We start from the raw sequence: 55,825 nt of genomic DNA on the forward strand, positions 1-55,825 counted from the left end.
TGAAAAACGCGGCCTTCGCGCTCGATCTGGGCGCGGGCGATACGTATTTCTGCTATTCCACCACCGGCTGGATGGTGTGGAACACGCTGATGCACGGCCCGCTGCTGAACGGTGCGTCGACGCTCTATGACGGCCACCCCACCTATCCCGATGCCGGTGCCCTGTGGCGCATCATCGAAGCGACCAAGGTCAGCCATTTCGGCGTCTCGCCCACCTTCATGACCATGGTGCGCCAGCAGGGAATCGTGCCGGGCCGCGACTATGACCTGTCGCCGCTCAAAAGCATGTTCCTGACCGGCTCGCCCGCCACGCCCGAGATCCTCGCCTGGGTGCATGAAGGGGTGAAGGAAGATCTCTTCGCGACCACCCAATCGGGCGGGACCGAGATCTGCGCCGGCATCCTTGTGGGCACCGCCCTGCTGCCGGTACGCGCGGGCGAAATTCAGGTGCCTGCGCTGGGTTGCGATGCCTGCGCCTTCGACGATGACGGCAACGAGGTCATCAACGAGGTGGGCGAACTGGTGATCCGCAAGCCGATGCCCTCGATGCCGCTGTTCCTGTGGGGCGACGACGATTTCTCGCGCTACGAGGACAGCTATTTCGACACCTATCCCGGCATCTGGCGCCACGGCGACCGCGTGCGATTCAACGAGCGCGGCGGCAGCTACGTGCTGGGCCGCTCGGACGCGACGCTCAACCGCTTCGGCGTGCGCATCGGCTCGGCCGAGATCTACCGTACGATGGAGGGTATCGACGGGATCGCTGACAGCCTCATCATCTGCATCGAGGACGGCAAGGGCGGCTATTACATGCCACTCTTCGTGCAGATGCAGCCGGATGTCGCGCTCGACGACGCCAAGCGCGCCGAGATCGTAAAGCGCCTGCGCTCCGAACGCAGCCCGCGCCACGTCCCCGACGAGATCGTCGAGACGCCCGAGATCCCGACCACCCTGACCGGCAAGAAGATGGAAGTTCCGGTGCGCAAGCTGCTGCTGGGCCAGCCGGTCGGCAAGGTCGCCAGCCGCGACGCGACGAAGAACCCCGACGCGCTGGACTGGTTCGCGGATTTCGCGGCGAAACGCGGATGAGCCTGACGCGGCTCTTCTCGGTCGATGGCAAGGCGGCGCTGGTCACCGGCGCCGCCTCGGGCCTCGGCCGTGCTATGGCCGAGGCACTCGCCGAAAACGGTGCGCGCGTGGTGCTGGTCGACCGCGATAACGCGGCTCTGGCCGACATCGTGGCGCGGATGAACGGCGCGGGCAGGCAGGTTCTGGGCGTCGAGGCCGACGTGACAGACCTGCCGTCGGTCGAAGACGCCGTCGCGCAGAGCGAGGCGGCCTTTGGCGGGCTCGATATCTGCGTGGCGAATGCCGGGATCTCGGATCCCGACCGCGCGCGGCTGCACGAAAGCAGCACTGAAAGCTGGCGGGCCACGATCGACGTCAATCTGAACGGCGTCTTCCACACCAACCGCGCGGCGCTTCGGGTCATGGTGCGACAGGGCCACGGCAAGATCATCAACGTCGCGTCGATGTGGGGCCATGTCGGCCCCGCCGGCCTGTTTCCGCGCCCGGCCTATGCCGCGTCAAAGGGCGCGGTCGTCAACCTGACGCGCGAACTGGCGCTGGAATACGCAGGTTCCGGCATTCAGGTGAACGCGATCTGCCCGGGTTTCTTTCGCACCGAAGGCCGCCCGCGCAGCGAGGACGCCGCGCGTCTCATGGCCGATTACACGCCGATGAAACGGCTGGCCGAGGCCGACGAGATCAAGGGCACGCTGCTGTATCTCGCCTCTGCCGCGTCCGATTTCGTCACCGGCACAAGCCTCGTGATCGACGGCGGGGTCCTCGCGCGCTGACAGCCGCAGGCCTCCGCCCTTTCACTTTGCTCCAAATACTCAATTCCGACCGCGCCCACCGGCCACGACGCCAGACACACGAGGCCGGGCACACTGGGCCAGACACACTGGGCCAGTGTGCCCGGCCTCAGCGCCCCGTTGCCACGTGGAAGACCGCGCCTTCAAGCGCCTCGGTCACGGTGATCTGACAGGTCAGCCGCGACGCGTCGCGCGGCTCGTTGGCCATGAATTCCAGCGTGTCGGCCTCGCTGGGCTGGGGTTCGGGCAAGGGACCGTTCGGCGCCTCGACCAGATAGCAATGGCAGGTCGCGCACATCGCCGAGCCGCCGCATTCGGCGATAATCCCCTCGATCCCCGCGTCGCGGGCCGAATACATCAGCGGATCGCCGGGCACGGCGTCGATTTCGCGCCGGGTGCCGTTTTCTTCGATAAAGGTGACTTTGACCATGCTGCCCTCTCAGATGAATTGTTTTCCGCCGTCGATCACCAGCGTCTGGCCGGTCACGAAAGACGACAGGGTCGATGCAAGATACAACGCGCCGCCGGTAATGTCGTCGGTGGACGCGTTGCGTTTCAGCGCGGCGCGATCCACCCCGTAGCCCGCCGCGTTCTCGATCAGCGCAAGGCTTGCCTCGGTCAGCGTGAAGCCCGGCGCGATGACATTGACGCGGATCCCGTCCTGCCCCATCTCGCGCGCCATGGTGCGGGTCATGGCGATGACCGCGCCTTTCGAGGCGACGTAATGCAGCCACATCGGCGAGCCCGAGAAAACCGTCGCCGAGGCGATGTTGATGATCGAGCCGCCCCCGCCCCCGCGCATCGCGCCCGAGACCGCGCGTGTCATCTGCCAGACGCCCTTGATGTTCACCGCCATCACGCTGTCCCAGACCTCTTCCTCGATCTCTTCGAAGGGACGGCGTTCCAGCCCGGCATAGAGCGCGGCGTTGTTGACCAGCGTGTCTATCCCGCCCAGCGCGGTCTGCGCCGTGTCCACCAGCGCCCGGCACGAGGCGGTCTTGGTCACATCGACCTCGGCAGCGAAGGCTTCGCCGCCCTGCCCGACGATGAGGGCGGCGGTTTCCTCGGCCCCGGCACGGTTGATGTCGGCCGCCACGACCCGGGCACCGGCCCCGGCAAAGGCCTGCGCAAAGGCCCGGCCCAGCCCACCGCCCGCGCCGGTGACGATGACGCGGTTTCCGTTCAGTGCGATCTCGCTCACGTTCAGGTTCCTTCGCTGGGTTTCAGGGTGGTGTAGGTCGGGCCGTGGCCCAGATAGCGGTGGATCGACTCCTCAGCCCAGACGGCGGCGGTGTTCGCCTCGGCCATGGCGCGGCCCTGCGGGGTCAGCATCAGCGGGTTCGAGCGCTCGCGCAGCATGTGCAGGATCTCGGTCACCGGCACATCGTACCAGCCCGCGATGGTGCGCATTCCGTGCGGCGTGGTGCGCCAGCCCTTGTCGGCATCCTTCATCACCGCGTCGTTAATGTTCTTGGCCTCTTTCACCGTGTCGTGGCCGTCGATCACCGCCAGAACCGCGTCGATATCCACCCCGTCGGGCCGGTGCTTTTCAAGGATCTCGCGCGCGATTTCGACCGAGTGCAGCTCGTGCTCGCGGACCAGATCCTTGCGTGTGGGGTTGCGCCCGATGGCCAGCAGCAGCAGATCCTCGGGGATGCGCTTCCAGCCCACGTCATGCAGCACGATGGCGGGCAGGACGACGCTGTCATCGGCCTCGGGGATCTGCGCCAGCAGCGCGCGCGCAAGGCCATAGGCGACGATCGTGTGCTCGTCATTGTTGCGCACGTCGAGATAGGGCCGCGCGTCGTGCCAGAGCGGCAGATCGCGGGGCAGGAATGTCTCGTCGGGGGTCACAGCGCCTCCTCCCAGCTCAGATACATCGTCTTGTATTCAAGGTAGCTTTCGACACCGTAGCGGCCCTTTTCCCGGCCCAGCCCGCTTTCCTTCATGCCACCGAAGGGCACGTAATGGCTCGAGCGCTGGATATCGTTGAGCCAGACCGAGCCCGCCTCGATCCCCTCGCACAGCGCCAGCCCCGTCGCGAGATCGCGGGTGAAGACGAACCCGGCGAGCCCGAAGCGCGAGTCATTGGCGAGCCGCAGCGCCTCGGCTGGATTATCGACCGGCGACAGGCCGATGACCGGGCCGAAGGTCTCTTCGCGCATGACCAGCATCTCGGGCGTGGCGTCGGCGATCAGCGTGGGCGGCAGGTAATGCCCCTGCGCAAAGCCGGGACCCGAGGCGCGCGTACCGCCGGTCAGAATCCGCGCGCCCTTGGCACGGGCGTCGGCGATCTGCCTTTCGCTGTTGGCGAAGATGCGGTCGTTGACGAGCGGGCCCAGATCCCCCTGCCCGCCAGCCGGGGCCAGTGTCAGCCCCTCGGCCCCAGTGGCGAGCCGTTCCAGCATCGCGTCGTAGACCGTGCGCTCGATATAGACCCGGTTGACGCGGTAGCAGAACTGCCCGGAATTGGCGAAGCCGTGCCGGGTGATGGCGGCCGCGGCGCGGTCCAGATCGGCATCGGCGCAGACGATGGCCGCCGAATGCCCGCCCAGCTCCAGCGTGACGCGCTTCATCGTGCCCGCGCAGGCGGCGGCGATGGCCTTGCCCGCCGGAACCGAGCCGGTGAACGCCACCTTGCGCGGCACCGGATGCGCGACCAGCGCCTCGCCCAGCGCGCGGTCGCCGGTGACGACGTTGAACAGGCCCGCGGGCAGGCCGGTGGCGTGGAACAGTTCGGCCAGCAAGATCGTGGACAGGGGCGTGTCCTCGCTGGGTTTGACCACCACAGGACAGCCCGCGATCAGCGCCGCGCCGAGTTTGAACATCAACAGCGTGATCGGATAGTTGAAGGGCGTGATCGCCACCACCACCCCCACCGGGTCGCGGGTGACCACGGTCCGCTCTCCGGGGGCCGCGCCCAGCGCCATCGTGGCCTGCAGGCGCAAGCCTTCCTCGGCATAGATGTCCAGCAGATCGGCCGAGCGTGCGATTTCGCCCACGCATCCGGCGAGCGGACGGCCCAGTTCGCGATGCAGCACGGTGCCGATCCGCTCGGCATTGTCGCGCATCGCCTGCGCGCAGGCTTTCTGCAGGCGCACGCGCTCGCTCATCGGTATGCGCTTCCAACTCTCGAAAGCCCGCGCGGCCGAGGCGATGGCGATCCCGGCATCCTCGGCCCCGCCCAGCGGTACGCTGTCAAAGGCCTCCCCCGTTGCGGGGTCGGTGACGCTCAGACGCTGGCCCGACTGCGCGGGAACGGAATGGCCGTCGATAAACATATCCATCCGCCGCCCCCTAAAGCAGATGCGCCAGCAACAGCGCGCGGGTCTTGGCCAGCTCCGCCTCGGCCATGGCGCGGCCCGGTTCGGTTTCGAATTTCGGCAGGATCTTTTCGTTGCGGTCGCAGTTCTGAACCGGCGTTTCACCGAACCAGTCGCAGCCCACAGCGGTGCCCGTCACCTCGTAGCGCCACAGCTTGTCGCTGTCGCGCACGATCCGGTCGTTCAGATGGCGCGGCTCGGGGCGGGTGTCGTGGCCGTCGATGATCTCGCAGACCTGCGCGATCACATCCCCGGACCAGCCGGTCTGTTGCAAAACCTGCGCGCCCAGTCGCACGCCTTCGGCCTCGTGCCGGTAGCGGACATCGGATTGCAGGATGTTTTCCGAGCGAAAGCCCTGTTCGAGGATCTCGTCCATGTCGATGGCCCACCAGCCGATATCGTGCAGCAGGATCGCCAGCAGGCAGACATCGCGGTCGGCCTCGGGGAAATGGTCGAGCAATTTCACGCACCACGCGAAAGACAACGGGATATGCACGTCGTTCTTGCGCGCGCGCATGTAGGGTTCGGCGGCGCGCCAGACAGGATCGTAGCGCGACAGGTCGGCAGACATCGCAAACTCCGCGAAGAGGAAATCGGGGGGCCGGGGCGGCCCCCCTTGCGTTCATTCGAGGATCGTCACGGTGCCGGCATTGCCATCCACCCGCACCCGCATCCCCGTCTTGATCTTCGACGAGGCATTGCCGGTGCCGGTCACGGCGGGCAGCCCGTATTCCCGGCAGACAATGGCCGCGTGGCTCATCATCCCGCCGATATCCGTGACCGCCGCACCGATCTTGCCAAAGACCGGAGCCCAGGACGGCGCGGTGACCGGCGTGACAAGGATCTCGCCCTTTTTCAGCTCGCCCAGCTGGTCGGGCGAGCGCAGCACGCGCGCGACGCCCTCGACCACACCGGGCGACCCGGCCATGCCGTGCAGTGCGCCATCCGTCGAGCCCTCGCCGGCCCATCGCTTGATCGAGTCGCTGGTGATGCCCCACAGCATGATGGTGAAGGGCTCGGTAATGACCTCGGGCGGGTTGTTGAGCGCGGGCTGCGGCGATTCCGAGGCGAGCGCCTCGACAATGGCCCGGCGGCGCCGGATCTCTTCAGGCCAGTGCGTGGTGCCCTGCAACGTCGTGCCGATGGCCCAGGCAGCAGAATAGTCCCACAGCACGTCGCGGACCTCGTTGCGCGACAGGAAGAACATGCCGTCCTCGGTCTCCCACAGGCCCTGATCCATGAGCAGCTTGGACAATTGCCGCATCTTGCGCCAGAACACACCAAGCGCCCAATGTTCGATGTAGAAGTTGTGGTCCTCTACATAGGGGAAGACAGTGCGCGACAGGCCCAGCTTCTGATCGAAGACCGCCTGCGCTTCCTCATCCATCATCTCGCGGTATTCGGCGGTGATGCGGTCACGCTCGGCCAGCAGCCTTTCGGTGGGGCGCATGATCTCGTCGCCCGCCTCGACCCGTTTGATGTAATCCTTGAGATAGGTCATCGGGATGTCGAGATGGTCGATCCAGTACTTGTCGGTCGAATAGAACCCGTTGCCGGACGTGAAGTTGAACCACGGGTCCTTGGCTTCATCCCATGCGGCCAGCCATTCCTTGCCGCCCGGCTTGGTCGCCAGATCGGCAAGGATCACATCGACATGGTCGCTTTCAAAGACCGGCGAAAGGCCCTTTTCGACCGCCAGCTTCGCCAGCTTCTTCAGCTCGTCATCGGGGCGGAACAATTCGCTGTCGACGCCCTGAACCATCTTCGCGATGGCCTGATCGGGGATCTGCGGGAACTCGCCTTTCATGAAGCCGAAGAAGTCGAGATAGGCCGCATAGCCGAGATTCAGGAACTCGAAATGGTACTGCCAGATCTTGTAGCAGAGCCGGATCGCATCGTCGTAGCGGTTGAACAGGTCATAGGTGTTGTCGAGCCCCTTGCCCTCTTTCACCCAGTCGACATCGACGACCTCGGGCAGTTCCTCGAATTCGATCGCGTCGAGCTCGCCGATCGTGGCCATGACCTTGGTCTTCCAGTTGGCCAGCAACGAATCCCAGTTCATGTAGTAATGGCCCGCGCGGTCCAGGAATTGCGGGATCCGGGCCTCGATATCCTCGGGTGCCACGCCGATGGGCGAGAAATAGACATACCCGTTCAGGATCCGGTAATCGACGCCATTGGCCGGCGGCACCAGCAGGTGACGGGTGTTGTACTGGCCCAGCCCCTTGGTGGCGAAATCGACCATGATCGTGTCGAAGGGCCGGAAAGGCGTCGGCCAGTGCTGCGAGTTGCAGAACCAGAACTTGCCGTCCTCCTCGGCGCGTTTCTCGGGTCTGAACAGCACGTAATAGGGATAAATGCTTTCCCAGCCTTCGGCCCCGGCGGGGGCCTTCACGTCATAGGCGCTGGGAAACAGCGGTGTTTGAGCGTCCATTCTTGATCCTCCCTGAATGGCACAGATACTTGCCCCTTCGGCTCGTGCTTAGCGCTTCGAGCCGTAGGGGTTGTTCAAGGTTCCGACGATACTCATCATCCCGGTCGCGTAAGGGTTCTTGGGTTTGTCCTTTTTCTTCTGCGACCAGATGGTTTCGGGACGCGATTGCAGCGCCAGCAGGTTCTCGCCATCGGGCAGATCGGCGTCGATGGCCCATTCCACGTCCTGCGGACAGCCATTCTGTTTCTCAAGCCGCTTGGCGAGCTGCGCGACGGCGATCACCTGCGCATCGGTCAGGCTGGGTGTCTTGCGGCGCGCGTCGTCGACCTCCCGTTCGACGGTCTCGCCCCGCTCGGCATCGCCGATCAACTCGACATGCTTGTCGCTGATCTTGCGGTCGATGATCTCCATCAGCACCTTCTCGACGCTGTAATTGTCGGGAGTCACCACGCCCGAAACGACCATCTCGCCCAACCCCCAGCTGGCGTCGATGACGATCCGCGTACGGTCGCCATTGAGCGGGTCAAGCGACATCGCCACCCCGGCGGCGCGGGCATTAACCATCTTCTGCACGCCCACACTCATATTCACATCGGCATGGGGGATCTTGTTCTTCTCGCGGTAGGCCACGGCGCGGGTCGCAAACAGCGAAGCCCAACAATCGCGCACCTTCTCGACGACAGCGTCTGCGCCACGCACCCACAGATAGGTGTCCTGCTGGCCCGCGAAGCTGGCATCGGGCAGGTCTTCGGCTGTGGCCGACGAGCGCACCGCGACGGGCATGTCGTCGCCCATCGAGGCATAGGCTTCGCGGATCGCGGCTTCGACCTCGACCGGGATCTTGTGGCCGCGCATACGGATGCGGATCGCCTGCGCGGCGCGGTCGAGCGCGTCGAAATCCTCGGGATCGACACCCTGCAGATGGCGCTCGATCTCGGCCCTGAGGCCCGTCTGCTGAAGCATCGCCAGATAGCCGTCAGTGGTCACCGCGAAGCCCGGCGGCACCGCGACCCCGGCCTGCGTCATCTCGCCCAGCGACGAGCATTTGCCGCCCACCCGCGCCAGATCGTGCTTGCCGATCTGATCGAAACTCAGCGTATAGGTTCCGTCGGTTTTCATGCAGAAGCACCCAGTTCCACCATGACCGACGTCGGAACGCGGAAGGTGATGTTGCGATGGTATTCGGCCTCGAATCCGGGGGCGAGGCGCAGGTCGGGGAAACGCTCGGACAGCTGGCGCAGCAGTACCGCGCCTTCCATCTTCGCAAGCTGGAAGCCGAGGCAATAATGAATGCCGTAGCCGAAGCTCAGATGCGTCCGCGCGTTCTTGCGGGTGATGTCAAGCTTTTCGCCCTCGGGGAATTGCGTCTCGTCGCGGTTGGCAGAGCCGGTAATCATCAGCACCTCGGCGCCCGCAGGCAGCGTCACGCCGCCGACCACCGCTTCGGTCCGCGCCTTGCGCCGCCAGCCCACGACCGAGGGCATGTAGCGCAGCATTTCCTCGACCGCGTTGGGGATCAGCGCGGAATCGGCCTTGATCGCATCCCACGCATCGGGGTTCTGCATCATCGCGATGACGTAGTTGCCCATGAAAGTCGAGGTCGTCTCGTGGCCCGCGAACAGAGTCGAGTACAGGACGCCCGCGATTTCCTCGTTGGTGATATCGGCGCCTTCGGCCTGCAGCCGCAGCAGGTCCGAGGGGAAATCGTCGCCCGGTTCTTCGCGGCGCATGTCCAGAAGATCGTGGATGTATTTCCAATAGGCGACCATGTCATGCGCGACCGGGATCATCTCTTCGTCCGACAGGTCCGACCACGTCATCTTGCCCCGGCTGGCGCCGTATTGCTTGATCTTCGGCACGTCCTTGTCAGGGATGCCCATCAGCGTGAACAGCACATGCGCGGGCACCGGATAGGCGACGATATCCCAGAAATCGACGGGCTTGCCGCTGCGACCGGCATCTTCCAGCTTGTCGAGATGGGTTTTCACGATCTCTTCGATCTGCGGCTCGATCGACTTGAAGCGGCGCGGACCGAAGCACGATTGCGCAACCTTGCGGATGCGGGTGTGATCGGGGGGCACGCGGGCAGTCAGGCCCGAATAGGCCGTGAAGCCGCCATCCTTCAGGATCTGGCGACCGGCCTCGGACATCGGCCGCATCGGTTTTTGCGCGTTTTCCGAGCTGAAGGTTTTCCAGTCGTCAAAGATCGCCTTGATGTCGTCGAAGCGGGACACGACCCAGTAACCGCTGGGTTCGTGATAAAAAATCGGTTCTTCCTTGCGGAACTGTTCCCACCGGGCGTGAGGCCGGTTCAGGTCGAACGGATCAAAGCCGTCCGACGGCAAAATGCCGTCCATCGTTTCCATGTCGATATCCTCCCAAGCTCGCCAAACCTGACACCGATCCCGGCATGGGGCGAGCATGAGAATCAGCGTAGGACCAATTCTTTGGTTTTTCTTTGGCCCGGCGTCAGACGGTCCAAAGAGCGGCACAGCTCGTCATAAACTGCCCTGATTTCAATGCCTTCGTGCTCTTCTCCGAAATTGGACATCGCCTTGCGGTATTGCCGGTACTGCCGATGCATCGCGTCCGGGCGCCCCATCGCGTGGAAGACGCGCATGGCCTCGGCATTGGCGGCCTCGCTGGTCGGGTCGATAGCGATGGCGCGCTGCGACCATTCCAGCGCCTCGGCATAGCGGCGATAGCGGCGCAGAAGTTTCGACAGGTCGTAATGCACCCGCATCGCCATCTCGCGCAGCCATGTGCGGCGGGGCATGATCCAGTCTTCGGTCTCGGTGGCGAGGTATTCGAGCGGAAGGTCTTCGAACAGATCGCCCGCATAGAGCCGCTCGGCCTCGAAATACACGACCAGCGCGGCATCCTCCTTGCCGTGGCGGGCCAGCGACAGCGCGCGGCGGCAGAGCTGTTCGAACGTGGTGATATCGACAAGGCTGCCGGGCGGCGCGTTCAGCCGGTAGTAATCGCCGGTGCGGATGACCGACTCTCGGCTTCCCAGCACCTTGCGCAGCATTGCGACCGTGTGGTGCAGCCGTGCGCGCTTGGTCTTTTCCGTCTCGTCGCCCTGCCAGAGCAATTCCCCGATCTGGTCGGCATGCGCGCCCTTCTCGCCCGCGTTCAGCAGATAGGCAAAGAGTGTCTTGGTCTTCTTGGGGGCGCCGCCGGCGATGCGCCAGTCTACCTCGTGCTGACCCGCGACGAAGACGCGCAGCTGCCCGAGGCAATGGATATGCCAGCGCTCGCTATTCCCTTGCGTGACCAGCGGCGGCGCCGCGTCGTCCAGCCAGTCGGGCGAGGCGCCGCGCGCGGCGGCCTTGTCAAACGTGCGAAAAAAGCTCTGCCCCGCAAAGTCGGGCACCACCCGGCCCAGCATGAAGCCAAGTTGCTCATCCAGCGTCGATTCGTGCAGCAATTCGCGGGGCATCCAGTACGGATTTTCGTAGAGCCCGCTCGGCGCGAGGAAATGCTGATGCGCCCGGAACGCAGAGAGAAGCTGCTCTTCGATCAGCCGTTGCCGGTTGTAGAGCGAGATCACCGAAAGCCCGGTTTCGGCGCTGATACGCTCGGCCACATTGCCCCATTGCTCGATCGCCGCGACGCCCATCATCGCCATCGACGCCCAGGTCATATCGACCAGAACCGCCTGCAAACCGTCCTGCCCGGCCAGCAGATCGCGCAGGCGCTGAATCGTGTCCTCGGGGTCGAAGGGCAGGATCTGCAGCCCCGGCTTCGCATAGCCCGTGCGATGCGAGGCCGGGATCTCGGGCAGCAAAGCGGGATCATCGCTGATCAGAAGCCGCCCCTCGGGCCAGCTTACCAGCGCGTCGGCCATGAAGTCATGATCGGCGAACCCACAAAACAGGGCGGCGTTGATTTCCTGAACATGTGTCGAATCAGGCGTCGTGTTCATGGCCCCTCCCCCCGAACCGTTGAAACGTCTTGCGTATCAGCATCTTACTTCACGAAGCAATTTTTGCCAAAGAGAAACCAAAGCGTCCGCCTCTAGCCTCTGCCTGCCGACATACTGCGCGGCAGGGAGGAATTCGCAAATCACGTCACCGCCGACCCCGCATTCGGGCGTCGATCGGAAGCGTATGTGCGAAACAAGGCACCGCGTGCCGGTGCCGAACGGAGGCCGACCCATTGGCGGGTGAAAAGTCACAGTTCGATTATGTGATCGTGGGCGCGGGGTCGTCGGGCGCCGTGCTGGCGCACCGGCTCAGCGAGGACCCCGCCATCCGCGTCTGCCTGATCGAGGCCGGACCGAAAGACCGCAGCCCGCTGATCCGCGTGCCGTTGGGGGTAATGGTCCTGTCGAAGGACAAGCGCCACAACTGGCTCTATGCCTCGACCCCGCAGGACGGGCTGGACGGGCGCCGCGTCTCGATCCCGCGCGGTCGGGTTCTGGGCGGTTCCTCGGCGATCAACGGGATGATCTATATCCGGGGCCACCGGGCGGATTACGACAACTGGGCGGCGATGGGTTGCACCGGCTGGGATTACGCATCGGTCCTGCCCTATTTCCGCAAGTCCGAAGACAATACCGACCCGTCGCTGGATGACGCCCATCACGGGCGCGGCGGCCCGCTATCGGTGTCCAACCTGCGCGATGCCTCGCCCATCGACCATGATTTTCTTGCCGCCGCCGGGCAGATGCAGCTGCGCGGATGCGCCGATTTCAACGCGCCCGAGCCCGAAGGCATGGGCCTGTATCAGGTAACTCAGAAAGATGGCAAGCGGCACTCGACCGGCGCGGCCTTTCTCAATCCCGTGCGCAACCGCGCCAATCTGCACATCGAGACCGGGCTGGAAGTCGAGCGTATCGCCCTCGTCGGGCAGCGCGCGACGGGTGTCATCGGACGCAGAGCCGATGGCACGCCGGTCCGGATCGACGCGGCGGGCGAGATCATCCTGTCAGCCGGGGCAATCGGCTCGCCCGACATCCTGCTGCGCTCGGGCATCGGGCCTGCGGACGAGATCGCGGGCTGGGGCGGGACACCGCTGCACGATCTGCCGGGCGTCGGTCGCAACCTGCAGGACCATGTGGATTGCATGGTGATCTGCCGCACCCGGACCCGCGCGGCCTATGGCATTTCGCTGCCCGCCCTGCCGCGCCGGGCGATGGACCTGCTCAACTGGGTGACGCGGTCGCGGGGCATGTTTTCGTCCAACATGGTCGAGGCGGGCGGCTTCGTGCGCAGCTCGCCGTCCGAGCCGCGCCCCGACATCCAGTTCCACATCATCCCCGGCCTGAAAAGCCACCGGGGCCGGATGATGGAATGGGGTCACGGCGTGTCGCTGCATACCTGCGTGCTGCGCCCCGACAGCCGGGGCTCGGTCACGCGCTCAGGGACCGAAGGGCGCCCGAATGTCGATCTGGGCCTGCTGCGCGAGGAAAGCGATGTCGCGCGGCTGGCAAAGGGCGTCACCCTTGCGCGCCAGATCCTGCAACAGGAACCGATGGCGCGCCACGGCCTGACCGAGGTGATCCCCGGTGCGCAGGTCACCGATGACGCGGACCTGCGCGCCTATCTGCGCCAGCATGCCCGCACCGTTTACCACCCGGTCGGCACCTGCGCGATGGGCACCGGGTCTGACGCCGTGGTCGATCCGGCCCTGCGCGTGCGCGGCATCTCGGGGCTGAGGGTCGTCGATGCGTCGATCATGCCGCGCATCGTGTCGGGCAATACCAACGCGCCCGCGATCATGATCGCCGAGAAAGCCGCCGACATGATCCGCGCCGACCGGTCGGCGCGGCAATCCCATGCTGCGGAGTGATGCCATGACGGCGATCCTTCGCCCCGCTCCTTTGTTCCGCGTCGTTCGCAAGCCGCGCGGGACGAAGCCAAGGCCCCGGATGATGGGAGCATCCGGGACCGTATAAGAAGACCCGACAAAATCCCGCTGCACGTCCACGGAGGAGGAGAGACATGCGCTACGGAAAGACCTTGGGGGTGGCCACAGCCCTCGTGACCCTGACTATGGCCGGACAGGCCATGGCCGAGGCAAGCTGCGGCATGAATACCGGCGAAGCGGCGACCGGCGATCCGATCATCGTCGGCGGCATCTACGGCGACGCGGCGCCGGGCGACTGGTCGTCGTCCACCGATTCCGCCGCCGCCTATTTCGCCTGCGTCAACGCCAATGGCGGCATCAATGGCCGTCCTATCGATTACCGCGTCGAGAACGATCAGTGGAACCCGGAATCCGCCGCGCAGGCCGCAGCCCTTCTGGTCAACGACACGCCTACCGTGGCGATGGTCGGCAATGGCAGCTTCATCGAGATGGCCGTCAACGCCAATACCTATGAAGAGGCCGGGATCATGGTCATGGCCTCGGCCTGCGCCATTTCCGAGTGTTTCGAGACGCCCAATATCGTCTCGACCAATCAGGGGCCGCTGCCCTCGAATCTGGGGGCCGCGCAATACGCGGTCGAAGAGCTGGGCGCGACGCATACCGCCTGTATCGGTCTCAACATCCCCAATAACGGGATCTGGTCATGCGGCGCAGTCAACGACTTCATGGAGTCGCGCGGGCTGCAGGGAACCTCGGTCCTGATCAATCCGGGCGCGCCGGACGTGAACTCGGCGCTGCTGGAAGCGATGGCCTCGGGCGCGGACACGATCCTCATCAACCAGCCTGCGGGCATCGCGCTGGCGATCCTGTCGGCAGCCGAGGAACAGGATCTGCGCGACCAGTTCATCTGGATCGCCCCGACGCCGCTTTACGACCTGTCGGTCCCCGAAGCGGTGGGCGATTACTGGGACGGCCATGTCTACGTCAATGCCGAGCTGGCGCCGCTGAACCTTGAAGGTCCCGACGCGCAGAACTGGGTCGCGGTGCTGGACGAATACGGCAATGACGACGACCCGCGCGATACGTTCGGGCAGGCGGGCTATCTGTCGGCGCGCTTTTTCGTCGATGCCATGCTCGAGATGGATCCCGCGCAGCTTGACGACCGCGCGGCGGTATCGGACGCGATCCGTGGCATTTCGGGCTATACGTCGGACCTGATGTGCGGGCCGTATTATGTCGGCGATGCCGATTTCCACATGCCCAACCATGCCGGCTACATGGTGCAGATCACCGGCGGCAGCTTCGAGATCGTGCGCGAATGCTACGAATACGACAGCCCGTATTTCGAACCGCACCGCGCGCTTGAAGCCGAGCTCGGCCTGAACTGAGTGCCTGTCCCCGCCGCGTGACCCGCGGCGGGGATCCTTTTGACCGGGCAGGATTTCTATGACGATCGCACGATTTGGCAACTGGATTCTCTGGGCCGTGCTGATGGCGCTGATCATCGGCTGGTTCGGCTGGGGCGGACGCCCGCAGATGATCGGGCTGTTCATCGCCTCGGGCCTCGCGGTGGGCTCGCTTTATGCCCTCGGCGGCATCGGCATCGTCGTGCTCTACCGCGCCACGGGTGTCTTGAACTTCGCGGGCGGGGCGGCGGGCGCGGCCGGGGCGATGACCGCGTGGCAATTGACCGATTGGGGCGTCTGGGATCCGATCAGCTGGATCGCCTGCCTTGCCGTCGCGCTGGCAATCACGCTGTTTTATGGCCGCCTGATCGCGCCGCGTCTGGCGTGGCGGGAAACGGTGGTCAAGGCAGTCGCCACGCTGGGCTTCGCGCTGATCATCCTCGGGGCGGTGAGCTTTCTGTGGGTGGACGATCCGCGCTCGATCTCGTTGCCGACCGATGCCATCGGCGTGCGCATTCTGGGCATGCGCGTGACCGCGACGCGGCTGCTGGTCTTCTTCGCCTCGATCGGCATCGTCGTCGGCATCTGGCTGTTCCTTGCCCGCACGCAGATCGGCCTGCAGATGCGCGCGCTGGCCAATGACCGCGACCTCGCCGCGCTGATGGGCATCCCGATCCTGCGGGTCGAGACCATCGCCTGGGGGATCTCGGGGCTTCTGGCAGGGTTCACCGGGCTGATGTTTGCCGACCTGATCCGGCTTGAGCCCACAATCATCACCTTCATGGTCATCCCGTCCATCGCCGCGGCGATCTGCGGTCGGCTTGAGAACCTGACCGTGGTGCTGCTGGGCGGGCTGTCGATGGGCGTGATCGAGAACATGCTGACAATGTCACCGATGCTGCGCGGGGTCCGTCCCATCGCGCCCTTCGTGATCGCCGCTCTGGTCCTGCTCTGGTACCAGCGCGGGTCGCGGCTGACCTTCGGCGGGAGGGACTGACATGGACAGAAGCCTTTTTCGCATCACCCGGTCTGGCTGGGCGGGGCTGGCGCTCGCGGCCTTCGCGATCGTGATCCTGCCGTCGATTTCGTCGCGCTTCTGGCTGTCGGTCTTTACCTCGGCCGGGTGCTTTACCATCGCCATCGCGGGTGTCGCCTTCATGTATGCGCGCCTCGGCATGGTATCGCTGACGCAGGTGGGGCTGATGGGCGTGGGCGGCTGGGTCGCGCTACGCCTGAACTACGCGTTCGATTTCCCGTTTGAGGTGAACATGGCGCTGGCCGCGCTGACGACGATGGTCTTCGGTTGGATCCTCGCCCTGCCCGCGCTCCGGATGCGGGGGCTTTATCTGGCGCTTGTGACACTGATGGCGGCGGGCGGGCTGGAGATCATCTTTGCCACGTTTCAGTTCCCCAATGGCGGCGACGGGTTCTGGGGCGTCCAGACCGGATCGGGCGAGGCGTTCCGCCGCCCGTGGATCGCGCAATCGCCCGAGGCCTATCTGCGCTATGTCATCGCCTGCGCGGTGCTGGGCTTCCTGCTGATCGAACTGCACCGCCGCCTGCAACCGGGCCGCGCCTGGGCGCTGATCCGGCGCTCGGAAGCAGCGGCAATGGCGGCGGGCGTCAATGTCACGCTCTACAAGACATGGGCCTTCGGCATCGCGGGCCTGCTGGGCGGCGGCGCGGGCGCGCTGCTTGCGGGGTCGCTCGGGCTGCTCGATGACGGCACGTTCCGGGCCTCTGAAAGCGTGCTGGTCTTCGCGCTCGCCGTAGTGGGGGGCGCGCGCTACTGGCAGGGGGCGGTCGTGGCGGCGCTTCTCTACAAGGTACTGCCGCCCCTGCTGAACAATTGGGGCGTCGATGCCGATCTTGCCTATATCATCTTCGGCGCCGGCCTGCTGCACGCGGTCATCACCGCACCCGACGGCATCGCCGGTCAGATCATGGGCGCGGTCAAGGGCCTTTCCCGGCGCAAGGAGCGGGCCGATGCTTGAGATATCCTCGATAACCGTGCGCTTCGGCGGTGTGGTTGCGCTCAACGATGTCTCGGCCCGGTTCGACAAACCGGTCAACGGTATCATCGGCCCCAACGGCGCAGGCAAGACCACGCTGATGAACGTGCTGTCGGGCTTCGTGCAGCCCTCGGGCGGCAGTGTCTCGCGCGACGGGCAGGATCTGCTGCGGCTCGCCCCGCACCGGCGCGCGCATTGGGGGCTGCGGCGCAGTTTCCAGAAGGAAGAGATCGCCGACGACCTGACCGTCTTCGAAAACGTGCTGGTGCAGATCGACAATTCCCGCACGCCCATGGCCGAAAAGCGCGCCGAGGTCGAGCGGATGCTCGATCTGGTCGGCATGGCAGGGCGCGCAGGCAAGATCGGCGCGGATCTGTCGGGCTTCGAGCGGCGGCTGACCGATGTGGCGAAATGCATGGTGGGCAAGCCGCGCGTGGTGATGTTCGACGAACCGGCGGGCGGGATGTCGGTCGATGAATCGCGTGAACTGGGCGCGCTGATCCGGCGGATTCACGCGGCGACGGGCGCACAGACGCTGGTCATCGACCACGATGTCGAGCTGATCCGCGAGGTCTGCGAGGACACGCTGGTGCTGGATTTCGGTCGCCGCATCGCCTTTGGCCCCACGGCCGATGTGCTGGCCGACCCGAAGGTCAAAGCCGCGTATCTGGGAACCGAGGAGGTGTGAGCATGGCACTTGAGGTCCGATCACTCGATGTCTCGTCGGGCAGTCGCAAAGTGGTGCGGGATGCGTCTTTCACCATCGAGCCGGGCAAGGCCGTGGCGGTGCTGGGTGCCAACGGCGCGGGTAAGTCCGAGCTGGTTCTCGGACTGGCGGGGATGATGCCGGTGACGGCGGGCCGCTTCAGCGCCGATGGCACCGATCTGACCGGCGCCGGGCCCGATGTGATCCGCCGGGCGGGCGTGGCGGCGGTGCCCGAGGGGCATCGCGTGCTCACAAGGCTCAGCGTCGACGACAATCTGCGCGCGGCCGGGTCGATCCTGCCGGACGGGCTGGCGCAGACGCTGGCCGATACCTATGCGCTGTTTCCCGAACTGGCCGAACGCAAGGGCCAGCTTGCCGGAACCATGTCGGGCGGGCAGCAACAGATGCTGGCGCTGGGTCACGCCATGATGTGCCGCCCGCGCTATCTGCTGATCGACGAGATGTCGCTGGGACTGGCGCCGCTGGTGGTCAAGCGGCTGATGGGCTTCGTTGCGGATCTGAAAACGCGCGGCGTGGGCATCCTGCTGATCGAGCAATTCACCGACATGGCGCTGTCAGTCTGCGAGGATGCGGTGATCCTGCGCAGCGGAACAACGCGCTTTTCGGGTCCCTCGGCCCGGCTGGTCGAGGATCCGAAGCTGTTGGATCAGGCCTATTTCGGCGCCGAAACGGCGGGGTAAGCGCCTGACATCACGCCGCCCGCGCGACGCATCCGAAGGCCGCAACGCGGAGCCCGGCCGGCACAGATGTCGCCTTCGCGCTATGGTGTCGCGAAATCGGCTGCTGCTGCCTTGACTTGTTTCACATGCAAACGATATTCCCCGGACCCTTGCCCGGGCGCCCTCGCGCGCGGGTTTCCCTATTTTGACAGATCCACAGGTTTCCCGATGCGCGATCCCCGTTTCCGCATGGCCCTTTTGCTTGGCCTTCTCGCCGCTGTCGGTCCCTTTGCGATCGACATGTACCTGCCTGCCCTGCCGCAGGTCGCCACCGATCTCGGCACGACCGAAGCCGGGGCCGCGCTGACGCTGACCGCGTACTTCCTGGTCTTCGGGATCGCGCAGATGATCTATGGCCCGATGTCCGACGCGCTGGGTCGCAAGCGCCCGCTGGTGATCGGCGTGTCGATCTTCCTCGTGGCCTCGGTCCTTGCGGCGATGGCCCCCAATATCGGCACGCTGATCGGCGCGCGCGCGCTGCAGGCGCTGGGGGCGGCGACGCTGATGACGGTGCCCCGCGCGGTCATCCGCGACATGGCCTCGGGCGCCGATGCCGCGCGGATGATGTCGGCGATCATGATCGTGATCTCGGTCTCGCCGATGCTGGCGCCGCTCACCGGCTCGATCGTCATGACCTTCGGCGGCTGGCGCGAGATCTTCGGCGTGCTCGCCGGGGCCTCGGTGCTGAGCCTGTTGCTGATCCTCTTCGTGCTGCCCGAAAGCCTGCCCGCCGAGCGGCGCCAGCCGGTGCGGATGCGGGCGATCTGGGCGGGCGCGCGGCGGCTACTGACGGACCGGACCTTCCTTGGCCTGACGATGATCGGCGGCTTCGGCATGGCCAGCTTCTTTGTCTTCCTCGCCTCGGGCAGCTTCGTCTATACCCGCGAATTCGGCCTGTCGCCCACCGGCTTCTCGCTGGCTTTCGCGATCAATGCGGTGGGCTTCTTCGGCGCTTCGCAACTTTCGGGCCGCCTGTCGGGCCGGTACGGGCTTGAGCGCGTGATCTCGGGCGCGATCAGCGGCTTCGCGGCGGCGACGGTGCTGCTGGCGCTGATCGGCTGGGCGGGCTTTGCCTCGCTGCCAATGGTCGTGGGCGGGCTGTTCGTGGCCAATGCCTGCCTTGGTCTGGCGCTGCCGACCACGATGGCGATGGCGATGGACCCGCATCCCGATATCGCGGGGCTGGCCGCTTCGATCGGGGGAACGGTGCAGATGCTGACCGGCGGGCTGATGATCGCCGTCACCAGCCTGTTCCTTGAGAACTCGGCCGTCAGCATGCTCAGCGTCATCGCGGGCTGCGGTATTCTGGCCTTCCTCAGCGCCGCCGCCGCGCTGACGACCCGGCGGGTCGCGGCCTGAACCTGACGCTGACTGACATCTCTTGCGCCGCCTGAGAAATCAGGCGGCGTAAATCGTTCCCGGACGCGGCCTGCGGGCCAGAAACGCACTGGTCCGCGCCAGCCCTTCGCGCAGGATATCGGTGGCATTGGCGTAGCCGATGCGCAGATACCCCTCGACCCCCAGCGCCGAGCCGGGCGTGAACATCACGCCCGTTTCCTCAAGCAGGTCGATGCAGAATTCGCGAGATGTCAGCGGCAGATCGTAGCGCACGAACGCGGTTGTGCCTGAGCGCGGCGGCACCCAGTCGAGCAGCGGCTCACGGTCGATCCAATCCGACAGGATCTGCAGATTGATGCGCGTGATCTGTTGCGAGCGGGCAAGAACCCTTTCGGCATTTTCCAGCGCGACGCTGGCGAAATGGTCGTCAATCCGGCCCACGCTGATCGTGTCGTAATCGCGGTGGATCGACACCGCCGCGATCACCTCGCGCGGCGCGGCGATCCAGCCCAGCCGAAGCCCGGCCAGCGAAAAGGCTTTGGACATGCCAGCGGTCGAGATCCCCTTTTCATAGAGATCGGCCATCGACGCGCTGCGCCCGTCGCCTTCCTGATCGGTGCCGCGATAGACCTCGTCGCACAGCACATAGGCGCCAGCCTCGCGGGCGATGGCAGCAATCTCGTCAAGCATCGGACGCGGGATCAGCGCGCCGGTCGGGTTGTTGGGATTGGTCAGCGCGATCAGCTTCGTGCCCGGCACGACAAGATCACGCAAACGGTCGAGATCGGGCAGCCAGCCATCCTCGGCCCGCAGGGACAGTAAGTGCACATCGGCGCCGAGGCTTTCGGGAATCGAATGATGCTGCTGATAGGTCGGCACGATCGACACCACCCGGTCACCCCGCCCCACCAGCGCCTTGTGCACCAGCATATTGGCCCCGATCGTGCCGTGGGTCACAATGATCCGGTCTGGCGATTGCTGCGCATAGAGCCGGGCAATGGCGTGGCGTAGGCGTTCAGACCCCTCGATATCGCCATAGGTCATGCGCATCGGCAGAAGCTCGGCCAGCGCATCCGCGTTGGTGCCGGTGAGTTCGAGCAATTCGCCAAGGCTCAGGCTTTGCACGCAGGTCTCGGCAAGGTTCCAGTCGCACTTGGTTTCCCACTCGTTCATCCAGATCTCGACCCCGAACGGTTCGATGTGCATGCAACCCTCCTTTTTCTCCCATACCCCACCTAGTCCATTGGCAGGGCGGGAAAACCATGGTGCGCGGGTATCTGCGCACTTTCCGCCGCTCTCAGTTTGGAGCATGCTAAACACATGATCGACAAGCTTGAAATGCTTATTGCTTTGGCGCGCGAACGCCACTTCGGACGCGCGGCCGAAGTCTGCCACGTCACGCAGCCCACGCTGTCTTCGGCCATCAAGTCGCTTGAGCAGCAACTGGGCGCGCAGCTTGTGCAGCGCGGCGCACGGTTCATCGGCCTCACGCCCGAGGGCGAGCGCGTGCTTGCGCGCGCGAAAACCATCGTCGCCGAGGCGCGCGCGCTGAAATCCGACGTCACGGTCGCGCGCGAAGGGTTCGCGGGCACGCTGCGGCTGGGCGTGATCCCGACGGCGCTGGCCTCGGTCCACGATCTGACGCAGCCGTTTCTCGCCGATCATCCCGGCGTGCGGCTGCAGATCCTGTCGCTCAACAGCCACGAGATCCTTGAGCGGCTGGCCGAGTTCGAAATCGACGCGGGCCTGTCCTATGCCCGGGGCGACCAGCCGCAAGACCGGCTGCCCGGCTTCAAGACGCTGCCGCTTTACGCGGAAAGCTATGCGCTGGTGACGAAAGCCCATCCCGGCCAGCCCGCCAGCATCGACTGGGCCGAGCTTGACGGATTCTCGCTGTGCCTGCTGACGCCGGACATGCAAAACCGCCGAATCATCGACCGCAACCTTGTGCGCAGCAAGATTTCCGCCGCGCCTCGCATCGAATCGAACTCGATTCTGGCGCTGATCAGCCACATTACCGACCGCCACACCGCGACCGTCCTGCCGCTCAGCACCGCGCAATTCTACGCGCAGGGGCGCGATCTGGCCTGTATCCCGCTGACCGGCGCGGTGGGCGGGATTTCGGATGTCGCTTTCATACTGCCGCCGGTCGGTCGCCGCACCTTGCTGCTCGACGCCTTCGTCGAGAGCCTCGCCTGACGGTTTCGATAGACGCCATCTATCAAACCACGGAATTCACAATTTGATTGGCAATCGCTTTCCCGGTAGGAAACCCGCAATCCGGTCGGAGGAGCCACATGCCAGCCACACCCGCCTTTGACGCCGCAGGCGAAGAAACCCTGAGCGAAATCCTGAACGCCCATCGCGGCATCGAGGGTCCGCTGCTGCCGATTCTGCATGCCGTGCAGGAAGCCTTCGGCCATGTCCCGCAAGAGGCGCTGCCGATCATCGCGCAGGACCTGAACATCAGCCGTGCCGAAGCGCATGGCGTGATGTCCTTCTACCACGATTTCCGCGAGAACCCGGCGGGCCGCACGGTGCTGAAGCTGTGCCGCGCCGAGGCGTGCAAATCGGTGGGCGCCGACGCGCTGGCCGACCAGACGCGCGAAAAGCTGGGCATCGACTGGCATGATACGACCGAAGACGGCGCGATCACGCTGGAACCGGTGTTCTGTCTGGGCCTGTGCGCCTGTGGGCCGGCGGCGATGGTCAACGGCAAGCTGGTGGGCCGCGCCGATGCGGCGAAACTGGACAAGATCCTTGAGGGAGCGCGCTGATGAAGATCTGGGTCCCCCTCGATTCCGCCGCCGTCGCCCTGGGTGCCGATGACGTCGCCGACGCGATCAGCGCCGAAGCCGCCAAGCGCGGCGTCGATGTCACCATCGTGCGCAACGGCTCGCGCGGCATGATCTGGCTTGAGCCGCTGGTCGAAGTCGCCACCGATGACGGCCGTCTGGCCTTTGGTCCGATGGAGCCGGGCGAGGTGCCCGCGCTGTTCGACGGGCTGGAAAGCCACGCCAAATGCCTTGGCCTGACCGAAGAACTGCCGTGGATGGTGCGCCAGACGCGCCTGACCTTCGCGCGCTGCGGTGTCATCGACCCGCTGTCGCTGCATGATTACGAACTGCATCACGGGCTGAAGGGTCTCAAGCGCGCGCTGTCGATGATGCCTGCCGAGATCGTGCAGGAAGTCACCGATTCCGGCCTGCGTGGCCGGGGCGGCGCGGGCTTCCCCACCGGCATCAAGTGGAAGACGGTGCATGACGCCGCCGGTCCGCAGAAATACATCGTCTGCAATGCCGACGAGGGCGACAGCGCCACCTTCGCCGACCGGATGCTGATGGAAGGCGACCCCTTCACCCTGATCGAAGGCATGGCCATCGCCGGCATCGCGGTGGGGGCCACCAAAGGCTACATCTATACCCGCTCGGAATACCCGATCGCGATCAGCCAGTTCCAGAAGGCGATCGAGATCGCGCGCCGCGAAGGCATTCTCGGCCCGCGCGTGATGGGGTCCGATTACAGCTTCGACATGGAAGTCCGCGTGGGCGCGGGCGCTTACGTCTGCGGCGAGGAAACGAGCCTTCTGAACTCGATGGAAGGCAAGCGCGCCGTGGTGCGTGCGAAGCCGCCGCTTCCGGCGCTCGAAGGCTTCATGGGCAAGCCCACGGTCGTCAACAACGTGATCTCGCTGGCCTCGGTGCCGGTAATCATGGATCGCGGCGCGGCGTTCTACAAGAATTACGGCATGGGCCGTTCGCACGGCACGATGGCTCTGCAGATCGCAGGCAACGTGAAATACGGCGGTCTGTTCGAAACCGCGTTCGGCCTGTCGCTGGGCGAGATCGTCGAGGACATCGCCGGCGGCACGGCCTCGGGCCGTCCGGTCAAGGCGGTGCAGGTCGGCGGCCCGCTGGGTGCGTGGTTCCCGCCCGCGCTGTTCGATACGCCCTTCACCTATGAAGACTTCGCGGCCAAGGACGGCCTGATCGGCCATGCCGGCCTGACCATCGCCGATGACAGCGTCGACATGCTGAAAATGGCCCGGTTCGCGATGGAATTCTGCGCCATCGAAAGCTGCGGCAAATGCACGCCCTGCCGGATCGGCGCGGTGCGCGGCGTCGAAACGCTGGACCGTGTGGCGGCGGGGGATCCCTCGGGGATCCCGCTGGTCGCGGACCTTTGCAACACGATGAAATCGGGCTCGCTCTGCGCTCTGGGGGGCTTCACGCCCTATCCGGTGATGTCGGCGCTGACCCATTTTCCCGACGATTTCGCCACCGCGAAGGAGGCCGCCGAATGACCCGGCAGAACGACCTCGTGGAATGGCTTAAATCCGAACTGATCCTGAACCGCCAACCGAAGCCTGCAGCCACCTCGAACGGGAGGAAAGCCCAATGAAGGACTTCATCATTCCCTGGGACGACCGTGACTACGGCACGCCCGCGTCGAAATCCGAGAAGCAGGTCACGCTGACCATCGACGGTTTCGAGGTCACCGTGCCCGAGGGCACCTCGATCATGCGCGCGGCCTCGATGGCCGGGATCCAGATCCCCAAACTCTGCGCCACCGACAGCGTCGACGCCTTCGGCTCGTGCCGTCTGTGCCTTGTGCAGATCGACGGGCGCAACGGCACGCCCGCCTCGTGCACCACGCCGGTTGCCGAGGGGCTGAACGTCCACACCCAGACCGAAACGGTCAAGCAATTGCGCAAAGGGGTGATGGAGCTTTACATCTCGGATCACCCGCTGGACTGCCTGACCTGTGCGGCCAATGGCGATTGCGAGCTGCAGGACATGGCAGGCGCCGTGGGTCTGCGCGACGTGCGCTACGAGGCGATGGATACCCATTTCCGTCCGCGCAATAACGGCCACGCCAACCCGCAATACATGGCCAAGGACACGTCGAACCCGTATTTCGACTACGATCCGTCCAAATGCATCGTCTGCTCGCGCTGCGTGCGCGCCTGTGAAGAGGTGCAGGGCACCTTCGCACTGACGATTCAGGGCCGGGGCTGGGACAGCCGCGTTTCGGCGGGGACCAAGGCCGACAGCTTCCTCAGCTCGGATTGCGTGAGCTGCGGCGCCTGTGTGCAGGCCTGCCCGACCGCCACGCTGGTCGAGAAATCGGTCGTCGAGATCGGTACGCCCGAGCGCTCGGTCATCACCACTTGCGCCTATTGCGGCGTCGGCTGCTCGTTCAAAGCGGAAATGCGCGGCGACGAACTCGTTCGCATGGTGCCGCACAAGGACGGCAAGGCCAACCGTGGTCATAGCTGCGTCAAGGGCCGCTTCGCCTATGGCTATGCCACGCACAAGGAACGTATCCTGAACCCGATGATCCGCGACAAGGTCACCGACCCGTGGAAAGAAGTGTCGTGGGAAGAGGCCATGTCCTTCGCCGCCAAGCGGATGCAGGGCCTGATCGACAAGCATGGCCGCCAGTCGGTCGGCGTCATCACCTCGTCGCGCTGCACGAACGAAGAGACCTATCTGGTTCAGAAACTGACCCGCGCGGTGTTCCAGAACAACAACACCGATACCTGCGCCCGTGTCTGCCACTCGCCCACCGGTTACGGTCTGGGCCAGACCTATGGCACCTCGGCCGGCACGCAGGACTTCGACTCGGTCGAGGATTCGGACGTGATCATGGTGATCGGTGCCAACCCGAGCGCCGCGCACCCGGTCTTTGCCAGCCGCATGAAGAAGCGTCTGCGCAACGGCGCGAAGCTGATCGTGATCGACCCGCGCCGCACCGAGACGGTGGAAGCGCCGCATGTCAAAGCGGCGCATCACCTGCCGCTGCGTCCGGGCACCAACGTGGCCGTCGTGACCGCGCTGGCGCATGTGATCGTGACCGAGGGCCTGATGGACGAGGCCTTCATCCGCGAACGCTGCGACTGGGACGAGTTCCAGGATTACGCCGATTTCGTCTCGGATCCGCGCCATTCGCCCGAAGCGACCGAAGCGCTGACCCATGTCCCCGCCCAGACCCTGCGCGAAGCCGCGCGGCTCTATGCCAAGGGCGGTAACGCGGCGATCTATTACGGGCTCGGCGTGACCGAGCACAGCCAGGGGTCGACCACCGTTATCGGCATCGCCAACCTCGCCATGCTGACCGGCAATATCGGTCGTCCGGGCGTCGGCGTGAACCCGCTGCGCGGTCAGAACAACGTGCAGGGCTCGTGCGATATGGGGTCGTTCCCGCACGAATTGCCGGGCTATCGCCACGTGAAGCTCGACGAGGTGCGCAACCTCTTCGAAGACACCTGGGGCGTGCAGATCGACAACGAACCGGGTCTGCGCATTCCCAACATGCTGGACGCCGCGGTCGAGGGCACCTTCAAGGGGCTCTATTGCCAGGGCGAGGACATCCTGCAATCCGATCCCGACACCAAACACGTCGCCGCCGGTCTGGCCGCGATGGAATGCGTGATCGTGCATGACCTGTTCCTGAACGAGACGGCGAACTACGCGCACGTGTTCTTCCCCGGCTCGACCTTCCTTGAAAAGGACGGGACGTTCACCAATGCCGAGCGCCGCATCAACCGCGTGCGCAAGGTGATGGCGCCGAAGAACGGCTATGCCGACTGGGAAGTCACCCAGATGTTCGCGCAGGCAATGGGGGCCAACTGGAACTACGCCCATCCCAGCCAGATCATGGACGAGATCGCGATGCTGACCCCGTCCTTTGCCGGGGTGAGCTACGAGCTGCTCGAGGAAAAGAACTCGATCCAGTGGCCCTGTAACGAGAAGGCGCCCGAGGGCACGCCGACGATGCATATCGACGGCTTCGTGCGCGGCAAGGGCAAGTTCATCCGCACCGAATACGTGGCGACGGATGAAAAGACCGGGCCCCGCTTCCCGCTGCTGCTGACCACCGGCCGGATCCTTAGCCAGTACAATGTGGGCGCCCAGACGCGGCGCACCCACAACGTCGTCTGGCACGATCAGGACGTGCTCGAGATCCATCCGCATGACGCCGAAAATCGCGGCGTCCGCGATGGCGATTACGTCCGGCTGGCGTCGCGTTCGGGGGAAACCACGCTGCGCGCGACGATCACCGACAAGGTGTCGCCGGGGGTGGTCTACACGACCTTCCACCACCCCGACACGCAGGCCAATGTCGTCACCACCGATTTCTCGGACTGGGCCACCAACTGCCCGGAATACAAGGTGACGGCGGTGCAGGTCAGCCCGTCGAACGGTCCGTCGCAATGGCAGGAAGATTACGCCGCGCAGGCCGAGCAGGCGCGTCGCATCCTGCCGGCGGCCGAGTGAGGCCATGCAGGGCGCCCGCCCCCGTCCCCGTCTGGCGTTCGGCACGGATATCGTGCCGGGCGACCGGGTGCTGCCCGATGAGGTCGCCGTCGCGCTGACCTTCAACGGCACCACACAGGCGGTGATGATGGCGACGCCCGACCATCTGGCCGATTTCGCCTATGGTTTCGCGCTGACCGAAGGGCTGGCGCGGCCCGACGAGATCGAAAGCATCGACGTCGTCGAGACCGAGCGCGGCCTCGACGTTCAACTGTGGGTCACGGCCGACGCCGAGGCCCGCCTGACCGAGCGCCGCCGCGTCATGGCGGGGCCGGTGGGCTGCGGGCTGTGCGGCATCGACAGTCTTGAACAGGCGATGCGCGACGTGACCCCGGTGGCTCATGGCAGCTTCCGGCTTACTCCCGCGCAGGTAAACGACGCCATCGACGCCCTGCCCCGCCAGCAGGCGCTGCACGACGTCACCCGCAGCGCCCATTGCGCGGCGTTCTGGGACGGCGAGCGGGTGATTGCCGCGCGCGAAGATGTCGGGCGGCACAACGCGCTCGACAAACTCGCGGGCGCGTTGATGCGAACCGGGACGCAGCCCACGGCCTCGGGCGCGGTGGTTTTGACCTCGCGCGTTTCCATCGACCTCGTGCAGAAAGTGGCCGCGATCGGTGCGCCGATGATCATTGCCGTGTCGTCGCCGACCGCCGCCGCCGTGGACCTTGCCGAGCAATCGGGGATCACCCTGATCGCCCAGGCCCGGCCCGACCGTTTCGAGCTATTCACGCATTCCGACCGTATTCAGACGAGGGAACCTCATGTCCGCTGACAAGATCGTCCGCATGGCCAACCAGATCGCCGCCTTCATGGCCTCGAAGCCGCATGACGAAGGCGTCTCGGGCCTTGCCGCGCATATCAACGATTTCTGGGAGCCGCGGATGCGCCGCGAATTCTTCCAACTGATAGACGCGGGCGCCGAGGGCTTCGACCCGCTGGTTCTGGAAGCCGCCGGACAGATCCGCAGGCCCGCCGCCGCCTGAACCGGATGTGACAAAGGGCACCGCAAGGTGCCCTTTCTTGTTCCTCAGGCCGGTGTTCCGCCCGGATCAGATATTGTTGGTCCAGTTGTTCAGCATCAGCGTCACGGTCACGCCGCAGCCGCGCATCCCGTTGAAATTGGTGATCCGCAGACGCAGGCGGATATGCTCGCTGTGTTCGTCGAAGGTCGTGCTTGCAAAAGGCACCCCTTCGCGCGCCAGCACGCGGACCCAGGTTTGCGGCCCCATGCTGTACATCCGCCCCCAGACCACGTTGCCATAAGCCCGCATCCAGCCATTGCCGGGATCCAGTTCGTTCCAGACGCGCAGGATATTCGCCCCGCCGACCGCAAAGTTCAGCACCAGTTCGCTGGCGCCGCCATCGATTTCACGGGCGGAGTATCGGGCACGGACCATCTCGGTCTGGGTCGGGAAGCCGTAATCCTCGCATCCCCAGGCATCGGTGATATAGCCGCCGCCGGTAAATTCGGCCCGCGCGGGGCTGGCGATGACAGCCGCCAGCAGGAACGCCACCGGGGCGAAACGAAACAGGGTGAATCGGATCAGTCGGATCATCGTCTCGGTTCCTTGCTGAGGGTCAGTTGCGATGCAGCGACAGGTAGGCGATCATCTCGCAACCTTCGTGCTCATTGAAATTCGAGAATTCGAGGATCAACTGATCCAGCTCACGGTCCCAGCGGCCCGGAATATCACCGTAATAGTACCAGCTGAACGACATGGTCGGCTCTTCGGGGCTGTAAGGACCGTTCCAGACATAGGTGGCGCTTTCGATCACCTGCGTCGAACGATAGCGCCCGTTATTGTTGAAGGTGAAGGCGATCGTCCCGGTGCCGAAAAGCAGCGACATCTGCGAGATGTCAGGCTGGTTGCCCCATGCGCCCTGCGGCTCGAACCGGGCCAGAACCTGATGAACGCCGCCCCAGCCATTTTGCTCGCAGGCGCTGTTGCGCGAGACCAGATATCCGCCGCCCAGCAGCTCGGTTCCCGCCAGCGCCGGCGTCGCGGCGCCAAGAGCCACACATGCCATACCACCGAAGGTGGCCCGCCGGATGGCGTTCGCAAAAATTGCCGTCATACCGTTACCCTTGTCACCAGATACGCCTTAATCGCGACGCTAAGCTGGTGCCGGAACACGGCTAAAGTTCGGCAAGAATTACATCATTTTAAGGATACTTTGGGATTGGAAGGGCGCAATTGCCCGTCCGCACGACCACAGGCTGTGTGCTCAGACCGACTGCAGATCCTGCGCGATCAGGTTCGCACGTGCCCGCATCGAGCCGGTACTGTCCAGAGTTCCCTCACGCGCGACAAAGGCGCTGATGTCGGTCTGGGCCGAGATGAGCAGCGCGCGCGTATCGGCATCGTGCAGCCCCGCCGCCAGACGCTCGCGCGCGGCTTCGTGGCGCGCGGTGCCCCGAACGGCCAGAGCCGAGGCCTGGATCGACCCTTCATGCCGCTGGATCAGCACATCGGCCACGGTGATCGCCTGAAAATACTGATTGGCACGCAGCAGCGCGTGCGCATATTCCAGCTGCAGCCGCGCCGCCGAATTGGCATCGACGCTTTCGATCAGCCGGGCGTAATGCCGGATCGCGGTGTCGTAATTGCCGGTTTCGAGAGCCTGCCGCGCCACGAGGTAATCGGATTGCGGACCGCCCCCGGCCATGGTGCCCGCCGCCTCGCAACTGGCGAGAGCGAGAACCGAACACAAGGCCAGCCGAACGCTTCTGGAGGGGACGCTGATTGCCACTACTCTCACCTGCTTTTGTGATTTCATTCTACGCAGCGCGCCTGATAAAGTCCAGAAAAACACCCCCCGGTTATCAAATGGCTCCCCCCCGGTCGCAACGGACACGGCGCCATCGGCAAAGAACCGGCTTCGGGGAGAAGGTGTTGGGGACAAAAGGGATTAATCGCGCATGAGTATCGCCACCGGGACCGCACGGGCTGCCTTGTCGCCACGCGCCGCTGGTGGACGGGCGTCGGCGCTGGCGCTGCTTCCGGCGGGCGCGGTGGCGGGGTTCGGCCTTGGCCTTGCCGCGCTGGCGCTTTTCGCGCCGGCCCCGGATGTGCAACCCCTGCCAGCCATCGCCGATGTCGCTGCCGCCCCCGCTGCGCGCGTGGCCGATCCTGAACAGGCGCCCATCGCCGAAACCGGGTGGTCGCCGCTTTTCGGCACGCTGCCCGAAGCCCCTGTCGCCCCCCCCGTCGCCGCGCTCCCCCAGCCCGAAGCGCCGCCGCCCCCCGATCCGCGCGACAATGTCGATCTGTCGACCATCCGCCTGCGCGGCCTGATCGTCGACGATGCCGAGGGCGACGCCTTCGCGCTGGTCGAGGGCCGCAACGGGATGGAAATCTATCGCCAGGGCGACATCCTGCCCGACGGGTTCGAGATCCTTGCCGTGACCCGCGACGGGCTGGTGATCGACGTGTACGGAGAACAAGAGATCATCGATTTCGCCGAGAATTCCGCCACGGTCGACGTATCGCGCTTCGAAGAACCGCGCCCCCGGCTGGATCGCCGCCCGCCCGGCGCCTCGCGCTCGATCGACCTGTCCGAACCCTATGACGGCCCGGGCGGCTCAGGCGGCGACCCGTTCGGGCGCGACCGGCGCGATCCGTTCGGGCGGGGCGAAAACTATGGCCGCGACCCGTCGGGTCAGGACCCTTATGCGCAAGACCCGTACGCACAGGACCCTTACGCCCAGGATCCCTATGCTCAGGATCCTTATGCGCAAGACCCCTATGCCCAAGATCCCTATGCGCAGAGCGCGCCCCCCTATGATGGCCCCAGCGGCCCAAACGAGGGCGAGTATGGCGGGTATCCCGATGCCGGGCCGTCGCTGCCTCCGGATAGTCGGCGTTTCGGCATCGGTCGTTGATTTTTTGCGGAAACCTGCCCATTCACGTTGACGCTGCCGAGGATACGGAAACAATCGCGCCATGAAACGACTTGCCGCCCTTCTCCTTGTCGCTGTCCTCGTGATGACCTCGGTCACGGGGGCGGTCCGCGCGCAGATCCGGCTGGACCTGCGCGACGTGGACCTGCGCAGCTATATCCAGCTGGTCAGCGAACAGACCAACCGCAATTTTCTGGTCGATCCGCAGGTTCAGGGCACGGTCTCGGTCTTTGCCCCGGTGCCGGTGACCCCTGCGGCAAGCTACGAGATCTTTCTCAACGTGCTGGAACTCAACGGCCTGACGATTGTCGAGGGCGAAGGCATCGACCGTATCGTGCCGATGCGCGCGGCGCCCGGTCTTGCGCCCGGCACGGCAGGCGGTCGCGCGGGCGGCGCCTATGTGACGCGGGTGATCCCCGTCGCGACCGAAGACCTCGCCGAGGTGTTCGAGGTCGTCCAGCCCCTCGTCCCGCCCGAAGCGATCCTGACGCCCGTCCCGTCGGCCGGGCTGCTGATCCTGTCCGACCGGCGCGAGAATATTGGCCGGATCGAGCAACTGATCGCCCGGCTGGGGCAGGCCAGCAACCGCTCGGTCGAAACGATCCGCCTGAACCATGCCGTCGCGTCCGAGATGATCGGCGTGCTGCAGACCGCCCTGCCCTCGACCACCGGCGCAGGCAGCATCGCCGCCGATGCGGGCGGTAATGCCATCGTCGTCTCGGGCCCGGCGGAATTCCGCGACCGGGTCCGCAGCGTTGTGTTGCAGCTCGACCGCCCGCAGGTCGGCCCGACCTCGCGCGTGGTGCGGCTGAACTATGCGCAGGCCAGCGAACTGGCCGACGTGGTGCGCGAATCCATGGGCGGCGGCGGTGAGGGCGAAGGCTCGACCAATGGCGTCACCGTGGTGGCCGAACCGCAATCGAATTCCCTGCTGATCACCGCCCCGCGCGAACGGATCGAGTCAATCGCCCGTGCCGTCCAGTCCCTCGACGTGCGCCCCTCTCAGGTGCTGATCGAAGCCGTGATCTTCGAAATCTCGGCCGAGAATTTCAGCGACCTGTCGGTGCAGTTCGGCGGGCTTCTCAATCAGGCCATCGGCGGCGGCACGTCGTTTTCGATGGACGGACGCTCGTCGCTGATCACGCTGATCGCTTCGGCCATGGGGGGCGGCACGCCCAGTCCGGGCAATGGCGGGTTCATCGGCTATAATGACGGCAATTTCGCCGCCCTCATCACCGCCATCGCCCGCGAACGCACGACGCGGCTGCTTTCGACCCCCGCCGTGCTGACGCTGAACAATCAGGAAGCCGAAATCGTCGTGGCACAAAACGTGCCCTTCGTGACCGGGCAGTACTCTACCACCGAAGGCGGCTCGGCCGAAAACCCGTTCCAGACCATCGAACGGCAGGATGTGGGTCTGACGCTGACGGTCACGCCGCAGATCACCGATGACGCGACCGTGCGTATGGCGATTGCGCAGGAAGTGTCGAACCTGACCGGCTCGACCTCGGCCGCCGGGGGCGAGATCACGGCACGGCGCCGGTTGTCGACCAATGCGCTAGTGGGGGATGGAGAAGTCATCATCCTCGGCGGCCTGATCGAGGACAATTCGACCTCGCAGAACCAGCGCGTGCCGGGGCTCAGCGCCATTCCCGTGGTCGGCCAGCTGTTCCGTGGCCGCTCGGTGCAGGAAGGCCAGCGCGTGCTGCTGATCATGCTGCGCCCGCGTGTCGTCCATAACGAAACCGAAGCCGAGCGCATCACCCGCGAGATCGCGCGCGAAGGCGAAGCCCTAAGCCGCCAGATCATGCCACGCTCGAATGCCGGGCTGTATCCCGAGGTACGCCGCACCGGATTTCCCTTTGACGGCGTCGATCTGAACCAGCCCTTCGACCAGACCTATGTCGATCGGGCCGTTCGCGACCGTCTGTTCCCGCCGCTGCCGCCGCGGCTGAACGTCGATGTCGGGCAATGAGCGGGGCGCGGCTTCCCCTTGCCTTTGCCCGCGACAATCAGGTCGCGCTGGACGACGCGATGCTGCTTGCCGGGCCTGAAGCCACGATGAACGGGCTGCGCGCGGCGCGCCGGGCGGCGGGCGCGCCGCTGGCCCCCGACATGCTGGATCAGGATACGTTTCAGCACCGCCTGTCGCGGCTCTACGACTCCGGCACCGAGGAGGGCGAGGAAGTCGCCTTCGACCTGGAAGACAACACCAAGCAGACCGCGCGCGATATTCTCGAAGACCCTGACGACGCGCCGGTGATCCGGCTGGTCAATCAGCTGTTGCGGCAAGCGGTTCGCGGCGCGGCCTCGGACCTTCACCTCGAGCCGCACGAATCCGGCCTGCGGGCGCGGATACGGATCGACGGCACGATGCAGACCGTCTTTGACCGCCGCGACGTGCCCGCCAAGCGCGTCGTGTCGCGGCTCAAGGTCATGTCCGGTCTCGATATCGCCGAGACGCGCCTGCCGCAGGACGGGCGCATCGCGCTCAGGCTGGGCGGGCGGGCGATCGACGTGCGTCTGTCGACCCTGCCCGGCCATCACGGCGAACGGGTGGTGATGCGTCTTCTGGACCGTTCAGGCGGGTTGATGGAACTCGACCGGCTGGGCCTGTCGGCCGAGAACGCGGCGCGCCTGAACCGGCTCGCGGCCCTGCCCAACGGGATCATCCTGGCCACCGGGCCGACCGGCTCGGGGAAAACCACGACGCTCTATTCCCTGCTCAGGCTGGCCGACCGCCGCGAACGGACGATCCTGACGGTCGAAGACCCGGTCGAATACGATCTGCCCGGCATCAGCCAGACCCCGGTCAATCCCGATATCGGCCTGACCTTCGCGCGCGGCCTGCGCTCGATCCTGCGTCAGGACCCCGACGTGATCCTTGTGGGCGAGATCCGCGACAGCGAAACCGCGCAGACCGCCAGCGAAGCGGCACTGACCGGGCACCTCGTCTTCTCGTCGCTGCACGCCAATACCGCGCTGTCGGCGGTGGTGCGCCTGCGTGAACTGGGCGTCGAAGGCTATCTGATCTCGGCCACGCTGCGTGGCGTTCTGGCCCAGCGGCTGGTGCGGCGGCTCTGCCCGAAATGCGCCCGTGCAGAAGCGCCGACGCCCGAGGAAGCCGCGCTGTTCCGGCTGCAAAACACCCCCGTCCCCGCGCAGATCCACCACGCGCAGGGCTGCGAGGCCTGCGACAGCACCGGTTTTTCCGGCCGGGTCGGCGTCTATGACATTCTGGAAATCGACGAGAAGATGCGCGCCGCCATCGATGCCGATGCCTCGGAAGTCCGCCTGCGCGAAGCGGCGGGTGAGCGGCCTTCGCTGATGCAATCGGCGCTGGCGCTGGTGGCCGAAGGTCAGACCTCGCTGGCCGAGGTGCGCCGCGTGCTGGGCGAGTCCGCCTGACATGCGCACCTACGCGTACACCGCCTATACGCCCGAGGGCAAACGCCGTCGCGGCATGGTGGTGGCCGAGGACGAGGCCACCGCGTCCCAGCGGGTGAGCGAGCTGGGGCTCATGCCTTCGACGCTGGAAGCGCAGACGGCGACGGCAGCGAAGACCCGCCGCCGCGAGCGCAAGGTGGACCGCGACCTGCTGGCCGTCTTCACCCGGCAAATGTCGGTGCTTCTGGGCGCGGGACTGACCGCCGACACCGCACTCGAAGCCGTGCAGGGCGCTGCAGGGGCCGCGCGGATCGAAAAGCTCGCCGCCGAGGCCCGGGCGGGCCTGATGCAGGGCGAAAGCATGGCCGACGCGCTGGACCGTGCGGGCGGCGCGCTGCCCGCATGGTACGCGGCGGCGGTACGCGCGGGCGAGCAATCGGGCGACCTGACCGCCGTGTTCGAGACGCTCGCCGAGCATCTGGAAACCAGCGCCGGCGACCGCGCGGCGATCACCTCGGCGCTGATCTACCCGGCTTTCGTGACCGTCGTGGCCATCGTCGTCTGCGCGATCCTGATGACCACCGTCGCGCCCGAGATCGTGTCGATGTTCGAAGGCTCGGGCCGCCCCCTGCCGCCGCTGACGGTCACGGTGATGGGTATCGTCGACTGGATCCGCGACAATTGGGTGCTGGAACTGGTCATCGCCGTGCTTCTGGTCTTTGCGGTGATGACGATCAACCGCACCCCGTCCCTGCGCAACCGGCGCGACGCGTTCCTGCTGCGTCTGCCGCTGATCGGACGGTTCCTGCGCATGGCGTCCGCCGCGCAATATCTGCGCACGCTGGCGGTGGTGATCAATTCCCGCCTGCCGCTGACCGAAGCGCTGCGTTTCTCGGCGGGGGTGCTCGACATTGCCAGCTACCGCGCCAGCGCCGAGGAAGCGGGCGAGGCCCTGCGCCGCGGCGAAAGCATCAGCCAGGCGCTGGCCCGCCTGCCCTTTTTGCACCCGGTGGCGCGGCAACTGGTTCAGGCGGGCGAGGCCTCGGCCCGGCTGGGGCCGATGACAGAACGCGCGGCGGTGCTGGCGGAAAGCTGGCTCAGAACCGAGCGCAAGCGCGTCTCGGTCATCATCGAACCCGCCTCGATGGTGATCGTCGGCGGGATGGTGCTGACCATCGTGCTGGCGATCCTGCTGCCCATCTTCGACATGCAGGCGCTGGTCAACGGCTGAGCCCGCTCAGCGCGCCGACAGCACCCAGCCGCCGTCTTGCCAGACCAACGTCACCGCACCGTCCGGGTCCGAGCCGCGCGCGGTGCCGTCGATCCGGCCTTCGCGCAGCGTCCCGTCAAAGGCCAGTGACAGCGCCCCCGCGTCGATCACCAGCGCCCCCTCGCCGGCATCCAGCACGCCCAGCGGCACAATGCCCGACAGGTCGGTGACGGAAAGCCCGCCCGCACCCGGCATTCCCTGCCCCTGCACCTGCCAGTCGGGGCCGATGAGCGACAGGCGCACGCCATCGAGCCCGGTCGCCCGCCAGCTCAGCGATGCGCCCGCCAGCGTGCCGCGCCCTTCGATCAGCCGCGATCCCGCGTCGAGCGTTTCGGTCCAGACGGGCAAGGGCAGCCCCGCCTGCCGGGCATGGCCAAGCGTCCCGGCATAAAGCACGGCGAGGAGCAGCCCGATCAGCAGGCCTGCGACAAGGGCGAAAGCGCGGATCATCTGAGCGGCTCCAACCGGATATCGGCATCGACGAGACCGGGCGACACCCGTTCCAGAACCAGCGCCGCCACCGAGTAACCCGATCCTTCGGCCAGCCCGTCGACCCAGTCCATGACCCCCGCGAAGGGCGCGGCGGCAAAAGACAGCCGCACGCCGCGATCGGGCGCATTGGCGAGCTGGCTGACGACATTGCGCAGATCGGCGGCGATCAGCCCGGCCTCGATCCCGCCCAGCCCGACCGGCGCGGGGGGCTCGGCCTCGGGTTCGGCGGTGTCGAGAGCCGGTAAAACCGCAATCTCGACCTGCCGGGCCGCGTACCAGTCTCGGGTCGCGCGGGCGGCGTCCAGTTCGGCCCGGGCCGCGTCCCGCGCGTCGATCAGCGGCAGCGCGATCAGCCCTACGAACGCCACCGGCACCGCACCCAGCGCCAGCAGGGTCAGAAGCGTGCGCTCGCGTTTCGAACGGCGGGCAAGGATACGGGCGAGCGCGGCAATCATGTGCCGGCCTCCAGATCGAGCGTCGCGCCAACGCCGCCCTCTTCGGCATCGGTGGCCGATTGCGCGATGCGCGCGGTAATCCCGGCGTCGGACAGGGCCTCGGACAGGGCGTCGAGCGACTGGAAATCGGGCACGCGCACATCGACCGTCAGCCCATCCGCCGCAAGCGAAACCGTGATCAGCTCGACCCCTGCCAGCACCGGCGCGGCGCGGCGCAACGTGTCGAGCGGGGTTTCCGGCGCGGCGCTGTCGCCCTCTGCGTTGCGCCGCCGCTCGATCGCCTGCATCACCTGCAATTCCAGATCCAGAATCGGGCCCGAAGGCAGGAGATCGCGCCGCACCGCTTCAAGCGTGCGGTCCTGAAACGCCAGCGCCTCGACCCGGTCATTGCGCATCGCCAGCGCCTGCGCCCCGGCCCAGGCCAGCGCACCGATCACCACCAAAGCCGCAGGCCAGATCACGCGCCGCAGGCGGGTCTCGATTTCATCGGCATCGGCCTGAGGATCGCGCAGGAAGTCGACCGCAAGCTCGTCATGGCCCAGAACCGCAGGCACCAGTGCCGAGGGCAGCTCGGAAGGCGCGCGCAAGAGCTCGACACCGTCGAAAAGGTCGGAAAACGCGCTCGCTGTCTCGCCCGTGAGCAGCACGGCGCGCGGGGCGCCGCCCGTCGCGCGGGCCTCGGACAGGGCCAGCGTCAGCATCTTGCGCGCCAGCGCGTGTTCGGCGCTGAACCCGTCCCCCGGGCCCAGACGCGCGCGCACGCCGTCGCGGTCGGCATCGATGGTCCACAGATTGGGGGCGGTGGGCAGCGCGAGGTAATCGGGCAGGATCGCCCGGCAGCGCGGCATTGCCGCCCCGATGGCCGCACGCCAGCGCAACACCGCCGGACGCTCGGCCACGGCGACGCGGCTCCAGTCCTCGATGCGGCCCAGACGGGCAGGACGCACGTCCAGCCCGCCGCCCAGCCGGTCCTGTGCCTGCCGGCGCGCGACATCTTCCCGCGCGGCGCCTTTGAGCGTGGCGGGAAGGTTCAGCGCGATCAGCGGCATATCGGCCCCCGGCGCAAGCGCGATGAACGCGCCCAAGGGTGGCGCAGTATCCGAATCCAGCCGCCAGAGCGCGGGCACAGAGGCGCGGCGACGCCGTGTTGTGGCGGGTTCGGTCATGCGTCAGGGCCCAGGCAAGGACAATCGGACGGCGCTGTCACCTTCGGGCGCGCCGGTATCGATCACAACTGACCGACGCAGAGTCACGCTGTCAAGGCGCGCTTCCAGATCGGCGGCAAACAGGCGCGATTGCCCGGCCAGCGGCAAGAGCATCAGTTGCTGCGCGGCGGCTTCGCCCAGTTGCGCCACCGCCCAGTTGACCAGATCGTCGAGTTCCTCGACCGGCTCGTCGCGCACGCGCTGATGAATCATGCGCCGCTGGTCGGCCGGGATCTCGGGCAGCAAGGCGTCGAGCACCGCGCGCGGCATGGTGTTGACGTTCATCGGCAGGCCCGCCCATGCCGCGATCTGCGGGCGCAGGGTTTCCCAGGCCTCAAGGTCTGCGTCGTCAAGATCGGCGGCCATAAGGTCGGGCAGAAGGTCGGGCAGGATCAGGGGCAGCGGCCCGTCGATCCCCGCGACGCGGCCGATGATCGCTGTCGTCGCCTCGCCCGACAGCCCCGCCTCTTCGGCCAGCCGGGTGAAGGCGGCGGCGTAGACATCGCCCTCATCCTCTTGCAGCAGCGAGAGATTGAAGCGGCCCTGAAGATCGCGGACCTGCCAGCCCAGCGTGCCCCGGTCGATGTCGAGCGGCGGGCGCGCCCGCGCCCAATCCTGCCCCTCATGCACCGTCTCGCGCGGGAGAGAACTGCGCAGGAACTCGACACCGCTGGCCAGATAGAGCGCCGCCTGTTCCGAGGTCGCGCGCCATTGCAGCCGTTCCTGCGCCCGGTCCACACGCACCAGCAGCGCCACCGCAACCGCCGAGATCGCCGCCACGATCAGAAGCGCCTGAATCAGCGCGACGCCGCGCATCCGGCGAGGGGCAAGGCGTCGGCTCATGGCGCCACCACCACCCGCTGCGTGCCCCAGCGCCGGGTTTCCAGCCGGGCCTCGTAGCCTTGGGCGATGACGGGGACCGAAGCCTCCGCCGTGCCCAGCGCCGTGACCTCGAACGCCGTCACCTCGGTCAGGATCGGCACCGGTTGCGCATCATCGGGGGCGTCGGTCCCCGCGCGGTTGATGCGGCGTGTCAGTACCGCATCGTCAAGCGCCCATTCCACCGCGCCGAACGCGCCTGTGTCATCGCTGCCGGGGATCGCCGCCAGCCCGCCGCGCGCCCAGCCGATTGCCCCGCGCGATTCCCGCAGGCCCTGCGCGCGCGCATCATCATTTGACGCAAGAACGATCGCCTCGAGATCCTGCCGCAGAAGCGACAGCGCCCGGGTCAGCTCCGCCGCGCTGTCATCGACCCGCGTCAGAACCGAGCGCTGGAAGAACACGCCGCTCAGCGCCTGAACCGCCATGACCGAGACAACGGCCAGAATTGCCATCGCCGCCAACAATTCGATCAGCGTGAAGCCCCGGGTCTTGCGCCGCCCGCTCATGGCCGCCCCTCGGGCACAACGACCACGAAGCGAGCGCCGGGCCGGTCCTCTGCGGTGACAAGGATCGTGGCCTCGATCAGCCCGCCCGCCGTGGCGGCTTCGGTCACATCGACCTCCCAGCCGATGCCGCCCATCGGCTCGGTGCCCGGCAGGGACCGGCCCGCGCGCATCCCCTCAAGCCGCAGTTCCGCGGCGCGATTGAGCGCGACTTCGGTGGCCAGCGTCCGGTCCAGTTGCCCGCCGATCCCGCGCTGCGCCTGATCGAAGGTCCGGTAAGCCGCGACCGTGCCGATGGCGAGGATTGCCACCGCGACGGCAAGCTCGATCAGCGTGAACCCTCTGGCCGGGCGCCGCCGGGGCGTCATCGCAGGTCGCATTGCAGCCCCCGTCCCGCTTCGGCCCCGCAATCGAGACGGGCGCGTCCCTGTTCGACGCGCAGCGAAAAGGCCGTGCTGCCGCCATCGGCTGCGAATTGCACGGGCGGTGCCTCGCGCGCGCCGGGCTCGGACAGGCCCGGCAGATAGCGCCGTCCCTCGACCTGCCATGTCAGCCGCGCATCGGCGAGGCGAAGCGGCGCGCCCTCGGCCTGCCAGCGCCCTTCGTCATCGCGGCGCGCCATGACCCATCCGTCGCGACGCGGATAAAGCCCGATCCGCGCGCGCCCCAGCACCGCCGCGTCGCGCGCGCGCAGGTCTGCCTGTGTCAGTTGATCGGCGATGGACACCCCGCCGCGCGGCGCGAACAATCCCCCGGCGGACAGACCGACGCCCAGCGCCAGCACCGCCATGATCGTCACGACGACAAGAAGCTCGATCAGCGTCACGCCGCCGCCGATGCCGAAGGGACTATTCGCCCTGCCAGCTGGTGATGTCGGCATCGGCCCCGGTTCCCCCGCTGCGCCCGTCCGCGCCATAGCTCACGAGGTCGTAGGGACCGTGCACGCCCGGCGCCAGATAGAGATACGCGCGGCCCCACGGATCTTCGGGAACGCGCTCGAGATAGCCGCCATCGGCCCAGTTCTGCGGCACCGGCGCGATGGTCGGACGGCTGACCAGAGCGGCAAGGCCCTGATCGGTGGACGGATAGCTGCCGGTATCGAGCCGGTAGAGATTGAGCGCCGAACCGATCGCCGCGATGTCGGATTGCGCCCGCGCCGCGCGGGCCTGATCGGGCCGGTCGATGACGCGCGGTACGATGACCACGGCCAGCAGCGCCAAGATGACGACGACGACCATCAGCTCGATCAGCGTCAGCCCTGCATCGCGGCGCAACTGCCCGGCGCGGCGCCTTTTCTTGGTGAAGAAAGTGCGTTTGGGTTTAAAGGGAACGTGAAACGCCATTCGGGAAACCTGCGAGTGCCAATGCTCTTGACCGACCCTATCCCTGCGCCGGGGCCTCGGCAACCGCGACGGGGGGCCCTCGCATGGGGTTGATGGTGATACTCGGGCTGCTGGGGGCGGCGATGGGCTCGTTCGCGGCGCTGGTGGCCGAGCGCCTTGTGCGCGGCGAGCCGTTCGTCGCCGCCCGCTCGCGTTGTCTGAGCTGCGACACGCCCCTCGGCGCGCGTGATCTGGTGCCGCTGCTGTCATGGCCGCTGTTGCGCGGGCGCTGCCGTCATTGCGGCGCGGCGATCCCCCCGGTGCTGTGGCAGGCCGAAATTCTGGGCGCAGCGATGGGCATGGCGGCGGCCTGTGCCGCGCCCGACCCCGCCCGCGCACTGTTGCTGGCGCTCTGGATGTGGTCGCTGCTGGCGCTGGCGATTGCTGACCTGCGCTGGTTTCGCCTGCCCGAGCCGCTGATGGCCTGCGCCGCGATACTCGGGCTTGCGCTTGCTCTGGCGGGTGACGGCTCGGGCTGGCCCGGCCTGAGCATGCGCGCTAGCACCGCGATCCTTGGCGCGGCGGTGGGCGGGGGCGTGTTCTGGGCGGTCCGCGAAGGTTACTTCCGCCTCACCGGGCGCGAAGGCATGGCGCTGGGTGATGTCTTCATGCTGGCGACGCTGGGGCTGGCTCTGGGCCCCGCGCGGCTGCCGATGGTGGTGCTGTTCGCCGCAGCCACGACTCTGGTTCTGGCGCTGATGCGCGCGCAGCGGAAAGGGCGCGCGATGCGGCGGCTCGGGCGCGTTCCGTTCGGCGCGGCGCTGGCGCTGTCCGGCGTGCTGGTCGCGATCCTGCCCGCCATGGCCTGAGACTTGGGCATCGTGTCAACGGCAACGGCCTGTCGCCCGGCAAATGCTTGACACTGCCGCGACTGGCACGGACGCTGCCCCGATATCGCGACCAAGGCCATAGCCATGCCCCCTGATACTTCGTCCACGACCTCGCATCCGCGTTTTGACGCCATCGTCGAGCATTGGCGCGCCGATGGCACGGCGGGTCTGGATGCGACGCCCGCCGGGCTGGTGGTGATCTGCGAGCATGCCTCGAACGCGCTGCCCGAGGGCTATCCGCAACTGGGCGGCGATCTGGGTCTGAGCAATACGGCCCGCCTGTCGCACGCAGCCTATGACATCGGCGCGGCAGGGCTGGCGCGCGGGCTCGCCGCGCGGCTGGCGCCCGAAACGGGCGGCGCGCTGCTGGTCACCGCGCCACTGTCGCGGCTGGCCTATGACCTGAACCGCGCGCCCGACCATCCCGGCGCGATGCCGCCGCGGTCGGAAATCCACGACATCCCCGGCAATCGCGACCTGACGCCCACCGACCGGCTGGCCCGGACCGAGGCGATCTGCCTGCCGTTCCATGCCTCGCTTGCGGCGGAAATCGCCCGGCTCGTGGCGCTTGGCCGTCGCCCCGCGCTGATCGCCGTGCATTCGTTCACCCCGGTCTATCACGGCGAGATCCGCACGGTGGAATTCGGCGTGATCCATGACGAAGACCCGGCGCTGAGCCTTGCAGTGCTCGAAGCGGCGCAGGGAAGCGGGCTGGAAACCCGGCTCAACGAACCCTATTCGGCAGCGGGCGACGTGACGCATACGATCCGCTCGCACGCCGTCCCCCTGCGGCTGCCCAACACGATGCTGGAAATCCGCAACGACCTGATCGCCGACGCACCGGCGCAGGAGGTCATGGCCGAGCGCCTTGCGCCGGTTCTGGCAAACGCCCTGCGCGCGGCGAAAGCGCTGACATGAGAGGACGACATGAGCGGTAATCTGACGCTTGAGCAACTGGCCGAAGCCTTTGACGCGGGCGCCATCGACACCGTTATCGTCGCCGCCGTCGACATGCAGGGGCGGCTGATGGGCAAGCGCTTTCACGCCGCTCACTTCCTTGAGGCGGCGCATGAAGAAACCCATTGCTGCAACTACCTGCTGACCACCGATATCGAGATGTGGACGGTCCCCGGCTACAAGACGGCGGGCTGGGATCAGGGCTATGGCGATTACGTGCTGAAACCCGATCTGGCCACCTTGCGCCGGGTGCCGTGGCTCGACGGCACGGCGCTGGTTCTGTGCGACCTCCTTGACCACGCCACCCATCAGGAGGTCCCACAATCGCCCCGCGCGATCCTCAAACGCCAGATCGCCCGCGCGAAAGCCATGGGGTTCGAGGCGAAGATGGCGAGCGAGCTGGAATTCTTTGTGTTCGAGAACAGCTACGACTCGTTCCGCGCACACGGCCCGCGCGACCTGCAGCCCGTCGCCGGCTACAACGAAGACTACAACATCTTCCAGACCACCAAGGAAGAACCGCTGATGCGCGCCCTGCGCAACGGGCTTTACGGCGCGGGCATCCCGGTCGAATGCACCAAGGGCGAGGCCGAGATCGGACAGGCCGAGATCAACGTGCGCTACGGCGAGGCGCTTGCCACCGCCGACAACCACGCGATCATCAAGAATGCGACCAAGGAAATCGCCCATGCGCAGGGCAAATCCGTGACCTTCATGGCCAAATACCAGACCGACCGCGCGGGCTCGTCCAGCCATGTGCACCAGTCGCTCTGGACGCTCGACGGCAAGCCCGCCTTTGCCGATCCGGACGGCCCGCACGGCATGTCCGCGCTGATGCAGCACTACCTTGCCGGGCAGCTGGCCCATGCACGCGACCTGACACTGTTCCTCGCCCCCTATGTCAACAGCTACAAGCGCTTCTGCGTGGGCCTCTTCGCCCCCACCAAGGCCGTGTGGTCCGCCGACAACCGCACCGCGGGCTTCCGCGTCTGCGGCGCAGGGACCAAGGGCGTGCGCGTCGAATGCCGGATCGGCGGCGCGGATCTGAACCCCTATATCGCCTGTGCAGCGCTGCTGGCGGCGGGGCTTGACGGGATCGACCGCAAACTCACGCTGGAGCCCGAACAAAAGGGCGACATGTACGCCACAGACGGCATCCGCGAAGTCCCCACCACCCTGCGCGAAGCGGCGGCGATGACCGAAAGCTCGGACTGGGCGCGCGCGGCTTTCGGCGACGATGTCGTCGAGCATTACGTTCACGCCGCCCGCTGGGAACTGTCGGAAACCGACCGCGTCGTCACCGATTTCGAGCTGCAGCGCGGGCTGGAACGGGCATGAAACACGGCAAGTGACCGCAACCGGCGCGCCGGCACCGCGCCGGGACCATGTCTGACGGGGGCGCTCTGGACTATCGCGTGAATCTGTGGCCCCAATTCCGGGATCTGACAGGGGATGCGCGATGACACTTGACCCGAAAACGCTCGGCCCGAAAACGCCCGGTCCAAAGATGCTGGGCCCGATGAACTGGTCTTACCCGACAGCGGTGAAGTTCGGCCCCGGCCGGATCGCTGAACTGGCCGACCACGCCAAATCCGTCGGTATGCGGAACCCGCTTCTGATCACCGACCGCGCGCTGGCAGCGCTGCCGATAACCGCCGACGCCCTCGCCGTGCTCGACACGGGCGGACTGGGACGCGCCGTCTTCGCAGAGGTCGACGCCAACCCGACCGAGACGAATATGAAAGCCGGGATCGCGGCCTACCGCGCCGGGAAGCATGACGGGGTGATCGGCTTCGGAGGCGGCTCGGCGCTGGATCTGGGCAAGATGATTGCGCTGATGGCCGGGCAGCCCGCATCGCTGTCGGTCTGGGATCTGGAGGATATCGGCGATTGGTGGACCCGCGCCGATGCCCAGGCGATCGCCCCGATCATCGCCGTGCCGACCACGGCGGGCACCGGCTCGGAAGTGGGGCGCGCGGGCGTGCTGACCGATGCCGCGACGCATCGCAAGAAGATCATCTTCCACCCCAAGCTGATGCCCGCCGTGACGATCTGCGACCCCGCCCTGACCATTGGCATGCCGCCCGCGATCACCGCCGGGACCGGCATGGACGCTCTCGCCCATTGCCTCGAGGCTTATTGCTCGCCGCATTACCACCCGATGAGCCAGGGGATTGCACTGGAAGGCATGCGGCTGGTGTTCGAGAACCTCGCCCGCGCTTACGCCACGCCCGACGACCTGACCGCACGCGCACACATGATGTCGGCCGCCGCGATGGGGGCCGTCGCCTTCCAGAAGGGGCTGGGCGCAATCCATGCGCTGAGCCATCCCCTCGGTGCCGTCTACAACACCCACCACGGCACGACCAACGCGGTGGTGATGCCGATGGTGCTGGACTTCAACCGCGCGGCAATCGAGGACCGCCTGACCCGCGCGGCCGCCTATCTGGGAATCGCGGATGGGTTCGATGGCTTTCGCGCCGCGGTGATGGACCTGCGCGCGACGCTCGGGATCCCCGAGAACCTGACGGCGCTGGGAGTGCGCGATCCCGATCTGGACACGCTGACGGCGATGGCGCTCGAAGACCCGTCCTGCGGGGGGAATCCGGTCGCGCTGGATGCCCATAACGCGCGTGCGCTGTTCGAAGCCTGCCTGTGATGGCGCAGGGCAAAAGGGGGGCTCTGCCCCCCTCGGCTTCGCCTCACCCCCCCGGGATATTTATGGAACAAAGATGACAGAAGCGATGCGCGACGATGCGGTGACATCGCACGGCTCGTCGTCCGGAATAGCGCGTTAACGTTAATCACCGCTTAAGCGCGCATCTTTGATCGTCAAATATCCTGGGGGGAGCGCAGCGGAGGGCAAAGCCCCCCTCCCCGGTCACCCGACCCAGAGCGCCGGCATCAGGCCGCGCAGCGCGTTGCCGATCCACAGCCGGGCCTTTGGCAGATCCTTGGGCATCAGCACCGCTTCGGGCACGCCGAGTTCGGCGCGCAGAACGCCCGGGAGCAGCCCGCTCGACAGCGGCGGCGTGCGCATCCCCTCGCCCCGGTCGAAAAACAGCGTGGTGATTGAGCCGTCGCAGACCTCACCGCGTTCATTGAGCAGCAAGACCTCATCCACGCCGTCCGGCATCGCCGCGCGGGCGCGGTCATAGGCGGCGCGGTGTGATGATTTTATGCTCAGCCACGGATCGTCGGATTGCAACCGCTCCTCCGACAGCCCCAGCCGCCAGATTTCGCGCGCAGCCGGAAGCGCGGCGGTTTCCAGCGCAACCTGCCCGTTTGCCTGCAGCGTCAGGCGCAGGCGCGCGGGTTCGGGCGGGCCCGACAGCGCGATGGCCGGGACAGCCCAGCCCAGCGCCGCCGCGCCCCGTGTCAGGCGGGCAATGTGCAGCGGCCAGCGCGGCACGCTCCGGCCGTCCCAGTACATCGTTTCGATCAGTGTCAGGCCGGGATAACCGGCCCCGCGAAGGCGGCTTTCCAAAGCGCTTCCTCCCATTCGCCCCGGGCGGTGGAATCGTGCACGACCCCGCCGCCGACATTCAAGGTTACCGCGCCATCCGGCTGAAGCGACAGCGTGCGGATCGCCACCGACCATGCCTGCGCGCCGTCGGGGCCAGCCCAGCCCACCGCTCCGCAATAGGCGCCGCGCGGATGCGGTTCCAGCGCGCGAATAATCTCCATCGCGCGGATTTTCGGCGCGCCGGTGATCGACCCGCAGGGAAACAGCGCCGCCATCAGCTCGGGCAGGCCGGAACCGGGCAGCAATCGCCCTTCGATGGTCGAGGACATCTGGTGCACGGTCGCGAAACTGTCGATGCCGAAAAGCTCGGGCACGCGGACCGAACCGACCTGCGAGATCCGCGCGATGTCGTTGCGCAGAAGATCGACGATCATCAGGTTCTCGGCCCGGTCCTTGAGCGAGCCGCGCAGATCCTCGGCCAGCCGCCGGTCCTCGGCCGCATCGGCGGCGCGCGGACGGGTGCCTTTCATCGGGCGGCTTTCGATCCGCGCGCCATCGGTGCGGAAGAACAGCTCGGGCGAGCGCGAGATCAGCACCGGGCCGCAGCCCAGATCAACCAGTGCCCCGAACCCCACCGCCTGACGCTGCCGGAGCGCCCCGTAGAGCCCCAGCGCGCTGCCGGCTTTAAGCCGCGTGGCCAGCGGGAAGGTCAGGTTGATCTGATAGCAATCGCCCGCCGCGATATAGTCGCGCACCGCAGCGATGGCACGGGCATGGCCCGCCTCATCGACCAGCGGCGATAACGGGCCGAGCCGTGCTTCGCGGGCTTCGGTCTCGGCGCGGCGCAGAAGCGGGTTGGCGTCGCGCGGCGCGTCGAAGATGCCCAGCACCGCCAGTGGCCCCGCATCTTCCGGCATCAGCGGCGTCAGTCTGGGCTCAAGCGCATAGCCCGCCTCGTAGGCCAGCCATCCCGCGACCCAGGCCCCGGCCCGGCGCGCGGCTTCGGCCTGTTCAAGCACGGGCGCAAGTTGGGCCGCGTCGTGCGCCACCAGAAGGCGCGACGCCTGCTCGAATAGAACGGGTTTTCCTCCCGGGCCATGTTCGATGAGGATCATGCGAATTCCGCAACTGTCTGCGCGCCTGGGCAATGCTGCGGAGCGGCGTAGCATGGTTGCGCGGCGGGTTACAGACCCCGTCTCGCGCGCGTGTTGCACCGCCCGAACCGGCAGCGCCAGCAGCCATGCCGAACCGGGGTTGCGCGGCGGCGCGCGCTCGCCTAAACCCCGCACAATTTGCTTGAAGCACGAATCCGCAGCACCGGGCCAGACGTCCCGTGCGCCGCGCTGGAAAGGGTCCGCCATGCCGAAAAGAACCGATATCAAGTCCATCATGATCATCGGCGCGGGGCCTATCGTGATCGGGCAAGCCTGCGAGTTCGATTATTCCGGCGCACAGGCCTGCAAGGCCCTGCGCGAAGAAGGGTACCGGGTCATTCTGGTCAACTCGAACCCGGCGACGATCATGACCGATCCGCAGCTCGCCGATGCCACCTATATCGAGCCGATCACCCCCGAAGTCGTCGCCAAGATCATCGAAGCCGAGCGGCCCGATGCGCTGCTGCCGACGATGGGCGGGCAGACCGGCCTGAACACCGCGCTGGCGCTGGCCGATATGGGGGTGCTGGAGAAGCTCGGCGTGCAGCTGATCGGCGCCAACCGCGAGGCCATCGAGATGGCCGAGGACCGCAAGCTGTTCCGCGAGGCGATGGACCGGATCGGGCTGGAAAACCCCAAGGCGACCATCGTCGCGGCGCCCAAGCTGGCCAATGGAAAATACGACATCAACGCGGGCGTGAGCCAGGCGATGCTGGATCTCGAACATATCGGCCTGCCCGCAATCATCCGCCCCGCCTATACGCTGGGCGGGACCGGCGGCGGCGTTGCCTATAACCGGGACGATTACGAAGAGATCGTGCGCTCGGGTCTGGAAGCCTCGCCCGTCGCGCAGGTGCTGGTGGATGAAAGCCTTCTGGGCTGGAAGGAATACGAGATGGAGGTCGTCCGCGACAAGGCGGACAACGCGATCATCGTCTGCTCGATCGAGAATGTCGATCCGATGGGCGTGCATACCGGCGATTCGATCACCGTGGCCCCGGCGCTGACGCTGACCGACAAGGAATACCAGATCATGCGCAACGGCTCGATTGCCGTTCTGCGCGAAATCGGCGTGGAAACCGGCGGGTCGAACGTGCAATGGGCGATCAACCCGGAAGACGGCCGGATGGTCGTCATCGAGATGAACCCGCGCGTGTCGCGGTCCTCGGCGCTGGCCTCGAAAGCCACCGGCTTCCCCATCGCCAAGGTCGCGGCGAAGCTGGCCGTGGGCTATACGCTTGATGAGCTCGACAACGATATCACCAAGGTCACGCCCGCCTCGTTCGAGCCGACCATCGACTATGTCGTCACCAAGATCCCGCGTTTCGCGTTCGAGAAATTCCCCGGTTCGACGCCCGAGCTGACCACCGCGATGAAATCGGTGGGCGAGGCGATGGCGATTGGCCGCACAATCCATGAATCGCTGCAAAAGGCGCTGGCCTCGCTGGAAACCGGTCTTTCGGGTTTTGACGAAGTTTCGATCCCCGGTGCGCCCGATAAGGCCGTCCTGTCCAAAGCCCTGAGCGAAAAGACCCCCGACCGGCTGCGGGTGATCGCGCAGGCGATGCGGCATGGCATGTCGGATGACGACATCCAGCACGTCACCGCCTTCGATCCGTGGTTCCTGGCCCGCATCCGCGAGATCGTGGACGCCGAGGAAACGGTCCGCACCAACGGTCTGCCCAGCGACGCCGCCGGACTGCGGCAGCTCAAGATGATGGGCTTCACCGATGCCCGCCTCGCCGCGCTGACCGGCAAGGTCGAGGCCGAGATCCGCTCGGCCCGCAACGCCGCCGGGGTGAACGCGGTCTTCAAGCGCATCGATACCTGCGCCGCCGAATTCGAAGCGCAGACGCCCTATATGTATTCGACCTACGAAGCACCGGCGATGGGCGACGTGGAATGCGAGGCGCGCCCCTCGGACCGCAAGAAGGTCGTCATTCTGGGCGGCGGCCCGAACCGGATCGGTCAGGGGATCGAGTTCGATTATTGCTGCTGTCACGCCTGCTACGCGCTGACCGATGCGGGCTATGAGACCATCATGGTCAACTGCAACCCCGAGACCGTGTCGACCGACTACGACACCTCGGACCGGCTGTATTTCGAGCCGCTCACCATCGAGCACGTTCTGGAAATCCTGCGCGTCGAGCAGACCAACGGCACGTTGCACGGCGTGATCGTGCAGTTCGGCGGGCAGACCCCGCTGAAGCTGGCCAACGAACTGGCCGCTGAGGGGATCCCGATCCTCGGCACCTCGCCCGACGCGATCGATTTGGCCGAAGACCGCGAGCGCTTCCAGCAGATGCTCAACGAGCTGGGTCTGAAGCAGCCGATCAACGGCATCGCGTCGTCGGACGAGCAGGCCATCGCTATCGCCGAAAAGATCGGCTTCCCGCTGGTGATCCGTCCCTCTTATGTGTTGGGCGGGCGCGCGATGGAAATCGTGCGCGATATGGATCACCTCAAGCGCTACATCACCAATGCGGTGACGGTTTCGGGCAAGAACCCGGTGCTGCTGGACAGCTATCTTGCCGGCGCCATCGAGGTCGATGTGGATGCGCTGTCGGACGGCAAAAGCGTCCATGTCGCGGGCATCATGGAACATATCGAGGAAGCGGGCGTCCATTCGGGCGATTCCGCCTGCTGCCTGCCGCCGCATTCGCTGTCGCCCGCTCTGGTCGAAGAGATGAAGGATCAGGCCACGAAAATGGCGCTCAAGCTCGGCGTCGTGGGCCTGATGAACGTGCAGTTCGCGATCAAGGACGGCGTGATCTACGTGCTGGAGGTCAACCCGCGCGCCTCGCGCACGGTGCCCTTCGTGGCCAAGGCCACCGACTCGGCCATCGCGTCCATCGCCGCGCGCCTGATGGCGGGCGAGCCGATGGCGAATTTCCCGCTGCGCGCACCCTATCCCGCAGGCGTCGGCCCCGACACGCCGCTGCCGCTGGCCAATCCCGACACGCTGGCCGATCCGATCACGCCGTGGTTCTCGGTCAAGGAAGCCGTGCTGCCCTTCGCGCGCTTCCCCGGCGTCGATACGCTTCTGGGCCCGGAAATGCGCTCGACCGGCGAGGTGATGGGCTGGGACCGCAACTTCGCGCTCGCCTTCCTCAAGGCACAGATGGGTGCGGGCACCCACCTGCCCGAAGAGGGCCGGGTTTTCGTCTCGGTGCGCGACGACGACAAGACGGCGGCGCTGGCCGGCGCGATGCGCGACCTTGCGGGCATGGGTTTCGAGATCGTCGCCACCGGCGGCACCGCGCGCTGGCTCAAGGCCGAGGGGGTCGAGGCCACGCGCGTGAACAAGGTCTACGAAGGCCGCCCGAACATCGTCGACCGGCTGAAAAACAGCGACATCTCGCTGGTGTTCAACACCACCGAGGGGACGCAGGCGGTTGCCGACAGCCGCGATATCCGCCGCGTTTCGCTGATGGACAAGATCCCCTATTTCACCACCGCCGCGGGCGCTATCGCCGCCACGCAGGCGATGATGGCCCGTCGCGAAGGCTACGGGGTCCGCACGCTTCAGGGCTGATCCGCGCAGTTCAGAAATCCAAACGCGCCCGGTGCACAGGCTGCACCGGGCGCGTTTCGTTTCAGCATGCCGATGCCGGCCCGCGTGCGAAGCGGGCCAGAGGCTCAGCTTTCCTGCCGCAACAGCTCGGTAATCAGCACGTCCTGAACATCGGGACCGATCTCGCCCCGCGCGGCCGAGACCAGCGCGCGGCGCAGCGACAGCAACACCTCACCCGAGGTAAACAGCCCGTCGAAACCGCCGATATTCGCGTGGTCGAACAGCAATTGCAGCAAGGCCGCGCGCAGCCGGGGCTCGTCGGTGGCAAGGTCGAACCCGTGCCCCGCATTCAGTTCCAGCGCCAGCCCGATCACCACCATCGCCTCGACCCGCCCGTCATGCAGCACCGGCACCACGAACTGGTTGGGCAGCCGCACCGTGTCGGTGGGCCCCGTTTCCGGTGAATAATGCCCGCCGCTCGCAGCGTCGCCATGACCGTCCGAGCCTTCCGCGCCATGTCCGCCCTCCGCCTCGGGCGCGCCGTGGCCGGTATCGGCCACGGCATGAGCGGCCTCTGCCGACGGGGCGGGTTTGAGGAAAATCCCGACGCCCGCGCCCAGCCCGAGGCCGAGGACCAGCAAGAGAACGGGAAGAAGCTTGCGTATCATGGGCCCGGAACCTCTCAGAACGGCAGGACGATATCGGTGATCTGCTGGCCGTAGCTTGGCTGCTGCATCTGGCTGATCGTGCCGCGCCCGCCATAGCTGATGCGCGCGCCCGCGATGCGGTCATAGGCAATCTCGTTGCGCCGCGAGATGTCTTCGGGCCGGATATAGCCGGTGACGATCAGTTCGCGCAGTTCGTGGTTCACGCGGACTTCCTGACTGCCCTCGATCCGCAGCACGCCGTTGGGCAGACGCTCGATGATCGTGGTCGCGACACGCAGGGTAAGCTGCTCGTTGCGGCTGACGCTGCCCTGCCCCTGAAAACTGGTCGTGCCGTTGAAGCCCACGGCATCGGCCATGGTGGCGCCTTCGGGAAGGCTGCGGTCGATGATTTGCGGCAGGCCCATGAGCTGGGGCACGCCCATGCTTTGCGAGCCTGTCCGCCCGCGCCCGGTCGAGTTGGTCATCTGCGCAGAATCGTCGATCTCGATCACGACGGTCAGAATGTCGCCGGGCTGCGCCGCGCGGCGATCGCCGAACAGCGAGCGCTGGCTGGCCGTCCACAGCGATGCGCCATCGGTGACGCTGCGCCGTTCGGCCGTTTCGGGAAGCGGGACGTTATAGAGCGCGTGATGTTCCAGCGTGGGCACCAGCGGCGAGAATTGCGGCGCGCGCCCCACTTCGGCCAGATCGGTACAGGCCGCGAGGGTCAGCACGAGACCCAGCAAGGGCCCGGAAAGCGGAGAAGCAAGGCGCATTGTGGGTCCTTTCACGGTACACTGACCAGTCCCGGCTCGACGATCGTGCCGGTTACCGTCGCGCGCGAGGCGAGGTTCATGATGCGGATCGTCTCGCCCCCGGCGCCGCGTCCCAGCGCCCGCCCCTCGGCGCGGATATCGAGCCCGCCTTGCCGGAAGACCAGCGTGACCAGTTCGTTGCGCTCGATCAGCGCGGCGGGGCCGAGGCTGGCCACCGGGATCGGTCGCCCTGCATATAGCGTGACGCGCGCCTCAAGCCCTACGACCTCGTCGGGGCTTTGCGCGGCCCCCAGCGGCGCGGTGTCGCGCGCCTGCACGACGTCGCCCGGCGCGATCTGGGTGCCCGCGCGCAGGGTGCGCGCGGCCAGCAGCACATCGGCGCGCGCCGGGACAACCGCGCCCAGCGCGACGAGAAACAGCGGGACGATCAGGGCGGGGCGCCGCATCAGCGCACCTGCGTCGTCGCGGCGAGCATCTGGTCGGCGGCGGTGATGACCTTGGCGTTAAGCTCGTATCCGCGCTGCGCCTTGATCATCTCGGTCAGCTCGCGCACCGGATCGACCGAGCTTTCCTCGAGATAGCCCTGCCGCAACAGGCCCAGCCCGTCCTCGCCCGGCGCCGATTGCACCGGCGGCCCCGAGGCTTCGGTTTCGACAAACAGGTTCGAGCCCAGCGCTTCGAGCCCGCGCTCGTTGGTGAAACCGGTCAGCGTGAGTTGCCCCAATAGCTGCGGCTGCACCTGATCGAGGAAATAGGCATAGACCTCGCCCTGCGCGTTGACCGAGATCTGGCGCGCATCGGCGGGAATGGTGATGCCCGGCGCGACCTCGTAGCCGTCCGAGGTGACGATCAGCCCCTCGCCCGTGCGCTTGAGCGAGCCGTCGCGCGTATAGGCCGCGCGCCCGTCGGGCAGCGTGACTTCAAGCCAGCCGCGCCCCTCGATCGCGATATCCAGATCGCCCCCCGTCGCGCTGAGCACGCCCTGCTGCACCATCATCGACACCGCCGCCGGACGCGCGCCCAAGCCAAGCTGCACGCCGGTGGGCACGATCGTGCCGTCCGACGCGCTGATCGTTCCGGCGCGGGTATGCTGCTCATAATGCAGGTCGGCGAATTCGGCGCGGCGGGCGTTGTAGCCGATGGTCGACATATTGGCGAGGTTGTTGGCCACGGTATCGACCCGCATCTGCTGGGCGCTCATGCCGGTGGCGGCGATTTGCAGGGCTCTCATGGATATCTCCTATCGGCCAAGGGTCTGGACCACGTTGCGGATGCGCTCATCCTCGCGGTCGAGGAATTTCTGTCCGGTCTCATAGGCGCGCTGGACCTGAATCATGCGGGCCATTTCCGAAATCGCGTTGACGTTCGATTCCTCAAGGAAACCCTGCAGGATCACCGGGGTCTCGACCGGCAGGACGTCGCCATCGATGCTGTGCAGCACGCCGGTCTCGCGCCGGAGATCCGAGACGTCGCCGGGCACCACGAGGCTGATCTGCGCCAGAGGCTGCCCGTCAGCCGAGATCGTCCCGTCGCGGGCGATGGCGATCTGACCAGCCTCGGGCGGGATGAAGATGGGTGCGCCGCCGATATCCAGAACCGGATGACCGTCGGGCGTCACCAGATCGCCCGCCTGATTGGGCGTGAAATGGCCCGCGCGGGTATACCGCTCGCCATCCGGGGTCTGAATGGTGAAGAAGCCCTCGCCCTCGATCCCCAGATCGAGCGTCCCGCCCGTCATCGTCATCGCGCCCTGCGTCAGATAGGTCTGATGCGCCCGCGCGGCGGCCATCGACAGCGATTCTTCGTCATGGTCGAGCGCGCTCACATATTCCGAGAACAACAGCCCCTCGCGCCGGAAGCCGGTGGTCGAGAGATTGGCAATGTTATGAGCGATCACCTGTATCTCGCGCAGAAGGCCCGACTGGCGCGTAAGCTGGGTATATCCGGCATTGTCCATGCGTGACCTCCCGGTCAGCCGCCTGCCACGATGGGCAGGATCTGGCGTTGAAAGAAATCCACCAGAAGCGCGGTCATCGCGCTCATCGAGACCCAGAAGACGACCAGCATGGCCAGAATCTTGGGCACGAAGGTGAGGGTCATTTCCTGAACCGAGGTCAGGGCCTGGAACAATCCGACGGCCAGCCCGGCGACCAGCGCCACGCCCAGAAGCGGGGCGGACATCGCCACGGCGACCCAAAGGCCCTGCCTGAGTATGTCGTAGAAACCGACTTCGCTCATCTCTGCCCCCGTCAGACCGGCATGCGCAGGATCTCGAGATACGCCTCGACGACCTTGTCGCGCACGGCCACGGCGGTTTCGACCGCAAGCTGCGCCTCGCTCAGCGCCGAGACCAGCGAGTGCGGATCGGCGTCCCCGGTCATCGCCTGCTGCGCGGTGGATTCGGCGCGTTGCAGAACCTGCGAGAAATCCTCGGCCGCGCGCCGGGCGCTGGCGCCGGGTCCCGAGGCTTCGTCGGGCTGGGTGGCGGGCCGCGCCGCACCGTAAGAGCGCGCGGCGATGGCGGCTGAAATATCCATCTGATTTCTCCTTATCTGCGCAGAAGCCCGATCAGGCTTTGCGACATTTGCCGCGCCTGATCGAACATCCTGAGGTTCGCCTCGTAGGAACGCTGCGCTTCGCGCGCGTCTGCGATTTCGACCATCAGATCGACATTCGATCCATCGTAATGGCCGGACTCATCGGCCAGGATATGGCCGGGGTCGTAGATGCGGGTGAGTTCCCCGCGATCAAGCTGAACGGGGCCGGGCCGCACGCCGCTTTCCTCGCCAAAGCCGTCGCCGGGCATGGCGGTCGGGCGGAAATCGACGAATTTGCGGTGGTAGCCCGGCGTGTCGGCATTGGCGATGTTTTCGGAAACATGCCGCAGCCGCTGGGCCTGAGCTTGCATGCCGGACGCGGACAGAGCGAGGGTATCGAACAGCGCGCTCATGTCACTTGCCCAGCGAGGCGCGCATCAGATCGCGCGACATCGAGTAGATACCAAGGGCCATTTCGTGCTGCTGACGGGCCTCGACCGCGCGCATCATCTCATATTCGACCGAGACCGTGTTGCCGTCCGGGGACACCGTGGCGGGGTTTTCGTCGAGCCGCAGCCGACCGCGATCGGCAAGCGAGCCATCAAGGCTGGCATCCCAGTAATCGGCAAATGGAATTGCGTCGCGAGAGCGATAGCCGGGCGTGTCGGCATTGGCGACGTTCTGCGAGATGGCCTGCTGGCGGCTCGCGGCGTGAGTGGCGTAAGCCTGCGCCATGCGCAGGACGTCCAGACTTTCGAACATGGGATTCTCCCGTTGCTGGCTTACACGAAGGATTAAGGGTGATTCCTTTAGAAACCGTAATCGAGCGTCACACCGGCGCCCGTTGCGCAAAGGAGCCGCCGATGTCGGTATTCGATCCCCTTCTGGCCGAGCTGGCCGCGATCCGTCCCATCCGCCATTTCGGTCGAGTCGAAGCCATGCACGCGACGACGCTGCTGGTCTCGGGCCTGTCGCAGCGCGCGCGGCTGGGCGACCGCGTGCGCGTGCTCGATACGCAAGGCACCCCCGTCGGTGGCGAGATCATCGGCCTCACCGCCAGCGGGGCCGAGATCCTGCCCGAAGACGCGACCGAGGGTCTGGCGATCGGTGATCGCGTCGAGCATATCGGCCGCAACATGATCGCCCCCGACGATCGTTGGATCGGCCGCGTCATCGACCCTTACGGTGAACCGCTCGATGGCAGACCGCTTGTGCGCGGCCCGACCCCGCGCAGCCTGCGCAGCGCACCGCCCTCTCCTGCGCGGCGCAAGCGGCTGGGCGGGCGGCTGTCGACCGGGCTCGACGCGTTCAACACGATGCTGCCTCTGGTACGCGGCCAGCGGGTCGGCCTGTTCGCGGGATCGGGCGTGGGCAAGACGATGCTTCTGGGCCAGCTTGCGCGCGGGATCGAATGCGACGTGGTGGTTCTGGCACTTGTGGGCGAGCGGGGCCGCGAATTGCGCGACTTCGTCGAGGATGTGCTGGGGACAGACGGG

57 protein-coding genes (2 of these 57 cut by a window edge) are annotated in these 55,825 nt (G+C 66.4%); 25 read left to right on the plus strand and 32 right to left on the minus strand.

Annotation, left to right across the window (positions count from 1 at the left end):
* Together JI664_RS13245 and JI664_RS13250 are read left to right on the plus strand one after the other, a co-directional pair.
* Window positions 1-1,088, plus strand: partial view of an acetoacetate--CoA ligase gene (locus JI664_RS13245; RefSeq protein WP_207014230.1) — the 3' portion only. Its footprint begins 901 nt before the window's first position; only the last 1,088 of its 1,989 coding nucleotides appear in the window; its start codon lies beyond the left edge, outside the window; it ends in the stop codon at window positions 1,086-1,088.
* Complete coding sequence (locus tag JI664_RS13250) at window positions 1,085-1,858, plus strand: SDR family NAD(P)-dependent oxidoreductase (protein ID WP_207014231.1); 774 nt, start codon at window positions 1,085-1,087, stop codon at window positions 1,856-1,858. The genes JI664_RS13245 and JI664_RS13250 overlap by 4 nt, the downstream gene beginning before the upstream one ends.
* A gap of 127 nt (window positions 1,859-1,985) precedes the next feature.
* Here the strand turns inward: JI664_RS13250 and JI664_RS13255 are convergent, their stop codons facing one another.
* The 9 genes from JI664_RS13255 to JI664_RS13295 form a co-directional block, all read right to left on the minus strand.
* Entirely contained in the window at window positions 1,986-2,306 is a 321-nt protein-coding gene (locus tag JI664_RS13255; RefSeq protein ID WP_207014232.1) for a 2Fe-2S iron-sulfur cluster-binding protein, read from the minus strand.
* Between the two features lie 9 nt (window positions 2,307-2,315).
* On the minus strand, window positions 2,316-3,077 hold the full coding sequence (locus JI664_RS13260; protein ID WP_207014233.1) for an SDR family NAD(P)-dependent oxidoreductase: 762 nt from the start codon (window positions 3,075-3,077) through the stop codon (window positions 2,316-2,318).
* A gap of 2 nt (window positions 3,078-3,079) precedes the next feature.
* Window positions 3,080-3,730: an HD domain-containing protein gene (locus JI664_RS13265; RefSeq protein ID WP_207014234.1), complete on the minus strand. Its 651-nt coding sequence runs from the start codon at window positions 3,728-3,730 to the stop codon at window positions 3,080-3,082.
* A complete protein-coding gene (locus JI664_RS13270) occupies window positions 3,727-5,163 on the minus strand; it encodes an aldehyde dehydrogenase family protein (RefSeq protein ID WP_207014235.1) in 1,437 nt (478 codons plus the stop codon). Before JI664_RS13270 ends, JI664_RS13265 begins: the two co-directional genes overlap by 4 nt.
* Before the next feature lie 10 nt (window positions 5,164-5,173).
* Entirely contained in the window at window positions 5,174-5,770 is a 597-nt protein-coding gene (locus JI664_RS13275) for an HD domain-containing protein (RefSeq protein ID WP_207014236.1), read from the minus strand.
* 51 nt (window positions 5,771-5,821) lie between these two features.
* Window positions 5,822-7,633 (minus strand): PEP-utilizing enzyme, encoded by a 1,812-nt coding sequence (locus JI664_RS13280; RefSeq protein WP_207014237.1) that lies wholly within the window; start codon window positions 7,631-7,633, stop codon window positions 5,822-5,824.
* 48 nt (window positions 7,634-7,681) lie between these two features.
* The gene (locus JI664_RS13285; RefSeq protein WP_207014238.1) at window positions 7,682-8,752 is read right to left on the minus strand and encodes a PEP/pyruvate-binding domain-containing protein; all 1,071 of its coding nucleotides are present in this window, start codon (window positions 8,750-8,752) and stop codon (window positions 7,682-7,684) included.
* Window positions 8,749-9,999, minus strand: coding sequence for a cytochrome P450 (locus JI664_RS13290; protein ID WP_286174081.1), 1,251 nt, complete (start codon window positions 9,997-9,999; stop codon window positions 8,749-8,751). The genes JI664_RS13285 and JI664_RS13290 overlap by 4 nt, the downstream gene beginning before the upstream one ends.
* 62 nt (window positions 10,000-10,061) lie before the next feature.
* Window positions 10,062-11,561, minus strand: coding sequence for a BTAD domain-containing putative transcriptional regulator (locus JI664_RS13295; RefSeq protein WP_207014239.1), 1,500 nt, complete (start codon window positions 11,559-11,561; stop codon window positions 10,062-10,064).
* 233 nt (window positions 11,562-11,794) lie between these two features.
* Here JI664_RS13295 and JI664_RS13300 point away from each other — a divergent pair, with 233 nt between their 5' ends.
* The 7 genes from JI664_RS13300 (at window position 11,795) to JI664_RS13330 (ending at window position 19,670) form a co-directional block, all read left to right on the plus strand.
* Complete coding sequence (locus JI664_RS13300) at window positions 11,795-13,429, plus strand: GMC family oxidoreductase (protein ID WP_207014240.1); 1,635 nt, start codon at window positions 11,795-11,797, stop codon at window positions 13,427-13,429.
* 152 nt (window positions 13,430-13,581) lie between these two features.
* On the plus strand, window positions 13,582-14,835 hold the full coding sequence (locus JI664_RS13305; RefSeq protein WP_207014241.1) for an ABC transporter substrate-binding protein: 1,254 nt from the start codon (window positions 13,582-13,584) through the stop codon (window positions 14,833-14,835).
* Between the two features lie 58 nt (window positions 14,836-14,893).
* Window positions 14,894-15,850, plus strand: a complete 957-nt coding sequence (locus JI664_RS13310; RefSeq protein ID WP_207014242.1) for a branched-chain amino acid ABC transporter permease — start codon at window positions 14,894-14,896, stop codon at window positions 15,848-15,850.
* A gap of 1 nt (window position 15,851) precedes the next feature.
* The gene (locus tag JI664_RS13315) at window positions 15,852-16,847 is read left to right on the plus strand and encodes a branched-chain amino acid ABC transporter permease (protein WP_207014243.1); all 996 of its coding nucleotides are present in this window, start codon (window positions 15,852-15,854) and stop codon (window positions 16,845-16,847) included.
* Window positions 16,840-17,553: an ABC transporter ATP-binding protein gene (locus tag JI664_RS13320; protein ID WP_207014244.1), complete on the plus strand. Its 714-nt coding sequence runs from the start codon at window positions 16,840-16,842 to the stop codon at window positions 17,551-17,553. The genes JI664_RS13315 and JI664_RS13320 overlap by 8 nt, the downstream gene beginning before the upstream one ends.
* Before the next feature lie 2 nt (window positions 17,554-17,555).
* Entirely contained in the window at window positions 17,556-18,272 is a 717-nt protein-coding gene (locus JI664_RS13325; protein ID WP_207014245.1) for an ABC transporter ATP-binding protein, read from the plus strand.
* Window positions 18,273-18,479: 207 nt separating this feature from the next.
* Window positions 18,480-19,670 carry a multidrug effflux MFS transporter gene (locus JI664_RS13330; RefSeq protein ID WP_207014246.1) on the plus strand — a complete coding sequence of 397 codons (1,191 nt, stop codon included), beginning with the start codon at window positions 18,480-18,482 and terminating at the stop codon, window positions 19,668-19,670.
* 39 nt (window positions 19,671-19,709) lie between these two features.
* Here the strand turns inward: JI664_RS13330 and JI664_RS13335 are convergent, their stop codons facing one another.
* Window positions 19,710-20,855 (minus strand): aminotransferase, encoded by a 1,146-nt coding sequence (locus JI664_RS13335; RefSeq protein ID WP_207014247.1) that lies wholly within the window; start codon window positions 20,853-20,855, stop codon window positions 19,710-19,712.
* A gap of 114 nt (window positions 20,856-20,969) precedes the next feature.
* Here JI664_RS13335 and JI664_RS13340 point away from each other — a divergent pair, with 114 nt between their 5' ends.
* The 6 genes from JI664_RS13340 to JI664_RS13365 all read left to right on the plus strand — a co-directional run bounded on the left by JI664_RS13340 (window position 20,970) and on the right by JI664_RS13365 (window position 27,954).
* Window positions 20,970-21,848, plus strand: coding sequence for a LysR family transcriptional regulator (locus JI664_RS13340; RefSeq protein WP_207014248.1), 879 nt, complete (start codon window positions 20,970-20,972; stop codon window positions 21,846-21,848).
* A 98-nt stretch (window positions 21,849-21,946) separates the two neighbouring features.
* A complete protein-coding gene (locus JI664_RS13345; protein WP_207014249.1) occupies window positions 21,947-22,426 on the plus strand; it encodes a formate dehydrogenase subunit gamma in 480 nt (159 codons plus the stop codon).
* On the plus strand, window positions 22,426-23,952 hold the full coding sequence (locus JI664_RS13350) for a formate dehydrogenase beta subunit (protein ID WP_207014250.1): 1,527 nt from the start codon (window positions 22,426-22,428) through the stop codon (window positions 23,950-23,952). The genes JI664_RS13345 and JI664_RS13350 overlap by 1 nt, the downstream gene beginning before the upstream one ends.
* Before the next feature lie 94 nt (window positions 23,953-24,046).
* The gene (fdhF, locus tag JI664_RS13355; protein WP_207014251.1) at window positions 24,047-26,929 is read left to right on the plus strand and encodes a formate dehydrogenase subunit alpha; all 2,883 of its coding nucleotides are present in this window, start codon (window positions 24,047-24,049) and stop codon (window positions 26,927-26,929) included.
* A gap of 4 nt (window positions 26,930-26,933) precedes the next feature.
* Window positions 26,934-27,743, plus strand: coding sequence for a formate dehydrogenase accessory sulfurtransferase FdhD (gene fdhD / locus JI664_RS13360; protein WP_207014252.1), 810 nt, complete (start codon window positions 26,934-26,936; stop codon window positions 27,741-27,743).
* A complete protein-coding gene (locus JI664_RS13365) occupies window positions 27,733-27,954 on the plus strand; it encodes a formate dehydrogenase subunit delta (RefSeq protein ID WP_207014253.1) in 222 nt (73 codons plus the stop codon). The genes fdhD and JI664_RS13365 overlap by 11 nt, the downstream gene beginning before the upstream one ends.
* Window positions 27,955-28,020: 66 nt before the next feature.
* Here JI664_RS13365 and JI664_RS13370 read toward each other — a convergent pair whose 3' ends face one another.
* From JI664_RS13370 to JI664_RS13380, 3 genes are all read right to left on the minus strand, one after another.
* Window positions 28,021-28,527: a hypothetical protein gene (locus JI664_RS13370; RefSeq protein ID WP_207014254.1), complete on the minus strand. Its 507-nt coding sequence runs from the start codon at window positions 28,525-28,527 to the stop codon at window positions 28,021-28,023.
* A 22-nt stretch (window positions 28,528-28,549) separates the two neighbouring features.
* Entirely contained in the window at window positions 28,550-29,047 is a 498-nt protein-coding gene (locus JI664_RS13375) for a hypothetical protein (RefSeq protein WP_207014255.1), read from the minus strand.
* A 150-nt stretch (window positions 29,048-29,197) separates the two neighbouring features.
* The gene (locus JI664_RS13380) at window positions 29,198-29,722 is read right to left on the minus strand and encodes a tetratricopeptide repeat protein (protein ID WP_207014256.1); all 525 of its coding nucleotides are present in this window, start codon (window positions 29,720-29,722) and stop codon (window positions 29,198-29,200) included.
* A 169-nt stretch (window positions 29,723-29,891) separates the two neighbouring features.
* Here JI664_RS13380 and JI664_RS13385 point away from each other — a divergent pair, with 169 nt between their 5' ends.
* The 4 genes from JI664_RS13385 to JI664_RS13400 all read left to right on the plus strand — a co-directional run bounded on the left by JI664_RS13385 (window position 29,892) and on the right by JI664_RS13400 (window position 35,490).
* A complete protein-coding gene (locus tag JI664_RS13385) occupies window positions 29,892-30,854 on the plus strand; it encodes a hypothetical protein (protein WP_207014257.1) in 963 nt (320 codons plus the stop codon).
* Window positions 30,855-30,915: 61 nt separating this feature from the next.
* Window positions 30,916-32,847 carry a secretin N-terminal domain-containing protein gene (locus JI664_RS13390; RefSeq protein ID WP_207014258.1) on the plus strand — a complete coding sequence of 644 codons (1,932 nt, stop codon included), beginning with the start codon at window positions 30,916-30,918 and terminating at the stop codon, window positions 32,845-32,847.
* Window positions 32,844-34,280 (plus strand): GspE/PulE family protein, encoded by a 1,437-nt coding sequence (locus JI664_RS13395; RefSeq protein WP_207014259.1) that lies wholly within the window; start codon window positions 32,844-32,846, stop codon window positions 34,278-34,280. The genes JI664_RS13390 and JI664_RS13395 overlap by 4 nt, the downstream gene beginning before the upstream one ends.
* Before the next feature lies 1 nt (window position 34,281).
* Entirely contained in the window at window positions 34,282-35,490 is a 1,209-nt protein-coding gene (locus tag JI664_RS13400) for a type II secretion system F family protein (RefSeq protein WP_207014260.1), read from the plus strand.
* 6 nt (window positions 35,491-35,496) lie between these two features.
* Here the strand turns inward: JI664_RS13400 and JI664_RS13405 are convergent, their stop codons facing one another.
* Genes JI664_RS13405 through gspG form a run of 8 tightly spaced genes read right to left on the minus strand, consistent with a single transcriptional unit; the run spans window position 35,497 to window position 40,409 of the window.
* A complete protein-coding gene (locus JI664_RS13405; protein ID WP_207014261.1) occupies window positions 35,497-35,979 on the minus strand; it encodes a hypothetical protein in 483 nt (160 codons plus the stop codon).
* Window positions 35,976-36,476, minus strand: coding sequence for a type II secretion system protein GspM (gene gspM, locus JI664_RS13410; protein ID WP_207014262.1), 501 nt, complete (start codon window positions 36,474-36,476; stop codon window positions 35,976-35,978). The genes JI664_RS13405 and gspM overlap by 4 nt, the downstream gene beginning before the upstream one ends.
* Complete coding sequence (locus JI664_RS13415) at window positions 36,473-37,642, minus strand: hypothetical protein (protein WP_207014263.1); 1,170 nt, start codon at window positions 37,640-37,642, stop codon at window positions 36,473-36,475. The genes gspM and JI664_RS13415 overlap by 4 nt, the downstream gene beginning before the upstream one ends.
* Window positions 37,643-37,645: 3 nt before the next feature.
* The gene (locus JI664_RS13420) at window positions 37,646-38,524 is read right to left on the minus strand and encodes a general secretion pathway protein GspK (protein WP_207014264.1); all 879 of its coding nucleotides are present in this window, start codon (window positions 38,522-38,524) and stop codon (window positions 37,646-37,648) included.
* Window positions 38,521-39,069 (minus strand): PulJ/GspJ family protein, encoded by a 549-nt coding sequence (locus tag JI664_RS13425; RefSeq protein WP_207014265.1) that lies wholly within the window; start codon window positions 39,067-39,069, stop codon window positions 38,521-38,523. The genes JI664_RS13420 and JI664_RS13425 overlap by 4 nt, the downstream gene beginning before the upstream one ends.
* On the minus strand, window positions 39,066-39,446 hold the full coding sequence (gene gspI / locus JI664_RS13430) for a type II secretion system minor pseudopilin GspI (protein ID WP_207014333.1): 381 nt from the start codon (window positions 39,444-39,446) through the stop codon (window positions 39,066-39,068). Before gspI ends, JI664_RS13425 begins: the two co-directional genes overlap by 4 nt.
* On the minus strand, window positions 39,431-39,946 hold the full coding sequence (locus tag JI664_RS13435) for a prepilin-type N-terminal cleavage/methylation domain-containing protein (RefSeq protein WP_207014266.1): 516 nt from the start codon (window positions 39,944-39,946) through the stop codon (window positions 39,431-39,433). Before JI664_RS13435 ends, gspI begins: the two co-directional genes overlap by 16 nt.
* Entirely contained in the window at window positions 39,915-40,409 is a 495-nt protein-coding gene (gspG, locus tag JI664_RS13440; protein WP_207014267.1) for a type II secretion system major pseudopilin GspG, read from the minus strand. Before gspG ends, JI664_RS13435 begins: the two co-directional genes overlap by 32 nt.
* Window positions 40,410-40,492: 83 nt before the next feature.
* Between gspG and JI664_RS13445 the strand changes: the two genes are divergently transcribed.
* The 4 genes from JI664_RS13445 (at window position 40,493) to JI664_RS13460 (ending at window position 44,894) form a co-directional block, all read left to right on the plus strand.
* Complete coding sequence (locus JI664_RS13445) at window positions 40,493-41,257, plus strand: prepilin peptidase (RefSeq protein ID WP_207014268.1); 765 nt, start codon at window positions 40,493-40,495, stop codon at window positions 41,255-41,257.
* 105 nt (window positions 41,258-41,362) lie between these two features.
* The gene (locus JI664_RS13450) at window positions 41,363-42,196 is read left to right on the plus strand and encodes an N-formylglutamate amidohydrolase (protein ID WP_207014269.1); all 834 of its coding nucleotides are present in this window, start codon (window positions 41,363-41,365) and stop codon (window positions 42,194-42,196) included.
* Window positions 42,197-42,205: 9 nt separating this feature from the next.
* The gene (locus JI664_RS13455; protein ID WP_207014270.1) at window positions 42,206-43,573 is read left to right on the plus strand and encodes a glutamine synthetase family protein; all 1,368 of its coding nucleotides are present in this window, start codon (window positions 42,206-42,208) and stop codon (window positions 43,571-43,573) included.
* Between the two features lie 169 nt (window positions 43,574-43,742).
* Window positions 43,743-44,894: an iron-containing alcohol dehydrogenase gene (locus JI664_RS13460; protein WP_207014334.1), complete on the plus strand. Its 1,152-nt coding sequence runs from the start codon at window positions 43,743-43,745 to the stop codon at window positions 44,892-44,894.
* A 222-nt stretch (window positions 44,895-45,116) separates the two neighbouring features.
* Here the strand turns inward: JI664_RS13460 and JI664_RS13465 are convergent, their stop codons facing one another.
* Entirely contained in the window at window positions 45,117-45,722 is a 606-nt protein-coding gene (locus tag JI664_RS13465) for an aminotransferase class IV (protein ID WP_414707736.1), read from the minus strand.
* Entirely contained in the window at window positions 45,683-46,816 is a 1,134-nt protein-coding gene (locus tag JI664_RS13470; RefSeq protein ID WP_207014271.1) for an aminodeoxychorismate synthase component I, read from the minus strand. The genes JI664_RS13465 and JI664_RS13470 overlap by 40 nt, the downstream gene beginning before the upstream one ends.
* 244 nt (window positions 46,817-47,060) lie before the next feature.
* Between JI664_RS13470 and carB the strand changes: the two genes are divergently transcribed.
* The gene (gene carB / locus JI664_RS13475; protein WP_207014272.1) at window positions 47,061-50,390 is read left to right on the plus strand and encodes a carbamoyl-phosphate synthase large subunit; all 3,330 of its coding nucleotides are present in this window, start codon (window positions 47,061-47,063) and stop codon (window positions 50,388-50,390) included.
* A 104-nt stretch (window positions 50,391-50,494) separates the two neighbouring features.
* Here carB and JI664_RS13480 read toward each other — a convergent pair whose 3' ends face one another.
* From JI664_RS13480 to JI664_RS13520, 9 genes are read right to left on the minus strand one after another with little or no spacing between them, the layout of a single operon-like run.
* Window positions 50,495-51,037: a flagellar basal body-associated protein FliL gene (locus JI664_RS13480; RefSeq protein WP_207014273.1), complete on the minus strand. Its 543-nt coding sequence runs from the start codon at window positions 51,035-51,037 to the stop codon at window positions 50,495-50,497.
* Window positions 51,038-51,051: 14 nt separating this feature from the next.
* Window positions 51,052-51,792, minus strand: a complete 741-nt coding sequence (flgH, locus tag JI664_RS13485) for a flagellar basal body L-ring protein FlgH (protein WP_207014274.1) — start codon at window positions 51,790-51,792, stop codon at window positions 51,052-51,054.
* 11 nt (window positions 51,793-51,803) lie between these two features.
* Window positions 51,804-52,238: a flagellar basal body P-ring formation chaperone FlgA gene (flgA, locus tag JI664_RS13490; protein WP_207014275.1), complete on the minus strand. Its 435-nt coding sequence runs from the start codon at window positions 52,236-52,238 to the stop codon at window positions 51,804-51,806.
* On the minus strand, window positions 52,238-53,023 hold the full coding sequence (flgG, locus tag JI664_RS13495) for a flagellar basal-body rod protein FlgG (protein ID WP_207014276.1): 786 nt from the start codon (window positions 53,021-53,023) through the stop codon (window positions 52,238-52,240). The genes flgA and flgG overlap by 1 nt, the downstream gene beginning before the upstream one ends.
* A 9-nt stretch (window positions 53,024-53,032) precedes the next feature.
* Window positions 53,033-53,749, minus strand: a complete 717-nt coding sequence (locus tag JI664_RS13500; protein ID WP_207014277.1) for a flagellar hook-basal body complex protein — start codon at window positions 53,747-53,749, stop codon at window positions 53,033-53,035.
* Between the two features lie 14 nt (window positions 53,750-53,763).
* Window positions 53,764-54,030 carry a flagellar biosynthetic protein FliQ gene (locus JI664_RS13505; protein WP_207014278.1) on the minus strand — a complete coding sequence of 89 codons (267 nt, stop codon included), beginning with the start codon at window positions 54,028-54,030 and terminating at the stop codon, window positions 53,764-53,766.
* Between the two features lie 11 nt (window positions 54,031-54,041).
* Window positions 54,042-54,329 carry a flagellar hook-basal body complex protein FliE gene (fliE, locus tag JI664_RS13510; protein WP_207014279.1) on the minus strand — a complete coding sequence of 96 codons (288 nt, stop codon included), beginning with the start codon at window positions 54,327-54,329 and terminating at the stop codon, window positions 54,042-54,044.
* An 11-nt stretch (window positions 54,330-54,340) separates the two neighbouring features.
* Entirely contained in the window at window positions 54,341-54,742 is a 402-nt protein-coding gene (gene flgC / locus JI664_RS13515; RefSeq protein ID WP_207014280.1) for a flagellar basal body rod protein FlgC, read from the minus strand.
* Between the two features lies 1 nt (window position 54,743).
* Window positions 54,744-55,091, minus strand: a complete 348-nt coding sequence (locus JI664_RS13520; protein ID WP_207014281.1) for a FlgB family protein — start codon at window positions 55,089-55,091, stop codon at window positions 54,744-54,746.
* Between the two features lie 101 nt (window positions 55,092-55,192).
* Between JI664_RS13520 and JI664_RS13525 the strand changes: the two genes are divergently transcribed.
* Window positions 55,193-55,825: the 5' portion of a FliI/YscN family ATPase gene (locus tag JI664_RS13525; protein ID WP_207014282.1), read on the plus strand. The gene runs 678 nt beyond the window's last position; only the first 633 of its 1,311 coding nucleotides appear in the window; it begins with the start codon at window positions 55,193-55,195; its stop codon lies off the right edge, out of view.

Source organism: Rhodobacter sp. NTK016B (genome assembly GCF_017303295.1).
GTDB lineage: Bacteria > Pseudomonadota > Alphaproteobacteria > Rhodobacterales > Rhodobacteraceae > Pararhodobacter.

Excerpts from the sequence above, each read along its gene's own strand:
- JI664_RS13370 (WP_207014254.1), bottom strand. The coding sequence starts at position 28,527 with ATGATCCGACTGATCCGATTCACCCTGTTTCGTTTCGCCCCGGTGGCG.
- JI664_RS13405 (WP_207014261.1), bottom strand. The coding sequence starts at position 35,979 with ATGATCCGCGCTTTCGCCCTTGTCGCAGGCCTGCTGATCGGGCTGCTC.
- flgC (WP_207014280.1), bottom strand. The coding sequence starts at position 54,742 with ATGAGCGCGCTGTTCGATACCCTCGCTCTGTCCGCGTCCGGCATGCAA.
- JI664_RS13420 (WP_207014264.1), bottom strand. The coding sequence starts at position 38,524 with ATGAGCCGACGCCTTGCCCCTCGCCGGATGCGCGGCGTCGCGCTGATT.
- JI664_RS13285 (WP_207014238.1), bottom strand. The coding sequence starts at position 8,752 with ATGAAAACCGACGGAACCTATACGCTGAGTTTCGATCAGATCGGCAAG.
- carB (WP_207014272.1), top strand. The coding sequence starts at position 47,061 with ATGCCGAAAAGAACCGATATCAAGTCCATCATGATCATCGGCGCGGGG.
- gspI (WP_207014333.1), bottom strand. The coding sequence starts at position 39,446 with ATGCGACCTGCGATGACGCCCCGGCGGCGCCCGGCCAGAGGGTTCACG.
- flgH (WP_207014274.1), bottom strand. The coding sequence starts at position 51,792 with ATGCGCCTTGCTTCTCCGCTTTCCGGGCCCTTGCTGGGTCTCGTGCTG.
- JI664_RS13365 (WP_207014253.1), top strand. The coding sequence starts at position 27,733 with ATGTCCGCTGACAAGATCGTCCGCATGGCCAACCAGATCGCCGCCTTC.
- JI664_RS13520 (WP_207014281.1), bottom strand. The coding sequence starts at position 55,091 with ATGTTCGAAAGTCTGGACGTCCTGCGCATGGCGCAGGCTTACGCCACT.
- fdhF (WP_207014251.1), top strand. The coding sequence starts at position 24,047 with ATGAAGGACTTCATCATTCCCTGGGACGACCGTGACTACGGCACGCCC.
- flgG (WP_207014276.1), bottom strand. The coding sequence starts at position 53,023 with ATGAGAGCCCTGCAAATCGCCGCCACCGGCATGAGCGCCCAGCAGATG.
- JI664_RS13460 (WP_207014334.1), top strand. The coding sequence starts at position 43,743 with ATGCTGGGCCCGATGAACTGGTCTTACCCGACAGCGGTGAAGTTCGGC.
- JI664_RS13435 (WP_207014266.1), bottom strand. The coding sequence starts at position 39,946 with ATGCCGACATCACCAGCTGGCAGGGCGAATAGTCCCTTCGGCATCGGC.
- JI664_RS13335 (WP_207014247.1), bottom strand. The coding sequence starts at position 20,855 with ATGCACATCGAACCGTTCGGGGTCGAGATCTGGATGAACGAGTGGGAA.
- JI664_RS13385 (WP_207014257.1), top strand. The coding sequence starts at position 29,892 with ATGAGTATCGCCACCGGGACCGCACGGGCTGCCTTGTCGCCACGCGCC.
- JI664_RS13250 (WP_207014231.1), top strand. The coding sequence starts at position 1,085 with ATGAGCCTGACGCGGCTCTTCTCGGTCGATGGCAAGGCGGCGCTGGTC.
- JI664_RS13345 (WP_207014249.1), top strand. The coding sequence starts at position 21,947 with ATGCCAGCCACACCCGCCTTTGACGCCGCAGGCGAAGAAACCCTGAGC.
- JI664_RS13425 (WP_207014265.1), bottom strand. The coding sequence starts at position 39,069 with ATGAGCGGGCGGCGCAAGACCCGGGGCTTCACGCTGATCGAATTGTTG.
- JI664_RS13390 (WP_207014258.1), top strand. The coding sequence starts at position 30,916 with ATGAAACGACTTGCCGCCCTTCTCCTTGTCGCTGTCCTCGTGATGACC.
- JI664_RS13375 (WP_207014255.1), bottom strand. The coding sequence starts at position 29,047 with ATGACGGCAATTTTTGCGAACGCCATCCGGCGGGCCACCTTCGGTGGT.
- JI664_RS13480 (WP_207014273.1), bottom strand. The coding sequence starts at position 51,037 with ATGATACGCAAGCTTCTTCCCGTTCTCTTGCTGGTCCTCGGCCTCGGG.
- JI664_RS13275 (WP_207014236.1), bottom strand. The coding sequence starts at position 5,770 with ATGTCTGCCGACCTGTCGCGCTACGATCCTGTCTGGCGCGCCGCCGAA.
- JI664_RS13315 (WP_207014243.1), top strand. The coding sequence starts at position 15,852 with ATGGACAGAAGCCTTTTTCGCATCACCCGGTCTGGCTGGGCGGGGCTG.
- JI664_RS13255 (WP_207014232.1), bottom strand. The coding sequence starts at position 2,306 with ATGGTCAAAGTCACCTTTATCGAAGAAAACGGCACCCGGCGCGAAATC.
- JI664_RS13505 (WP_207014278.1), bottom strand. The coding sequence starts at position 54,030 with ATGAGCGAAGTCGGTTTCTACGACATACTCAGGCAGGGCCTTTGGGTC.
- JI664_RS13280 (WP_207014237.1), bottom strand. The coding sequence starts at position 7,633 with ATGGACGCTCAAACACCGCTGTTTCCCAGCGCCTATGACGTGAAGGCC.
- JI664_RS13470 (WP_207014271.1), bottom strand. The coding sequence starts at position 46,816 with ATGATCCTCATCGAACATGGCCCGGGAGGAAAACCCGTTCTATTCGAG.
- JI664_RS13395 (WP_207014259.1), top strand. The coding sequence starts at position 32,844 with ATGAGCGGGGCGCGGCTTCCCCTTGCCTTTGCCCGCGACAATCAGGTC.
- flgA (WP_207014275.1), bottom strand. The coding sequence starts at position 52,238 with ATGCGGCGCCCCGCCCTGATCGTCCCGCTGTTTCTCGTCGCGCTGGGC.
- fdhD (WP_207014252.1), top strand. The coding sequence starts at position 26,934 with ATGCAGGGCGCCCGCCCCCGTCCCCGTCTGGCGTTCGGCACGGATATC.
- JI664_RS13500 (WP_207014277.1), bottom strand. The coding sequence starts at position 53,749 with ATGGACAATGCCGGATATACCCAGCTTACGCGCCAGTCGGGCCTTCTG.
- JI664_RS13415 (WP_207014263.1), bottom strand. The coding sequence starts at position 37,642 with ATGACCGAACCCGCCACAACACGGCGTCGCCGCGCCTCTGTGCCCGCG.
- JI664_RS13445 (WP_207014268.1), top strand. The coding sequence starts at position 40,493 with ATGGGGTTGATGGTGATACTCGGGCTGCTGGGGGCGGCGATGGGCTCG.
- JI664_RS13450 (WP_207014269.1), top strand. The coding sequence starts at position 41,363 with ATGCCCCCTGATACTTCGTCCACGACCTCGCATCCGCGTTTTGACGCC.
- fliE (WP_207014279.1), bottom strand. The coding sequence starts at position 54,329 with ATGGATATTTCAGCCGCCATCGCCGCGCGCTCTTACGGTGCGGCGCGG.
- JI664_RS13325 (WP_207014245.1), top strand. The coding sequence starts at position 17,556 with ATGGCACTTGAGGTCCGATCACTCGATGTCTCGTCGGGCAGTCGCAAA.
- JI664_RS13350 (WP_207014250.1), top strand. The coding sequence starts at position 22,426 with ATGAAGATCTGGGTCCCCCTCGATTCCGCCGCCGTCGCCCTGGGTGCC.
- JI664_RS13340 (WP_207014248.1), top strand. The coding sequence starts at position 20,970 with ATGATCGACAAGCTTGAAATGCTTATTGCTTTGGCGCGCGAACGCCAC.
- JI664_RS13270 (WP_207014235.1), bottom strand. The coding sequence starts at position 5,163 with ATGGATATGTTTATCGACGGCCATTCCGTTCCCGCGCAGTCGGGCCAG.
- JI664_RS13400 (WP_207014260.1), top strand. The coding sequence starts at position 34,282 with ATGCGCACCTACGCGTACACCGCCTATACGCCCGAGGGCAAACGCCGT.
- JI664_RS13330 (WP_207014246.1), top strand. The coding sequence starts at position 18,480 with ATGCGCGATCCCCGTTTCCGCATGGCCCTTTTGCTTGGCCTTCTCGCC.
- JI664_RS13290 (WP_286174081.1), bottom strand. The coding sequence starts at position 9,999 with ATGGAAACGATGGACGGCATTTTGCCGTCGGACGGCTTTGATCCGTTC.
- JI664_RS13295 (WP_207014239.1), bottom strand. The coding sequence starts at position 11,561 with ATGAACACGACGCCTGATTCGACACATGTTCAGGAAATCAACGCCGCC.
- JI664_RS13305 (WP_207014241.1), top strand. The coding sequence starts at position 13,582 with ATGCGCTACGGAAAGACCTTGGGGGTGGCCACAGCCCTCGTGACCCTG.
- JI664_RS13455 (WP_207014270.1), top strand. The coding sequence starts at position 42,206 with ATGAGCGGTAATCTGACGCTTGAGCAACTGGCCGAAGCCTTTGACGCG.
- JI664_RS13310 (WP_207014242.1), top strand. The coding sequence starts at position 14,894 with ATGACGATCGCACGATTTGGCAACTGGATTCTCTGGGCCGTGCTGATG.
- gspM (WP_207014262.1), bottom strand. The coding sequence starts at position 36,476 with ATGATTGCCGCGCTCGCCCGTATCCTTGCCCGCCGTTCGAAACGCGAG.
- JI664_RS13320 (WP_207014244.1), top strand. The coding sequence starts at position 16,840 with ATGCTTGAGATATCCTCGATAACCGTGCGCTTCGGCGGTGTGGTTGCG.
- gspG (WP_207014267.1), bottom strand. The coding sequence starts at position 40,409 with ATGGCGTTTCACGTTCCCTTTAAACCCAAACGCACTTTCTTCACCAAG.